Source organism: Thermostichus sp. OS-CIW-29 (assembly GCF_054058195.1).
On record NZ_JBSSAB010000017.1, the window covers coordinates 1 to 56,494 of the forward strand.

51 protein-coding genes, 1 tRNA gene, 2 pseudogenes and 1 riboswitch (1 of these 55 cut by a window edge) are annotated in these 56,494 nt (G+C 59.7%); of the genes and pseudogenes, 27 read left to right on the forward strand and 27 right to left on the reverse strand.

Annotated features, from left to right (window positions below; genetic code table 11):
* Positions 1-118: 118 nt before the first annotated feature.
* Positions 119-1,231: a threonine synthase gene (gene thrC, locus ACVWZJ_RS07575; RefSeq protein ID WP_457384265.1), complete on the reverse strand. Its 1,113-nt coding sequence runs from the start codon at positions 1,229-1,231 to the stop codon at positions 119-121.
* Positions 1,232-1,347: 116 nt separating this feature from the next.
* A complete protein-coding gene (locus ACVWZJ_RS07580; RefSeq protein WP_011433868.1) occupies positions 1,348-2,994 on the reverse strand; it encodes an isochorismate synthase in 1,647 nt (548 codons plus the stop codon).
* 271 nt (positions 2,995-3,265) lie between these two features.
* Between ACVWZJ_RS07580 and menA the strand changes: the two genes are divergently transcribed.
* The 4 genes from menA to ACVWZJ_RS07600 all read left to right on the forward strand — a co-directional run bounded on the left by menA (position 3,266) and on the right by ACVWZJ_RS07600 (position 10,854).
* A complete protein-coding gene (menA, locus tag ACVWZJ_RS07585) occupies positions 3,266-4,207 on the forward strand; it encodes a 2-carboxy-1,4-naphthoquinone phytyltransferase (protein ID WP_011433869.1) in 942 nt (313 codons plus the stop codon).
* Between the two features lie 154 nt (positions 4,208-4,361).
* On the forward strand, positions 4,362-6,155 hold the full coding sequence (locus ACVWZJ_RS07590; protein ID WP_457395608.1) for an LptA/OstA family protein: 1,794 nt from the start codon (positions 4,362-4,364) through the stop codon (positions 6,153-6,155).
* 77 nt (positions 6,156-6,232) lie between these two features.
* A complete protein-coding gene (locus ACVWZJ_RS07595) occupies positions 6,233-7,411 on the forward strand; it encodes an LptF/LptG family permease (RefSeq protein WP_457395611.1) in 1,179 nt (392 codons plus the stop codon).
* On the forward strand, positions 7,408-10,854 hold the full coding sequence (locus ACVWZJ_RS07600) for a hypothetical protein (RefSeq protein WP_457395614.1): 3,447 nt from the start codon (positions 7,408-7,410) through the stop codon (positions 10,852-10,854). The genes ACVWZJ_RS07595 and ACVWZJ_RS07600 overlap by 4 nt, the downstream gene beginning before the upstream one ends.
* Positions 10,855-10,898: 44 nt before the next feature.
* On the opposite strand, the gene ACVWZJ_RS07605 is transcribed toward ACVWZJ_RS07600, so the two are convergent.
* The 3 genes from ACVWZJ_RS07605 to ACVWZJ_RS07615 form a co-directional block, all read right to left on the reverse strand.
* Entirely contained in the window at positions 10,899-12,530 is a 1,632-nt protein-coding gene (locus tag ACVWZJ_RS07605) for an alpha-D-glucose phosphate-specific phosphoglucomutase (RefSeq protein WP_011433873.1), read from the reverse strand.
* Between the two features lie 139 nt (positions 12,531-12,669).
* Positions 12,670-13,956 carry an organoarsenical effux MFS transporter ArsJ gene (gene arsJ, locus ACVWZJ_RS07610; RefSeq protein ID WP_011433874.1) on the reverse strand — a complete coding sequence of 429 codons (1,287 nt, stop codon included), beginning with the start codon at positions 13,954-13,956 and terminating at the stop codon, positions 12,670-12,672.
* Between the two features lie 25 nt (positions 13,957-13,981).
* Complete coding sequence (locus ACVWZJ_RS07615; protein ID WP_011433875.1) at positions 13,982-14,992, reverse strand: ArsJ-associated glyceraldehyde-3-phosphate dehydrogenase; 1,011 nt, start codon at positions 14,990-14,992, stop codon at positions 13,982-13,984.
* 226 nt (positions 14,993-15,218) lie between these two features.
* Here ACVWZJ_RS07615 and ACVWZJ_RS07620 point away from each other — a divergent pair, with 226 nt between their 5' ends.
* Both ACVWZJ_RS07620 and ACVWZJ_RS07625 read left to right on the forward strand, forming a co-directional pair.
* On the forward strand, positions 15,219-15,902 hold the full coding sequence (locus ACVWZJ_RS07620; protein WP_011433876.1) for a DUF2232 domain-containing protein: 684 nt from the start codon (positions 15,219-15,221) through the stop codon (positions 15,900-15,902).
* 229 nt (positions 15,903-16,131) lie between these two features.
* Positions 16,132-16,371, forward strand: a complete 240-nt coding sequence (locus ACVWZJ_RS07625) for a DNA-directed RNA polymerase subunit omega (protein WP_011433877.1) — start codon at positions 16,132-16,134, stop codon at positions 16,369-16,371.
* Positions 16,372-16,467: 96 nt separating this feature from the next.
* On the opposite strand, the gene ACVWZJ_RS07630 is transcribed toward ACVWZJ_RS07625, so the two are convergent.
* The 4 genes and pseudogenes from ACVWZJ_RS07630 to ACVWZJ_RS07645 form a co-directional block, all read right to left on the reverse strand.
* The gene (locus ACVWZJ_RS07630) at positions 16,468-18,342 is read right to left on the reverse strand and encodes a mechanosensitive ion channel family protein (RefSeq protein ID WP_011433878.1); all 1,875 of its coding nucleotides are present in this window, start codon (positions 18,340-18,342) and stop codon (positions 16,468-16,470) included.
* A gap of 38 nt (positions 18,343-18,380) precedes the next feature.
* Positions 18,381-19,499 (reverse strand): calcium/proton exchanger, encoded by a 1,119-nt coding sequence (gene cax / locus ACVWZJ_RS07635; protein WP_011433879.1) that lies wholly within the window; start codon positions 19,497-19,499, stop codon positions 18,381-18,383.
* A gap of 215 nt (positions 19,500-19,714) precedes the next feature.
* Positions 19,715-20,485, reverse strand: a complete 771-nt coding sequence (locus ACVWZJ_RS07640) for a hypothetical protein (RefSeq protein ID WP_011433880.1) — start codon at positions 20,483-20,485, stop codon at positions 19,715-19,717.
* A 76-nt stretch (positions 20,486-20,561) separates the two neighbouring features.
* A pseudogene (locus ACVWZJ_RS07645) lies at positions 20,562-21,790 on the reverse strand (RNA-guided endonuclease InsQ/TnpB family protein).
* Positions 21,791-21,803: 13 nt separating this feature from the next.
* On the opposite strand from ACVWZJ_RS07645, the pseudogene ACVWZJ_RS07650 reads away from it, so the two are divergent.
* Positions 21,804-21,923 (forward strand): annotated as a pseudogene (locus ACVWZJ_RS07650) (IS200/IS605 family transposase); the annotation flags it as partial.
* A 1,031-nt stretch (positions 21,924-22,954) separates the two neighbouring features.
* Here the strand turns inward: ACVWZJ_RS07650 and ACVWZJ_RS07655 are convergent.
* Positions 22,955-23,857, reverse strand: coding sequence for a PLP-dependent cysteine synthase family protein (locus ACVWZJ_RS07655; protein ID WP_011433884.1), 903 nt, complete (start codon positions 23,855-23,857; stop codon positions 22,955-22,957).
* Positions 23,858-24,067: 210 nt separating this feature from the next.
* Between ACVWZJ_RS07655 and ACVWZJ_RS07660 the strand changes: the two genes are divergently transcribed.
* The 3 genes from ACVWZJ_RS07660 to ACVWZJ_RS07670 are packed head-to-tail and all read left to right on the forward strand — an operon-like array spanning position 24,068 to position 26,777.
* A complete protein-coding gene (locus ACVWZJ_RS07660) occupies positions 24,068-25,216 on the forward strand; it encodes a cob(I)yrinic acid a,c-diamide adenosyltransferase (protein ID WP_041436711.1) in 1,149 nt (382 codons plus the stop codon).
* On the forward strand, positions 25,216-25,965 hold the full coding sequence (locus ACVWZJ_RS07665; RefSeq protein ID WP_011433886.1) for a lysophospholipid acyltransferase family protein: 750 nt from the start codon (positions 25,216-25,218) through the stop codon (positions 25,963-25,965). Before ACVWZJ_RS07660 ends, ACVWZJ_RS07665 begins: the two co-directional genes overlap by 1 nt.
* Positions 25,962-26,777, forward strand: a complete 816-nt coding sequence (locus tag ACVWZJ_RS07670; protein WP_049749594.1) for an alpha/beta fold hydrolase — start codon at positions 25,962-25,964, stop codon at positions 26,775-26,777. Before ACVWZJ_RS07665 ends, ACVWZJ_RS07670 begins: the two co-directional genes overlap by 4 nt.
* Here ACVWZJ_RS07670 and ACVWZJ_RS07675 read toward each other — a convergent pair.
* Positions 26,755-27,480 carry an HAD-IA family hydrolase gene (locus tag ACVWZJ_RS07675; protein WP_011433888.1) on the reverse strand — a complete coding sequence of 242 codons (726 nt, stop codon included), beginning with the start codon at positions 27,478-27,480 and terminating at the stop codon, positions 26,755-26,757. The two genes, ACVWZJ_RS07670 and ACVWZJ_RS07675, sit on opposite strands and share 23 nt — an antisense overlap.
* Positions 27,477-28,460 carry a PhoH family protein gene (locus ACVWZJ_RS07680; RefSeq protein ID WP_414330856.1) on the reverse strand — a complete coding sequence of 328 codons (984 nt, stop codon included), beginning with the start codon at positions 28,458-28,460 and terminating at the stop codon, positions 27,477-27,479. The genes ACVWZJ_RS07675 and ACVWZJ_RS07680 overlap by 4 nt, the downstream gene beginning before the upstream one ends.
* 400 nt (positions 28,461-28,860) lie before the next feature.
* Between ACVWZJ_RS07680 and ACVWZJ_RS07685 the strand changes: the two genes are divergently transcribed.
* The gene (locus ACVWZJ_RS07685) at positions 28,861-29,409 is read left to right on the forward strand and encodes a hypothetical protein (RefSeq protein ID WP_011433891.1); all 549 of its coding nucleotides are present in this window, start codon (positions 28,861-28,863) and stop codon (positions 29,407-29,409) included.
* Between the two features lie 155 nt (positions 29,410-29,564).
* Positions 29,565-29,655: transfer RNA gene (locus ACVWZJ_RS07690), tRNA-Ser, on the forward strand.
* 223 nt (positions 29,656-29,878) lie between these two features.
* Here the strand turns inward: ACVWZJ_RS07690 and ACVWZJ_RS07695 are convergent.
* From ACVWZJ_RS07695 to ACVWZJ_RS07705, 3 genes are all read right to left on the reverse strand, one after another.
* A complete protein-coding gene (locus tag ACVWZJ_RS07695; RefSeq protein ID WP_011433892.1) occupies positions 29,879-30,190 on the reverse strand; it encodes a hypothetical protein in 312 nt (103 codons plus the stop codon).
* 182 nt (positions 30,191-30,372) lie between these two features.
* Complete coding sequence (locus ACVWZJ_RS07700; RefSeq protein WP_011433893.1) at positions 30,373-30,660, reverse strand: hypothetical protein; 288 nt, start codon at positions 30,658-30,660, stop codon at positions 30,373-30,375.
* Positions 30,661-30,790: 130 nt separating this feature from the next.
* Positions 30,791-30,946, reverse strand: coding sequence for a hypothetical protein (locus tag ACVWZJ_RS07705; RefSeq protein ID WP_414331197.1), 156 nt, complete (start codon positions 30,944-30,946; stop codon positions 30,791-30,793).
* A 275-nt stretch (positions 30,947-31,221) separates the two neighbouring features.
* Here ACVWZJ_RS07705 and ACVWZJ_RS07710 point away from each other — a divergent pair, with 275 nt between their 5' ends.
* Positions 31,222-32,352 carry a geranylgeranyl reductase family protein gene (locus tag ACVWZJ_RS07710; RefSeq protein WP_011433895.1) on the forward strand — a complete coding sequence of 377 codons (1,131 nt, stop codon included), beginning with the start codon at positions 31,222-31,224 and terminating at the stop codon, positions 32,350-32,352.
* On the opposite strand, the gene ACVWZJ_RS07715 is transcribed toward ACVWZJ_RS07710, so the two are convergent.
* The 3 genes from ACVWZJ_RS07715 to ACVWZJ_RS07725 form a co-directional block, all read right to left on the reverse strand.
* Complete coding sequence (locus ACVWZJ_RS07715; protein ID WP_011433896.1) at positions 32,329-32,841, reverse strand: ATP-binding protein; 513 nt, start codon at positions 32,839-32,841, stop codon at positions 32,329-32,331. The genes ACVWZJ_RS07710 and ACVWZJ_RS07715 overlap by 24 nt on opposite strands.
* 119 nt (positions 32,842-32,960) lie before the next feature.
* On the reverse strand, positions 32,961-33,776 hold the full coding sequence (locus ACVWZJ_RS07720) for an OmpA family protein (protein WP_083757656.1): 816 nt from the start codon (positions 33,774-33,776) through the stop codon (positions 32,961-32,963).
* A 151-nt stretch (positions 33,777-33,927) separates the two neighbouring features.
* Entirely contained in the window at positions 33,928-34,587 is a 660-nt protein-coding gene (locus tag ACVWZJ_RS07725) for an XRE family transcriptional regulator (RefSeq protein ID WP_011433898.1), read from the reverse strand.
* A 647-nt stretch (positions 34,588-35,234) separates the two neighbouring features.
* Here ACVWZJ_RS07725 and ACVWZJ_RS07730 point away from each other — a divergent pair.
* From ACVWZJ_RS07730 to ACVWZJ_RS07755, 6 genes are all read left to right on the forward strand, one after another.
* On the forward strand, positions 35,235-35,483 hold the full coding sequence (locus ACVWZJ_RS07730) for a hypothetical protein (protein ID WP_011433899.1): 249 nt from the start codon (positions 35,235-35,237) through the stop codon (positions 35,481-35,483).
* A 100-nt stretch (positions 35,484-35,583) separates the two neighbouring features.
* The gene (gene ndhC, locus ACVWZJ_RS07735; protein ID WP_457384246.1) at positions 35,584-35,946 is read left to right on the forward strand and encodes a photosynthetic/respiratory NAD(P)H-quinone oxidoreductase subunit C; all 363 of its coding nucleotides are present in this window, start codon (positions 35,584-35,586) and stop codon (positions 35,944-35,946) included.
* The gene (locus tag ACVWZJ_RS07740; protein WP_457395670.1) at positions 35,943-36,677 is read left to right on the forward strand and encodes an NADH dehydrogenase subunit K; all 735 of its coding nucleotides are present in this window, start codon (positions 35,943-35,945) and stop codon (positions 36,675-36,677) included. The genes ndhC and ACVWZJ_RS07740 overlap by 4 nt, the downstream gene beginning before the upstream one ends.
* 1 nt (position 36,678) lies before the next feature.
* Positions 36,679-37,230, forward strand: a complete 552-nt coding sequence (locus ACVWZJ_RS07745) for an NAD(P)H-quinone oxidoreductase subunit J (protein ID WP_414407512.1) — start codon at positions 36,679-36,681, stop codon at positions 37,228-37,230.
* A 47-nt stretch (positions 37,231-37,277) separates the two neighbouring features.
* The gene (locus ACVWZJ_RS07750) at positions 37,278-37,451 is read left to right on the forward strand and encodes a hypothetical protein (RefSeq protein WP_414344869.1); all 174 of its coding nucleotides are present in this window, start codon (positions 37,278-37,280) and stop codon (positions 37,449-37,451) included.
* Between the two features lie 7 nt (positions 37,452-37,458).
* The gene (locus tag ACVWZJ_RS07755; RefSeq protein ID WP_457395625.1) at positions 37,459-38,718 is read left to right on the forward strand and encodes a class I SAM-dependent methyltransferase; all 1,260 of its coding nucleotides are present in this window, start codon (positions 37,459-37,461) and stop codon (positions 38,716-38,718) included.
* A gap of 35 nt (positions 38,719-38,753) precedes the next feature.
* Here ACVWZJ_RS07755 and ACVWZJ_RS07760 read toward each other — a convergent pair whose 3' ends face one another.
* A complete protein-coding gene (locus ACVWZJ_RS07760) occupies positions 38,754-39,620 on the reverse strand; it encodes a hypothetical protein (RefSeq protein WP_011433905.1) in 867 nt (288 codons plus the stop codon).
* A gap of 632 nt (positions 39,621-40,252) precedes the next feature.
* On the opposite strand from ACVWZJ_RS07760, the gene ACVWZJ_RS07765 reads away from it, so the two are divergent.
* Positions 40,253-41,779 carry a glycoside hydrolase family 3 protein gene (locus tag ACVWZJ_RS07765; RefSeq protein WP_457395630.1) on the forward strand — a complete coding sequence of 509 codons (1,527 nt, stop codon included), beginning with the start codon at positions 40,253-40,255 and terminating at the stop codon, positions 41,777-41,779.
* A 35-nt stretch (positions 41,780-41,814) separates the two neighbouring features.
* Here ACVWZJ_RS07765 and fabD read toward each other — a convergent pair whose 3' ends face one another.
* The 4 genes from fabD to hmpF all read right to left on the reverse strand — a co-directional run bounded on the left by fabD (position 41,815) and on the right by hmpF (position 46,734).
* Complete coding sequence (gene fabD / locus ACVWZJ_RS07770) at positions 41,815-42,681, reverse strand: ACP S-malonyltransferase (RefSeq protein ID WP_457395633.1); 867 nt, start codon at positions 42,679-42,681, stop codon at positions 41,815-41,817.
* A 4-nt stretch (positions 42,682-42,685) separates the two neighbouring features.
* Positions 42,686-43,687, reverse strand: a complete 1,002-nt coding sequence (locus ACVWZJ_RS07775) for a beta-ketoacyl-ACP synthase III (protein WP_011433908.1) — start codon at positions 43,685-43,687, stop codon at positions 42,686-42,688.
* Positions 43,674-44,798, reverse strand: coding sequence for a phosphate acyltransferase PlsX (plsX, locus tag ACVWZJ_RS07780; protein ID WP_457395637.1), 1,125 nt, complete (start codon positions 44,796-44,798; stop codon positions 43,674-43,676). The genes ACVWZJ_RS07775 and plsX overlap by 14 nt, the downstream gene beginning before the upstream one ends.
* A 208-nt stretch (positions 44,799-45,006) precedes the next feature.
* Positions 45,007-46,734 (reverse strand): pilus motility taxis protein HmpF, encoded by a 1,728-nt coding sequence (gene hmpF, locus ACVWZJ_RS07785; RefSeq protein ID WP_457395640.1) that lies wholly within the window; start codon positions 46,732-46,734, stop codon positions 45,007-45,009.
* 263 nt (positions 46,735-46,997) lie between these two features.
* On the opposite strand from hmpF, the gene trpC reads away from it, so the two are divergent.
* From trpC to ACVWZJ_RS07815, 6 genes are all read left to right on the forward strand, one after another.
* Positions 46,998-47,918: an indole-3-glycerol phosphate synthase TrpC gene (gene trpC / locus ACVWZJ_RS07790; RefSeq protein WP_011433911.1), complete on the forward strand. Its 921-nt coding sequence runs from the start codon at positions 46,998-47,000 to the stop codon at positions 47,916-47,918.
* A gap of 63 nt (positions 47,919-47,981) precedes the next feature.
* Positions 47,982-48,221: a DUF5340 domain-containing protein gene (locus ACVWZJ_RS07795; protein WP_041436722.1), complete on the forward strand. Its 240-nt coding sequence runs from the start codon at positions 47,982-47,984 to the stop codon at positions 48,219-48,221.
* 59 nt (positions 48,222-48,280) lie between these two features.
* Positions 48,281-48,475, forward strand: coding sequence for a copper chaperone (locus ACVWZJ_RS07800; RefSeq protein ID WP_457395644.1), 195 nt, complete (start codon positions 48,281-48,283; stop codon positions 48,473-48,475).
* A 112-nt stretch (positions 48,476-48,587) separates the two neighbouring features.
* Positions 48,588-50,903: a heavy metal translocating P-type ATPase gene (locus ACVWZJ_RS07805; protein WP_457395647.1), complete on the forward strand. Its 2,316-nt coding sequence runs from the start codon at positions 48,588-48,590 to the stop codon at positions 50,901-50,903.
* 128 nt (positions 50,904-51,031) lie between these two features.
* Positions 51,032-51,167: riboswitch (cobalamin riboswitch) on the forward strand.
* Positions 51,168-51,197: 30 nt separating this feature from the next.
* Positions 51,198-52,241: a sirohydrochlorin chelatase gene (locus ACVWZJ_RS07810; protein ID WP_457395650.1), complete on the forward strand. Its 1,044-nt coding sequence runs from the start codon at positions 51,198-51,200 to the stop codon at positions 52,239-52,241.
* 97 nt (positions 52,242-52,338) lie between these two features.
* Positions 52,339-53,238: a hypothetical protein gene (locus ACVWZJ_RS07815; protein ID WP_457395653.1), complete on the forward strand. Its 900-nt coding sequence runs from the start codon at positions 52,339-52,341 to the stop codon at positions 53,236-53,238.
* Here ACVWZJ_RS07815 and ACVWZJ_RS07820 read toward each other — a convergent pair.
* The 4 genes from ACVWZJ_RS07820 to obgE are packed head-to-tail and all read right to left on the reverse strand — an operon-like array spanning position 53,235 to position 56,118.
* Positions 53,235-53,852: a PAP/fibrillin family protein gene (locus ACVWZJ_RS07820; RefSeq protein WP_457395656.1), complete on the reverse strand. Its 618-nt coding sequence runs from the start codon at positions 53,850-53,852 to the stop codon at positions 53,235-53,237. The two genes, ACVWZJ_RS07815 and ACVWZJ_RS07820, sit on opposite strands and share 4 nt — an antisense overlap.
* Before the next feature lie 55 nt (positions 53,853-53,907).
* A complete protein-coding gene (locus ACVWZJ_RS07825; protein ID WP_457395659.1) occupies positions 53,908-54,621 on the reverse strand; it encodes an L-threonylcarbamoyladenylate synthase in 714 nt (237 codons plus the stop codon).
* Positions 54,622-54,639: 18 nt separating this feature from the next.
* The gene (locus ACVWZJ_RS07830; protein WP_238376778.1) at positions 54,640-55,014 is read right to left on the reverse strand and encodes a hypothetical protein; all 375 of its coding nucleotides are present in this window, start codon (positions 55,012-55,014) and stop codon (positions 54,640-54,642) included.
* Between the two features lie 60 nt (positions 55,015-55,074).
* The gene (gene obgE / locus ACVWZJ_RS07835; protein ID WP_457395673.1) at positions 55,075-56,118 is read right to left on the reverse strand and encodes a GTPase ObgE; all 1,044 of its coding nucleotides are present in this window, start codon (positions 56,116-56,118) and stop codon (positions 55,075-55,077) included.
* 195 nt (positions 56,119-56,313) lie between these two features.
* On the opposite strand from obgE, the gene ACVWZJ_RS07840 reads away from it, so the two are divergent.
* Positions 56,314-56,494, forward strand: partial view of a 30S ribosomal protein S1 gene (locus ACVWZJ_RS07840; protein ID WP_011433921.1) — the 5' end (the start) only. 788 nt of this gene lie beyond the right edge of the window; 181 of the gene's 969 nt are visible here — the first part of the coding sequence; it begins with the start codon at positions 56,314-56,316; its stop codon lies off the right edge, out of view.

Consider the following 56,494-nt stretch of genomic DNA (forward strand, 5'->3'; position numbering starts at 1 on the left):
GTCAGGACTTGGGTCATGGTTCTATCGTAACTTCCGCATTCCTCCCGACACTGACCCTACGGGTACAGTGCGGGGCTCCTGCGATTTCTAGCTGACCCTAACCAGCGGGCGGTTTCTGCTAGAAACCCATCAGACGAGCAACAGCGGACAGCTCAGGGACAACGCCGGTGTGGATAGGAGCGGATCCCTGGTGGCTGGCCGTGTCCGGATCCTTAAGGCCATTGCCCGTCAGCACGCACACCACCTGTGCTCCAGCAGGCACCTGCTCTCGCCATTTCAGCAATCCTGCCACCGAGGCCGCGCTGGCCGGCTCGCAAAAGATCCCTTCTTCGGATGCCAGGAGACGATAGGCTGCCAGAATCTCCTCGTCGGTGACGCTATCCACCTGACCGCCGCTCACCTGCACTGCCGCCTTGGCCTTCACCCAACTGGCAGGATTGCCGATGCGAATGGCCGTGGCCACCGTCTCTGGGTGTTCCACCACCCGGTTCAACACCATGGGGGCAGCACCGGCAGCCTCGAAGCCGTAGAGACGAGGGCGACGGGTAGCCTTGCCCTGCTGGCGGTACTGGCAAAACCCCATCCAATAAGCCGTGATGTTGCCCGCGTTGCCCACCGGAATACAGAGCCAATCGGGGGCATCCCCCAAAGCATCCACCACCTCGAAGGCGGCGGTTTTCTGCCCTTCCAAGCGGAAGCGGTTGACCGAGTTCACCAGGGCCACCGGGTAGGTTTCCGCCAGCTGCCGCACCATAGCCAGCGCTTGGTCGAAGTTGCCTTGAACGGCGATGATCTCCGCCCCGTACATCAGGGTTTGGGCCAGTTTGCCTTTGGCCACGTAGCCATCGGGGATCAGCACATAGGCCCGCAGACCTCCTTTGGCCGCAAAGGCAGCAGCCGCCGCCGAGGTGTTGCCGGTGCTGGCGCAGATGATCGCCTCTGCCCCTGCCTCTTTGGCCTTGGACACGGCCATCGTCATACCCCGATCCTTGAAACTACCGGTGGGGTTGAGGCCCTCCAACTTCAGGTAAACTTGACAGTCTCGCCCCAGCCGTTGGCTCAAAGCCGGGGAAGGCACCAGAGGCGTGTTGCCCTCATGTAGCGTGACCACAGGTGTGCTGGCGCTGACGGGGAGCCATTCCCGATAGTGCTGGATCAGGCCGGGCCAAAGCCCCACTTGCGCGCGGGATCCGGCTATACGAGGGGGATGGGTGGGATTCAGGGTCGCCATGCCGCAGAGGACACCGAGGCTAATCAAAGACCAGCTTTCTCACTGTAGCTGTTCGTGGAGGGGTTCGTATCCACCTCCCGCAGCGGCGGCAGAAACATCTTCCTGATCCCCTCTCTTCAGAAGCTGGGGAGCAGAGGAGCTGCAGGTCGCAAGGCCAGAGCCTGCACCAGAGAGCGCAACTTCAGACGAATCTCGGCCAGCTCTTGCTCTGGGTTGGAGTCAGCCACAATCCCGGCACCGGCATACAAGCGGGCCCAATTCCCCCGAATTAGGGCGGAGCGGATCCCCACCACAAACTCGCCATTGCCCTGTAAGTCTACCCAGCCCAAGGGAGCGGCATAGCTGGAGCGATCAAAGGGTTCCAACCGCTCTAGCCACTGCAGCGCCGCCTGTTGGGGATACCCTCCCACCGCTGCCGTCGGGTGGAGCTGGGCCAGCAGATCGAACAGATGTACATCGGCGGGGAGCTCCGCCTCGATCAAGGTTTGCAGATGCTGGATGTTGGCTAGACGGAGCAGCCGCGGTTGCGGGGAAATGCAGGGATCCATCCCCAACCGACCCAGAGCCTCCTGGATCGAGCGCACCACCCACTGGTGTTCGCGGCGGTCTTTGGGGCTGCGGAGCAGCTCCTCGGCCAACTGGCGATCCTGGACAGGGGTGGCGCCGCGGGCGGCGGAGCCGGCTAAGGCATCGATCTGCACCCGGCCTTGCCACACGGAAAGCAAGCGCTCCGGGGTGGCCCCCAAGAAAACCTGGGGAAAGGCCCCCTCTTGGACCAGGGGGAGAGGCCTGGCCGGCAAATTCCCCCGAGCATCTGCCTCCAAGGACTTCGGCCCGCTGACGCCAGCGGCAAAGGCAAAGATGCTGCAATCGGGATGATCTTTTTCCAGGTAGGCCAGCAGGGACGGGATTGACGGCGGGACAGGCAAGTGCAGATCCACGGCTTCGGCCAGCACCACTTTCTCCAGGGATCCCGCCTGAATCACCTGCAGGGCTTTTTGGATGCGCGCCAAGAGGGGGGCTTCCTCCAAGTTCACTGGCACAGGAGCTTGCAATTCCCACGAGGGCAAGGGGGATCGAGAAAGGCGCTCCATTTGGGCAAAAAAGGCGGTGATCTGCCCGGCCAAAGCCGCTAGGTCGCTCTCGGGGTCGATTTCCAGATTGAGCCGCGCCACCGCCAGAGATCTCCAGGAGCCTGGTACCTGCAACAGTTGCCAGCGCGGCAGCACCAGCGCCGCCCCCCCATCACTCCTGGGGCTGAAACTGAGGCGACAGAAACACAGAGGGCGTTCCTGCCGGCTGTCTGGGAATCTTCCCACTTCCGAGGGCTCCGTTCTGCCAATGCAAGCGGCATGGACGTGGGGCTGCAGCTCTTCTACAAAGCTCCGTGCCGCCCGCAAGCCCCCTTCTCCCGCGAGATCAACCTGCCGCAGGGATCCCCATCCCAACACCCGCACCCTTTCCCCGTGGGCCTTGTGGGAGAAATAACAGTAGCTCGGGAATCGGTTCGTGGGGAGCGAACCCAGCCTCTGGGCCAGCACCGCCAGCGGATCCAGCTCTGGGATGGGCTGCGACAAGCTGAGGATTTGGGGCACGCCCCGCGCCCGCGCCATCTGTTGGCAGGCGGCTAGGAAGGGATCCCAGTGGCGCCGATCCCTCGCCTCGTCCGTCCAGGTAGAAGTGCGAGTCGGCGGCCATGCTCTCGGCCACTCCAGGCACTCAAGCGTACCGTGGGCATTCCAAGGGGAAAGAGAAGAGGTCATGCGCAAGAAAAAGAAGACGATCCCACCTTGGCCGAAAACAGGACACCCGTCGATGGAGACCGGCAGAAGATGACTTTAGGATAAGAGATTAGGAGAAGGGCCGGCAGCCTGAGCTTCTGGGGGCCAGATCTGAGGAGCTTCTTCACGGACTGCAAAGTTTCTTAGCATCCTGGGGGATGCTTTCTCAGGCGCTCTACCCTACAGAGCAGATGGTTGTAGACAGATCCAGAGACAGGCCCCAGAGCAGGCTTGCTCCCCAAGGAGAATTCGCATGCATCCAGATGTCAGCCAAGTGCAGCCAGCAGCAGAGGCCGCATGGAGCAACCGCTCTCGCCGGCAATTGTGGATGGCTGCCCTCAAGCCCCCCATGTACAGTGTGGCGATCATGCCCATCTGGGTGGGATCCGCCATTGCCTACGCCCAGTCAGGGGTGCTGGACTTGGGGGTTTTGGGGGTGTTTTGGGGAGCTGCCATCTGCATCTTGGCCTGGGTCAACCTCAGCAACGACGTGTTCGATGCCCAGACAGGGGTGGACAAAAACAAACTCCACTCGCTGGTCAACCTGACGGGCAAGCCGGGGCAGGTGTTTTGGGTGGGGAATGCCTTTTTGGCCCTGGGTCTGCTGGGGATCCTGTGGCTGAGCTGGCGGCAATGGGATCCGACGGTGCTGCTGTTGGTGCTGGTGGCCTGTGGGCTGGGCTATGCCTACCAAGGGCCGCCCCTGCGCCTGGGCTACCAGGGCCTGGGGGAGATCCTCTGCTTTTTCAGCTTTGGGCCGCTGGCGGTCTCGGCTGCCCACTACAGCCAAAGCCAGACTTGGTCGCTGCCGGGGTTAGCGGCCTCACTGGTGGTGGGAATGGCGACCAGCTTGATTTTGTTTTGTTCCCATTTCCATCAAGTGCAGGATGACTTAGCCTGTGGCAAGCGCTCGCCGGTGGCCCGCCTGGGAACCTTGCGCTCGGCCCGCCTCATCCCCTGGCTCTGCGGCAGCCTTTTTGGCCTGATGCTGCTGTTTGTGGGGCTGGGGATCTTTCCGGCTTGGACACTGCTGAGTTTGGCGGGGATCCCGTTTGCAGTGCGGCTTTCCCGCCTGCTGGGTACCTATCACGATCAGCCGCAGCGGATTAGCCACTCCAAGTTCATCGCCGTCAGTCTCCATTTTTGGCTGGGGCTGTTTCTGGGGCTAGGGTTCATCCTCAGCCGCTATGGCTGAAGGCTGAAAAGTCGGCTTAAGGCTAGGTGTGCGCGGGATCCCCCCGGTGCAGCCGGCAAAATGGGATAAGCTACAGCCTAGAGTGCTAGCTCAGAGCGTTGGCTCCAAGGGGAGTGGTCAGTTCGGGTCGAGGTGAGGCGGCAGCAAGAATAGGATGGGGCGATTCTTCAATTCCAACCTGGGAGTGGCGCTGTTGGGGAGCAGCATCTTGGCTGCTTTGGTGGGCTGGGCCTTGTCGATCGACATCGAGGAAGTGAAGGTGGAGTCTCCTTCCCCCGATCAGCCCCTCTCGGTCAGCCGCAGGGTAGACATCTTGGGTCGTCGGGGAGGCCATCAGCGTTGGCGGTTGATTGCCGAGCAGGTGGATCTGGCAGCTGGGCAACAGGTATTTGAACAGGGGGCACACGGCTACTTCTACGGAGAAGGTGCTGACCGGCAAAAAGGGGTGCCGGATCCCTTTTTTGATAGCAGCGAGCAGATGACTTGGCGGGCCAAGCGAGCCCGCTACAATGCCACCGCCGACGAGCTGTATTTGGATGGCGAGGTGGAGGTGAGGAGCGACGACGGCAGCCTGCTCTTGACCAGCGCCCTGAGAGTCACCCCCGAAGAACGCATCGAGGTGGCCGCGGAGTTCACCCTCAAAGGCCGGGAAATGGTGTTGCAGGGCCGCTCTGGCTCGTTTAACTTTCAATTTGCCCTTCTCAGGGCCGAGCAGGGCAAGCTGATAGTGTTGCCCCCAAACGGCTCGGCACCCACCTCCACCACCATCACCGCCGACCAGATCACCTACGACCGCACCAACCAGGTGGCCGAGGGGAAAGGGAACCTGCGCATTCGCGAACGCGGCATCGAGATTCGCGCTCCCCAAGGCACCTACCTGCGCCAGCAGGCCCAAAGCATTCTCTCCGGCGGTGTGGTGTTACAGGAGGTGGCCGGCGACAGCAGCCGGGATCCCTTGTTGGCGGATCTGCGCTTGGCCCAGGCCTCTCCCGGCCCGGAGGCGACCCCAGACCAACAGGATCAAGAAGTCACCATCATTGCCGACCGCCTCACGTACGACCGCAACACGCAAATTGCCCAAGGGGAAGGCAACCTGGAGATCCAGCAGGGGGAAACCATCATCCGGTCGGCCCAGGGCACCTACCGCCGCCGCGAATCCCAAAGTTTGTTGACCGGAGGGGTCACCCTGGAAGAGCCCGGACGGGTGCTCACCTCCGCCCGCCTGGAGGGCAACCACCGCGACAAGATCTTCCTCTTTGAAGACAACGTCCTCTACCGGCAGATGGCTACCTCCACTCCGGCGCCCAGCGAGGGATCCCTGACAGAGGAGCTGCGCCAAGCCGAAACCGAAGTGCGGGCTGCCCGCCTGGTTTACAACTCCCGCACCGGCACTTCCGAGTTTAGCGATGCCGTCGAGTTCATCCAGCGGGGGCGCAGGGCCAAGGCCAACCAGGCCACCATCACCCCTGAGAAAGTGGAGCTGCGGGGAGAGGTGGTGATCGAGCAGATCGAAGGGGACTGGCTGGCGCGGCGCTTGCAAAACTCAGAGACCCAGGCGGATGTGGATCAGCCGACGGTGATCTACGCCGACCGGGTGGAGATCGACCAAGCCAGCGGCGATGCCCGCTTCTTTGGCAATGTGGTTATTGTGCAGGCCAACCGCGCCATCGAAGGGGATCGCGCCGATTACTTTGACCGAGAACAAATTTTCAAAATCAGCGCCGAACAGGCTCCTGTGGTGCTCTGCGATCGGGGAGAGGTCGGCCGCCTTCCCGGGGAGAGCACCCAAGCTCTGCCGGGCCGCAACGCGCTGGATCAGATGTGCCGGGGCGCCAATCGCCTCAGTGGCAAGCTGGTTACCCTGAACATAAAACAAGATGAATACACCGTCGAAGGGGACGGGCAACAGCAGGGCATGTTTCAGTTTCGCATCACCGACGCCCTCTGATGGGATCCCCCCTCGGGGAGCCATCTGTGGTTTTTGATCGTCCAGGTTTGGCTGAGGTTGTGATCCGAGGTGATGTCATGACGGCTCCACTCGCCGAGGGTAAACTGCGCAGAACCCCTGCTCAAGCGGGCAGCTTTTGGGGATCCCTGAGATTGGGAGCTGCCTTTTTGGAGTTTTATCTCTTCAAAGAGATGATCCGCCCCTTCTTTCTGGGGGTGGCCGGGGGCACGGTGATGATGCTGGGCAACCAGCTGTTTATCTACACCGATCTGCTGGTGAAAAAGGGCGCCCCTCCCCTGACCATTTTGCATATTCTCATCCTCAATTTGCCTGCCATTTTGGTGGTCACCTTTCCCATTGCCGGCCTCTTTGCCACCTTGCTCACCCTAGGCAAAATGGGAGCCGACAGCGAGATTACCGCCCTGCGTGCTGCCGGGATCCCTTACCGCAAAGTGTTTATCCCCGTGCTCTGTATTGGCCTGCTGATCAGCGGCTTGGCGCTGTTGACCAATGAAGTGATTGTGCCGGAAACCAACCAAAAGGTGAAAATCCTGAACAAGAACCTCATCTTGGCTCAAGATGCTCTTTTGTTTAATCCAGAAGAGATCGTGCGGGTGGATGATGATCTCTGGTTTCATGTCGGATCGATTGACCCGAAGACCGGCTTGATGCAGGATTTGTTGATCCTGGATCGCAAAGCTGAGACCGGCCACCTGCGCTATCCGCAGGTGATCTCCGCTCAAACCGCGCAGCAGGTGGGCCAATCGTGGCAACTGCGAGATGTGGTGATCCGCCGTTATGACGAGCAGGGGCGCACCTACTATGAAGGCCAGGTGGAAGAAATGCAGCTCAACATCGTCAACAAACTGGTGGGCCTGGTGTACGCGGAAAAGGTGCCCCAAGAGCAACGGGCGGGCGAGCTGTGGGAGCAGTGCCAGCGATATCGAGCGGAGCAACGCCCTTCTGCCGATGTGGCTCGCTGCCTGACGGAATACCACCTCAAGTTCGCCATTCCTTTGGCCAGCTTTTTCGCCATCTTGGTGGCTGCCCCCTTGGGCCTGCAAACGGTGCGGCAAACGGGGCGCTACGGCGGCGTGGCGCTAGCGATTGTTCTGGTGTTTATTTACTATGTACTGATGAGCCTGGGACGAGCGATGGGTCGAGTGGAGCACATCGATCCCTGGCTGGCTGCCTGGTTGCCGAATATGATTTTCGGTGGGGTGGGCTTCTCTTTACTGTGGCGGTTTTTACGGTGAAATCCTGCAACTTCCCCCATGGCTTCAGCCCTTGGGCAAAGTGGTTGGCCCTTTGCTGGGGCGGCTCCCTGTGGTTGGGGACGGGGGAGGCCGTCTTCGCCCAGTTGGATCCCCCGCCCACCGCTGGCGTTGGCGGGACGGAGTTCTCTCTGGAGGGCTACCAGCGCTTTCGGTCAGCGCAAACACTTGCTCAGCGCCTGCAACTGGCCCGCCGGGCTTCCAGCCCAGAACCGATGGCTGCCGCCGATGAAGAGCCCATCACCTTGGCCGAGGCGCAATCTTCTCTGCCTGCTACAGCCTTGACTGCGGCAACCCCACCCCCTACGGCCCCGGTTTCAGACTTTGGATCCCCTCCCCTTGCCAACTCTCCTGAAAAGCCCCTCACGCCAGAAGAACTGAACCGACAGCGGCTACAACGGCTGTTGGCCGAAGGGGCAGCAGCCCATGCTCGGCGACAGGCGCAGCAGGCCCAGGCAACACCTTCTCCCCAACCCCCTTCACCGGCGACGCCCACCGCGGCAGTTCCCAGCCTGAACTCCCTTCGGCTTTCCCAGCCCATGACTTCTCAGGCTGAAGCCCTGCAGGTGGAAGAGCAACCCTGGCTGCGCCCCACCAAGGACTCCGTCCCGCTAACGCGATCGGAATCCAATGGCGAAAACCGGGCTACGGCCCAACTGCAAGGTGGAGCCGGTTCAGAGGCAAGGTTAAATCGGATCCCAGCTTCCCCCAAGACCATTCCTCCCCTGATCTCCCAAGCCGGTGGGAGCTTGGATTTGGGCGGTGTCCTGTTGGCAGAGGCCACCCCTGGGTCGGGGCTGACGGGATCCCCTCCAAGGGGAACGGAAGCCTTTATCCCCACCGCGGGCTCACCCCTGGCTCCTCAACTGCTGGAGCAGTTCCCCCTTTTGCGGGATCTGGGCACCGGGGCAGATGCCGTCTCGGCGACAGGGAACGTTAGCCAGGGATCCCAGATTCGCCAGCAACTCTCGGCCACCGCGCAGCGGCAAATTCCCCTTGACCCGGATCAAATCAACGTGAGTGGGGATGTGCTCAGCTACATCGCCGAACAAGACCTGGGCATTGCCGAGGGGAACGCCTTGATCCAACTGGCTGACGGCACCCGCATCACCGGCGACCGGCTGCTGTTTTATCGGCGGGAGCGACGCCTGCGCAGCGAGGGCCCTTTTCGCATGGAGCAGCCCCCTGGCCCCCAAGGGCGGGGGATCCGGCAAATCGAAGGGCGAAATTTGGATCTGGATATCCCCGGTCGCACCGCCCAATTTGAGAGCTCGCTGGTCATTCTGCCGGGGGAGGAGCCGGGCACCAAGGTTTTTGTGCGCAGCCAAGAGACCACCGCCATTTTGGGGGATCAGATCTTTTTCGAGAAAGCCACCGTCACCACCTCGCCAGAGCCACCCATCACCCACTACGTGCAAGGGGATCGGGTGGAGGTGTTTCCCGATGACCGGGTGATCGTCTACGACGCCCGCGTGTTTGCCGGCGGCGAGCTGACAGAAGCAGGGGATCTGCGGGCGGGCCTTCAGATCGCCTATTTCCCCCTGTTCATCTACAGCCTGCGGGATCACCAATGGGTGCTGCCGGGGCGCAGCGAGACAGAGGGGGTGTTTGTCAAATCCAGTTGGGCCTACCGCTTCGACGAATACAACTTCGGCGGCCTGCGGCTGGATGCCATCCAGAAAAAAGGGGTGGGCATTGGTTTCTTGCATGACTACATCCTGCCCATCCCGGACAGCGTCAACTACGGGCGAGCCCAGTTTTACTTGGTTACCGAAGCCGACCAACAGCGCTTCTCCAGCCGTTTCCGCATCGACCACAACTTCGACTTTTACGCTGCCAACCTCTTTGGGCAGGAAGGCCAACTGCGGGGGCAGCTCAACCTCAACCTGGACAACACCTACCGTCCTGCCGGCGGACGCAACGACAACGCCGATCTGCGCCTCAACGCCACCTTTCAGGGGGATCTCTCCACCACCACCCTCAACATCAGCCGCACCGGATCCCAGGAGCGGGGCATCTACAGCTTCCCCCTCACCCTCAGCCACACTCAGCGCTACGGGGGCGTGCATTGGCTGCAATCGGATCTGCGCTTGGACTACAACCAGCGGGTGAGCGTCAAAGATGGCCCCGACTTTGCCGATGCGCGGTTGACGCTGGGCACTCAACTGACCCCACCCGGTTGGGGAGGTACCTATCGCCTGGCCTACCGTGCCTACAGCAGTTCCAATGGCGACAACGAGCCGCGTCGCAACTTCGAGCTGGCCTTTAACCCCGACCTCATTCGCATCACGCCCGATATTGCCCTCAGCAGCGCCCTCACCCTGACTCAAGAGCAACAGCCGGATCAAGAGGTGGGGGCAGGTCTCCACTTTTTCAATCGCTACGAGCTGCGCTCCAGCCTCCAGTTCAACGATATTCAACCGGCTCCCTGGATCACCTTCATGCCGGGTTCTATCGATTACACCCAAGTCCTCTACTCCACTCCTGACCAGGAGTCTACCGTCAGCCTCAACCCTCGCCTCAGCCTCAGACCTGCCGACTGGAATACCATCGACCTGCGCTACAGCCGCACCTTCTACGGCAACAATTCTGTGCCCTTCCAAACCCTCTCCACCAGCCCTAAAGATGTGGATCGCATCAATGCCAACATCAGCTTCTTTACGCCCCGCGATCCCCTACCCGATGTGCCCCCAGGCTACATTGCCTTTGAAGATGACCTGCCCGGCGAGCTGCCGATAGCCCTGACCTTCCCCGACGATACCCCGGAGGATTTGGCAGCGATTGCCTCCCGCAACTTGCAGGAGCTGCAGGCAGAGGTGAAAAACCTGGTGCGCCTGGACACCAGCCTTGGCTACGACTTCATCACCCAGAAGTGGGATACCCTCAACGCCAACTTCACCTGGAGCACCGCCCCTGATCTGTTCAACATTCAGTTGCAGACGGCCTACGACCTGAACCAGGGACAGCTCCAACCCGTTCGTCTGGAGTATCGGGGGCGCAGCAGCACCACATTTAACCGGGATCAACGCTCCGGCCTGGATGTGTATGAGCCGGGGATCAGCTATGCGCTGCAGGCGGTTTACGATCCCCGGTTGGGCCAGATCTCTACCTATGGCCTGGAGCTGGATGCCACCCTCGGCACGCGATGGCAAAATCACTGGCGGCTGCGCTTGGGCCTGACGGAAGCAGGGATCCGCCGGGTGGAAGTTCGCCGCGACCTGCGGGATTTTGAGCTGCGCCTGGCCTACGATCCGGTAGCCGAGTCGCTGCGCCTGGAAGGGATCCTGGTGGCTTTCCCCAGTCGCCCGGTGGGCCTCACCCAAGAGCGGGGAGATTTTCAACTGACCTCTCCCATCACCTCCCCTATCGGCACCTTTCTGCTCCGCGACGCCGACGCGACCGGCTGGGATGGCCTCAGGCCCTGATCCCCGCTTCCCTGGGAAGGCTCCCTGTCCACTGTTGCGACGGGCTAGGTGATGACGTCTGGCTGCTGCCGACCGGTGCGGGCGCGAATCTGGGCAAGGTGATCGGCCAGTTGAATCTGTTCGGCCAAGGCCACTTGGGGATCCAGGCCATGCCGGGCGGGATCCAGCTCCAATCGCTCCAGGTACACCCGCAGGGTGGCTCCGTGGGTGCCGGTTCCCGAAAGCCGGTAGATGATGCGGGATCCATCCTCAAAGCCGATGCGGATCCCTTGGTGGCTGGTGGTGCTGCCGTCCACGGGATCGGTGTAGCTGAAGTCATCGGCATAAGCCACTGTGTGGGATCCCAAGCGCTGGCCCACCCACCCAGGCAGGGAGCGTCGCAAGTCTTCCATCAGCGCCTCGGCCACCTCCACCGGCAGTCCCTCGTAGTCGTGACGGGAGTAGACGTTGCGCCCATAGGTGCGCCAGTGCTCTTCCACGATCTGCCGCACCGGCTGCCGTCGAACGGCCAAAATGTTCAGCCAAAACAGGACGGCCCAGAGCCCGTCTTTTTCCCGGATGTGGTGAGATCCGGTGCCGAAGCTCTCTTCCCCGCAGAGGGTAACTTTGCCCGCATCCAGCAGGTTGCCGAAGAATTTCCAGCCGGTGGGGGTCTCATAGCAAGGGATCCCCAGCTTGGCCGCCACCCGATCTGCTGCCTGGCTGGTGGGCATGGAGCGGGCAATTCCCGCCAGCCCTTCTCGGTAGCCGGGTACCCGGTGGGCATTGGCTGCCAGCACTGCCAAGCTGTCGCTGGGGGTCACGTAAAATTGGCGGCCCAGGATCAGGTTGCGATCCCCATCCCCATCGGAAGCGGCCCCAAAGTCCGGCCCATCTTCCCGAAACAACAGTTCCACCAACGAGCGGGCATGCACCAGGTTGGGATCCGGGTGTCCGCCGCCAAAATCCGGCAGGGGCTGCCCGTTGAGCACACTGCCCTCTGGTGCTCCCAGGGATCCCTGCAAAATGGCGTGGGCATAGGGGCCGGTGACGGCGTGCATGGCGTCGAAGGCAATGCGGATCCCGGAAGCCAGGTAGTCGCGGATGGCCTCGAAATCGAACAGACGCTGCATCAGGCCCAAGTAATCGGCCACCGGGTCGATGACGGACACCGTCAGGGATTCCAGCCGTTGCTCGCCCAAGCGATCCAGATCGACATCGGGAGCTTCCAGGATGCGGTACTCCCGGATCTGCTGGGTGCGGGCGTAAATGGCCTCGGTCACCTTCTCCGGGGCAGGGCCACCGTTGCCGATGTTGTACTTGATGCCGAAATCCCCCTGGGGGCCGCCGGGGTTGTGGCTGGCAGAGAAGATGATCCCCCCGTAGGCGCCGTACTTGCGGATGAGACAGGAAACCGCCGGCGTGGAGAGGATCCCTCCTTGGCCCACCAGGACTCGCCCGATGCCGTTGGCCGCCGCCATCTTGAGCAGGATCTGAATGGCCTCGCGGTTGTAGTAGCGGCCATCCCCCCCCACCACCAGGGTTTGGCCGGCGGATCCCTCTAGGACATCAAAAATGGATTGGACGAAGTTTTCCAGGTAGTGGGGCTGCTGAAACACCGATACCGGCTTGCGCAGGCCAGAGGTGCCGGGTCTCTGGCCAGGGAAGGGCGTCGTGGGAACAATGCGCAGGCTCATAGGCTGCCGGAAAAGCTGCTTGCTCCTCTACTATCTCATCGTTGGGCCTCTCGTTTGTGCTGAGCAGAGTTCTTTCCCCTCCACCCATTTGTGGATGGGTTGAATGGATGCATCGATCTCCGCTGGTAGCCCTCCATCTTCAATCCCCTGGCTTAACCACCCACTCCACCGGGGTTTTGCTGGGATCCGGCAATTTCAACGAGAACAGCCCCGCCGCCAAGATCAAGAGGGTGGAAAACCAAAGACAGCCCTCCAATCCGTAGAACTGGAAGAGGATCCCAGAAGTTACCGTCCCCAACAGCCGCCCGCCGGAATTAGCCATGTAATAAAAGCCCACATTGAGGGCTACGTCGTCGTCTTCCGTGTAGGCCAGCACCAGGTAGGAATGCACTGCCGAATTGAAGGCAAAGACGATCCCGAACAGGATCAAGCCGCCGGTGATCACCAGCTCCGGTGCCAGCCCGGCCATGAAGGCTGTGGCAATGATCGCCGGCACCGCCGTCAGCACGAAGGTCCAAATCTGGATGGTGCGGGCCTTGGGAGCACGGCCAGGGCGACCCCCACCCAGCAGTTGCGGCGCTACAAACTGAATGAACCCATAGCCAATCACCCAGATGGCCATGTAACTGCCCACCTGCATAAAAGTCCAGCCCAGCTCGTCGTAGAGAAACACCGGCAGGGCCACCACAAACCACACATCCCGCGACCCAAACAGGAAAAAGCGAGCTGCCGAGAGGATGTTGATCTCTCTGCTCTTGGAAAACAGCCGCTTGAAGGGGATCTTGGCCTTGATTTTGCCCATGTCTGCCGGCAGCAGCGCCCCCGAACAGAAGATCAAAGCCAACGCCCCCGCCTGGACAAAGTTGGCCATGCGGAAGCCCATGGGATCCCCGTAGATTTCGGTGAAGATCTGCAGCAGGGCCGCTCCCACAAAGAACCCCACCCCCTTGAGGGCGTTTTTGGATCCGGTGAGCATAGCCACCCAACGAAACAGGCGGGATTCCGCTTCTTTGGGCACCACCAGGCGGATGGCGCTTTTGGAGCTCATCTTGGTGAGATCTTTGGCGATCCCGGCCAGAGCTTGGGCGGTCATCACGTAGGCCACCTGACTCCAGACCGGCCACTGCAGGTTGATCACCCCCAGCATCACCAAACCGAAGATCTGGATGGCAATGCCCCCATACAGGGTCAGCCGCAGGCCAAACAGGGATCCAATCCAGCCGCCCAGGAAGTTGGTGATCACCCCGAAGATCTCGTAGAAGAGAAACAGCATGGCAATTTGGATCGGGGTAAAGCCCAACTTGTGGAAGTGCAGCAGCACCAACATGCGGATGGCGCCATCGGTGATGGTGAACCCCCAATAGGCCGCTGTAACCAGGGCGTAGTTGCGAACCGCAGAGGCTTGAGCTGTCGAAACAGAAGTCATGGGCAGGTCTCCAAGGGAGATGTTTCTATAGACTGCGGGCCACTTTGCGGGCCAGTTCCGCCATGCGGTTGGCATAGCCCCATTCGTTGTCGTACCAGGCCAGGATCTTCACCTGGGCGCCATCCACCACCATCGTCGAGGGCGCATCCACAATGCTGGAACGGGGATCCCCTTTGAAATCCACCGAGACCAGGGGCAGCTCCTCGTAGCCGAGGATCCCCTTGAGTTCGCCCTCGGCTGCCGTTTTTAAGAGGTGATTGACTTCTTCCACGGTGGTGGGCCGCCTGACTTCGAACACCGCATCGGTCAGGGAAGCGTTCAAGAGAGGAACACGCACCGCAATGCCGTTTAATTTGCCGTTGAGTTCGGGGTAAATCAGACCAATGGCCGTAGCCGAGCCGGTGGTGGTGGGCACCAGAGACAGCAGAGCGGAGCGGGCCCGCCGCAGGTCTTTGTGGGGGGCATCCACCATGGTTTGGGTATTGGTAACGTCATGGATGGTGGTGATCACCCCGTGAACAATGCCGATCCCCTCGTGGATGACCTTCACCAAAGGAGCCAGGCAGTTGGTGGTGCAGGAAGCCGCCGTCAGCAAATGGTGCCGGGCCGGGTCGTACAGGTGATCGTTGACGCCCATAACAATGTTGAGGGCCTCTTCGTCCTTGACAGGGGCAGCCACAATCACCTTGCGCACCCCCGCTTTGAAGTAGGCATCCAGCTCCGCTGCCTTGACAAATTTGCCCGAGCATTCCAGCACTAGCTCGATCCCCAACTCTGCCCAGGGCACTTCACCAGGAGACTTGTGTTCGCTAAAGGTGAGGGTTTTGTCCTGAATGCGCAGCCGGTTATCGGATCCCTCAATGTCGATAGCCCAGCGGCCCTGCACCGAGTCAAACTTCAACAGGTGGGCCGCCGTCGCAGCTCCCCCTTTGATCTCGTTGATGTGGGCGAATTCCAGCTCTTCCCAGCCCCAAGCAGCCCGCAACACCAGCCGTCCGATGCGGCCAAAACCGTTGATGCCCACCCGCACTGCCATAGCATTGACCCTAGACTTGTCCAGAAGGGATCCCGCTCTCTCAGGGCAAATCCCGCCTCAACTTTATCAGGACGCCCTAGTCGTTTCAAGACAAGTTGATGGGTAGGGTCAGGAGAGACTGGCCGATGGGGGTCGGTTTGCAGTCCAAATCCACACCTCCAAGCAACAATTGCGCCCAGCCCGGCAACCGGTGGCCTAAGCTGGGAAAAGTTGTGCTTTTCTGGATGTGCCCCCGCCGCCTCAGCCTTCTGTGCAGGATGACTTTCCTCCCTTACCCCCCCCACCTCCCCGTTCTCCGGCTTTGAGGGTGGTGGAAACGGCTTTTTTGGCCAGTACCGCGGCCTTGATCTGGATCCTGAGCTACACGCCGCTGGCCCCCTTTATACGTCTGTTTTTCCCCATTCCGGTGGCGCTGGCGGTGATGCGCTGGGATCCCCGCACAGGGGCAATGGCCCTGGTGGTCTCCGGCCTGTTGCTGACGGTGCTGATAGGGCCCACGCGCAGCATTCTCTATGTCATTCCCTATGGTCTGCTGGGCTATTGGTGTGCCCGCCTGTGGCAGCAGCGTCTTTCCTGGTACGTCTCGGTGGTGAGCGGGGCTGTGCTCAGCGCCCTGGGCTTGATCTTTCAGTTGGTGCTTTCCTCCCTACTGGTGGGGGAAAACCTCTGGATCTACGTAACCATTCAACTTACCGGCCTAACCAACTGGCTCCTGGATGTGTCCCTCAGCCGATGGGGCGTCTACTGGGTGGCAGAACCCTGGATGGTTCAGGTGGTGGTGGTGGGATTTATTGCCTTCAATTCCCTCATCTACGTATTCACGGTGCATTTGGTGGCCGCCCTGGTGATGGAGCACTTTCGTTGCCCGCTGCCACCCCCGCCGAAGTGGGTACAGTTTTTGCTGGATTAGCAGCCCCTGTGAGTTGTACAAGAGCAGAGCAAGCTGCTCTACAAATGAGTTCTTGACAAATCTTGACAAATGAGTTCTTGGCAAAAGTCCCACCCTATTGCCATGCAACGCTACAGGAATGCAAGAACTGGAAGGTTCTCTGCTAGGATCGCGGTAGCGGGACGGAGTCCTTTCGCGTTAGCGGGACGGAGTCTCGTTGGGATCCTGGTGGCGATTTAAGACTGCGATTATGGCTTCCCGCAAGAATCAACTGGCTATTGACAATGACGAGCTGATGCGTCGGGTAGAGGCTCTGATCAACGCTTCCAAAAATCGCTATCGCATCACGGTACAGGTGGCCAACCGCGCCAAGCGCCGCCGCTACGAGGATCCGGATGATATAGAAGATGGCTGGATGAAGCCGATCCGCCGCGCCGTCATCGAAATGTCGGATGAACTGACTGAGCCGGAAATCATCGGCGATGAGTAGTCACTAGACTTGCGGCCTGCTGGCGCGACCGCCCTGTTGAAACTGCTAGCCGGCTGAGCGGCTAAGGGTAGAAGCTTTCGGCAGCCGCCTATTTTGTCAATTTGTCAAGTCGTTTGCAACGGGATCCCTTTCCCGCAGGCGAGCCTCGAGCCGCGATTCCATCAGGTGCAGCAGGCGGTGGGTCTCCTCTGGGCTGAGACCCTGGATGCGCATCTCCAAGGGGCTGTGGAACCAGAGGGTCTGCTGTGGGAAAGGAATCTGGATCCCTGCTTGATCGAAGGCGTGCTTGAGGCGACGGCGGTATTCCCGCGCCACCCTCCACTGCTGCAGGGGCTGCACCTTGATCCAAATGCGCAACGTGATCCCCCGCTCCCCCAGATCATCGACACCGTGCATTTCGGGGGGCTCGAGGATTTTTTCCCGCCAAGCTGGCTCCCGGTACATCTGCAGAGCCACCTGCTCGGTGATGCGTATTGCCTGTTCCAGATCGTTTTCATAGGCGATCACAATCCCCAGATCCACCCGTGACCAGCCGTTGGAGAGGTTCTCCACCACCCGGATGGCACTGTTGGGAATGGAGATCAAGCTGCCTTCGGTGTTGCGCAACTGGGTTAGCCGCAGATCCATGTGTTCCACGAGGCCGCCCCGCCCGTCCACCACGATCACATCCCCTTCGGCAAATTGATCTTCGATCAAAATCAACAGCCCATTGATCACGTCCTTAATCAGATCCTGAGCAGCCAGGGAAATCCCCAGCCCAATAAAGCCTAGGCTGGCCACTAAGGGGCCAATATTGACCCCCACCGAGGCCAGGCCAGCCAGGGATCCGAGCAAGACCAAGGTAGTGGCTGCAACTCCTTTAGAGACGCTGGCAAAGGTGCTGAGACGTTTGCTGAGGCGATAGGTGGGGGCATTTTGCTCTTGGCGCAGGGCAGCAAAGAGGTTATCCAGCACCAGTCCACTCAGCCAGACACTGCCATAGGTGGCCAGACCCACCCCTACCAACCGCAACAGAGGGCCGCGCAGGGAAACCAGGAAAAACCTTTGCAGGGGTCGCGTTTGCGGGAAAAGGCCCAAGCTCACCCCGACTCCGCCCACCCACAGGCTAATTTGCACCAGGCGTAGCAGGCGAATTTGCAGCTCCAAGTAGGATTCCTGCCGTTTGCGTCCGGCCTGTTGTTCGACCAAGACGGGATCCACACCCGACTGCTCTTCCCCCGCTAGGTGCTCCTGTACCTCTGCTTGGATGGCCTGGTATTCCGTCTGCAGGGCATCGCGTTTTTGCTGCAGCCGTCGCCGTTTTCGCTGGCAGAGCTGGCTCAGGCTCCCTACCACAGCCAGGATGCCGAGGGCAATCACCGCTTGGCGGCGCAAAAATTGAGGCTGCCGCTCCCGTTGCGAAGTGCGCAGCGCTTCCTCAACAATGCCGGCTACCTGCTCAGCCCAGTCCATGGGTTGGGCGCCCTGGAATTGAGCATCGAGGGAGGTGATGGTCAGCAAATGTCGCCCATTCACCCGGATAACAGGCTGGTTGGTCTGGCCGTCCAGGGTGACTTCAACCTGCAGCGCCTCTGGATCGAATCCGGCGCTGGCCAACTGGTGCAGGGTTTGTTCAATGGAGCGCACCCGCTGCAACACCGGAGGCAGGCTGCCGGGATCCCCCTGCGGTGCGGTAACCACGAACAAACGCCGCCCATCCAGCGTCACGGCCTCCGCCTGGACAGAGGAGGTGGGGAGGCTAAGCGCTTGCCGCAGCTCTTCTAGGGCATCCAAACGGTTGAGCAAAGGCAGGTTGGGGGCGGTGCCGTTGTTTTCAGCAGTTTCCTGCCCCCATGCGGGCCCGCCTATGGGGGATAGGGCAAAAGATGCACCGAAAAGGAGAGGCCACAACAGGGATCCCGTTTTCCTCGGCTTCGGCCTGCCTACCGTTCCCGTCAGCGGTGCGGGGCACCATTCGCAGCTTCGCAGCATGAGCCGTTTGCGTCAGCGGTGCAGAACACTTTAACGCCTCACTCCAGAAAGAAGAAAGCAATCCCGAGGATGGCATAGGTGGCCAAGAGCAGTAGCCCTTCCAGCCAGTTGGAGCGCCCATCGCTGCTAACGGAATTGATCAGCAGCACCGAGACGGCAATGGCCACCAACTCCACCATGCCGAAGTTGAAGTTCATGGGCTGATGCAGCACATCCCCGGCCAGCACCAGCAGAGGTGCCACAAACAGGGCAATCTGCATCGTCGAGCCCAGCGCCACCGAGAAGGAGAGATCCATCTTGTCTTTCATGGCCACCGTGATCGCCGTCGCATGCTCTGCCGCGTTGCCGATGATCGGCAACAAAACCACCCCCATAAACAGCGGCGTCATGTGAAAGTGTTCCAGCGTGTCCTCTAGAGTGCTCACCAACAGTTCCGACTCCAGCGCCACCAACACCGTCAACCCCAAGAGGGCCAGCACCCAAAACCCCAAACCGGCTCCCTCGGGCGGAGCCGTCAGCACTTGGGGAATGGATCCTTCCGCCTGCAAAACCGGATTGGGGGCCAGGCGATTGGCCGCCTCATCTTCTGCGGCTTCTGCTTCGTGAAGGGCGTAGAGGTAACTGTGGGTTTTGAGGGAAAACAGCAAAGTGAGACCGTAAACCCCAATCAGCACCAGGGCTACTGCCGTGGATAGCTCTTGGATGGAGATCTCCCCCAAGTTGGCATCGGCATAGGTGACCACGCTGGGCAAGATCAAGGCCACCACCGCCAGGTTCATCACCGAGGCATTCATGCGGGCCACCTCGGGTCGAAAGCTCTGCTCTCGAAACTTGATCCCGCCCAAAAACATGGCCAAGCCGGCCACCAGGAGCAGGTTACTGATGATCGCGCCGGTGACGGAGGCTTTTACCACATCCACCAGCCCCGCCCGCAGTGCCACCAAGCCGATGATTAACTCCGCCGCATTGCCAAAGGTGGCGTTGATCAGCCCCCCGACTGTCGGCCCTGTCAAGGCTGCAATCTCTTCCGTGGCCTGACCCATAAACTTTGCCAAGGCCACCACCGCCAAAGCCGCACAGAGGAAGACCAGGTTGGGATCCCAGCCCCGGAAGTGCCCCACCCAAGATAGGGGAACCCCCAACAGCAGCAGGAACATTATGCTGTTCAGACCTCTCTGCCAACCTGATGCAGAGCGATCCGGCGAAACCAAAGGATTTGCGTTAGCCAGGGTCATGGTTCACAAGGGGAAAATAAGGTAGCGAGGCTGTTTGGGTTTCGGGGATCCGCGCCCCCTATGGCCAGAGGCGGCCACCATGAGGCCATCTCCAAGAGTCTAGCGGCTGCGAGGGGAGGTTGGATAGGTGCTGCTGGCTAGAGGGAGATAACCCGGTTGCGCTGCAACTGCCGGGCGATCTCGGCTCCCAATTGATCGGACAGATGCTGGGGATCGGCGATTTTCAAAAAACTGCTGCCCTCTACCTCAAAGGGAAAGGATCCCTCGATGCCGTCGCGGGGGAGTTGTACCAGCAGCAATTGTTCGGGGCGCTTCGATTGCAGGGCATAGCCCAACTCCAGACAGACCTGAGGGCTGGGTAGGGGACGCCCCCGGCCATTCACCTGCACAGGGGTTACATCGGCCACCACCAGCAGCGCGTGCTTGAGCTTGCGAATCAAGGCCGCATCGATGAGCGGGGTCTCAGCCTCAGCGGGAAGGGATCCCTGAAGCTGTAGGGGCACAACCGGCCCGTGGTTGCGATTGAGGGTCTCTACCACGGCTTGCAATGCCCGGTGCAGAGTGGCGCTGGAGTCGGGGTAATCCGATTGGCCGCAGAAGTAGATGACCGGCTCGGTCATGTTCAGAGTGGCCCGCTTATTAAAGTAGATCTCGCGGCTAATTAAATCGAGGTTGGAGATGCTGTAGGCACCGCTGCCCTCGATGTAAAACTCCACCAGCTCTCCTTCCAGGTAGCGCTGCCACCACAGGGAAGCCTTCACCTGCTCCACATCGTCGAGAAAGTCGGCCCGCATCGCCGTTTTCAAGAGGCCGGTACGGCTCAGGCGCAGGTCGGGGGCCCTCTGTTGGACTTGGGAAGCAGACAACACCGAATCCAAATACCAGGCTTTCAGGACGATGATCGCCATGGGATCCCTCTGCGCTCAGCCTTAAAGGTACGTGACATACTCCCACACTCATGCTGACGCAAAGCGCTCCGCGCCGCTAGCGCGAAAAGGACGTTTCCTGCGCTTGAGGACTACGTCCCGCTGACGCGAAAAGAACGGGATGCCCCACCGCCCTGTGCTTGATGTTGATGGCCGCATGGTGGTCGCGTCCTAGTTCTAGCCCACAATGGGAACAAGAATGCCATCTGTCTTGAATCGCTTTCGGTACTCTTTGACCGCACCGAGAGCAGTTTTGACTGCTGCCGTTGGGATTCACTGCAATCGCCCTCAGCCCAGCTCTTTCAGCCTTGACTGCCAGCATTTGCAGAAATTGTCCCCACCCAGCATCATAGGTAGATTTTGCTAGTCGGGTTCTAGCAACACCTTTGATATTCAGGGCTTCGTACCCAATATGTTTGCCCTTGCTTACCAGCCAGTTCGCTGTTTTGTCATGAAAATCTTTGCGCTGAGATAGTGGTTAGTGGATAGTCACTATTCACTATCCACTGGTCACTATCCACTAGTCACTAGCCATAGGCGGTTTGACCCTTTCTTCTTGCGAGACACTGCCCGCTGCAGTCTCTTTAACCGCTTTTGGGCTCTGCGGTAATACTGGGGAACTGGAACAGACTCCCCCGCGTCGGTCACCAAAAAGGAGTCCAGTCCCACGTCGATCCCCATCGTGTTCTCCAGTGTTGGCGGGTCAGGGGTAAATACGGGGACAGATGAATCTTGCAGGCTCAAGGTCACATACCACCCGTCTGCCTTGCGGGTGATGGTAGCAGTCTTGATGACAAAACCGTCAGGCAAAGGACGGTGCTGAATTATCCGAACAGCACCGATTTTGGGCAGATGGATAAACTGCCCGCAAATGCAGTCTTGTTTCATCTGGGGGAAACTGAAGGAGCGATACCGCCCAGCTCCCTTAAATCTGGGTTTCCCTGCCCTCTTGCCGTTACAGTCCCCCTTCAGCCAGCGGTCGAATGCTTTGTGCACTCGCTCTATGCAGTTTTGCAGGACTTGCGAATGGACTGCTCTGTACTCCGGAAACAGGGCTTTCGTGCTCACCAAGTCCCGTTTCTGGGAGTAGAAATCGGGCTTGTCTTTCAGCTGGGGCAAATGACAGACTAGGGGACAAGCATTGATGTCACAGCGATTGTGTTCCCACCACGCAAAGCGCTCTGCCAAGCGGTAGTTGTACTGCTTCCGTAACAAGTCTAGCCACTCGCTCATCAAAGCAATCTGGCTGGGCGTAGGTCGCAAACGGTACTGGTAAGCAGTTCTCATTGAGGCAAGGGTAATCTACTGGAATGAATCCTACCTTATTGCTTCATGCGGTGGGGTTACCGTCTCGGTTTTAGGCCAGTCCATTGAAAACCAAAGTGTCCCCGCCTTTCATCCCGACCCTCACCCTGGATAGTGGTGAGTGGATAGTGACTAGCCACTATATAGAGGGCGGGGCTTCCCAGCGGTGTAGCTAACGGGGTGCAGGGGCAATCAGTCCCGCGCCCTGCCCGCAGGGTGAGCACCGGGATACATGGATCCCCGCCATACCCCTGAGCAAAATCTGTAGTAAAACGTACCTGTGCTGGCGTACCCTACAAGCACCGGATTGATCCAGATGCCTCCCAGCAAGCCGCTCGCGTTAGCGGGACAGAGTCCTCGCTGTTGACGTGGCTGGAGATTGGCCGGCGCGTATACAACTACGCTTTGCCAGAAATCTAAGGAGTGGGTAGAATCTTGCTCTTGGCCACTGGACAGGGGTTCCTTGCTGCAGGAGTCCATCCTGCCTGCCGATGCACCCTTCCCTTCTGATTACCGTCAGCAGAACCCCTTGCCAGACAGCGTCTGCCGGGAACGGCCCAAGGGTTTCAAAGCCCTGCAAGGCCAGCTGAGAAGGCTGCAACCCAGGGGGGCGAGAAAACAGCAGGGGTCTTGCCACTGGAAGAGAGCACCACTGCAGGTTGCCAGGATGCAGCAGGGCATTGCCAATGGTTGCCAAAAGTTCCATTTCCAGAGGGCCCATTGGCGTTAGGACCGAGGGCAGACCCTCTTTATCTTTATCTTTATCTTTTCTTTGTGGAAGACCTCAAGGCCAAGGGCTGGGCAAGGGGGATGTTGCCCAAGGAGTGCGTCGAGTCGGTTGCAAGTGCTGAGGGACGGTTAGCAACAGCTGGGCTGTCGGGGGGCCTCAGTGCCCTGAATGCCGGTACCGGGTGCATCGGGACTCAGCCTTGGGAACTGTGCTGGGTGGATTAGAGGTTGTTTTGCGAGCTGGCAGTAGCCAGGGAGGCTGGGGAAGGAGAACCGCCTGTCCAGTTGTTTTGTCGGGGGTTGTAGACCCAGGCAAGTGGCGTGGGGCAGGAATGCCCAACTGCGAGGTAAGGACTCCGTCCCGCTGACAGGAAGAGTAGCCCGCGCTCTGTCCACAGGACGAGCGCCGGGAGGATGTCACTCCTCTGTCCAGAAACGCTCGGAAAGATATTTGTCAGCCCCGTCGCAAAAGATGGTCACCACCACTCCAGAGGAGAGCTGACGGGCCACCTCTAGGGCTGCCACCACATTGGCGCCGGCAGAGATGCCCACCAGCAGGCCTTCTTCCAACGCCAAGCGCTTGACCATTTTCTGGGCTGCTTCTGTGGAGATCTCAATGTGCTGGTCAGGCAGGGTGGGATCGTAAATCTCGGGTTTTAGAGCTGTGGCCATGTGCTTGAGCCCTTCCAGGCCATGGAAGGGAGAGTCGGGCTGCATGGCAATGATTTGGATATCCGGGCGATACTCTCGCAGGCGCCGCCCCACCCCCATACAGGTGCCGCTGGTGCCTAGCCCGGTAACAAAATGGGTGACCTGCCCCTGGGTTTGCTCCCAAATCTCCACCCCAGTGGTTTCGTAGTGGGCTTGCCAGTTGGCGGGGTTGCTGTACTGGTCAGGGTAGAAATAAAGCTCGGGGTTTTCCGCATAGAGGGCGCGGGCTTTCTCGATGGCCCCATCGGATCCCAGAGCGGGATCCGTCAGAACCAAGTCCACGCCATAGGCAGCCAGGATCTTCTTGCGCTCCGGGCTGGCGTTGGCGGGAAGAGCCAGCTTGACCTTGTAGCCCAAGGCGGCCCCGATCCAGGCATAGGCGATGCCGGTGTTACCGCTGGTGGCATCGAGGATGATCTTGCCGGGGGTAAGCTTGCCCTGGCGTTCGCCAGCGCGAATCATGTTGAGGGCCGGGCGATCCTTGACTGAACCCCCAGGGTTGTACCACTCTGCCTTGCCATATACCCGTACCGATTCCGGCAAATCGGCAGCAACCCGCCGCAGACGGATCAGCGGCGTCCCCCCCACCAGCTCAATAGGGCTATCCACAGCAGGGAGTAACGGGCGAGAAGAAAATGCAGTCGGATACAAGGGGGATCCCTCGCTAGACAGGCATCGGCTGGACAACCATTGCTCATCTTACCCCGGTCTTTCCGGCCTCTTGGGAGCTTTTTAGTTTCCCCCTCCTGCCCAAGTTCTGGCTAGGCTCCAAGTAGGCTCTAAGATGGGGGTAGAAAAGCGGGATTTTCCCACAGCAGGATGACGCGGAGGGGCATGGCAGAAATTGGGATTGTGACTGCCCAGCAGTTTGATCGGCGACGGGGCCAGATCCATGTCTACGACGGCGAGGGCAAAGGCAAGTCCCAGGCGGCCCTAGGGGTTGTGCTGCGTTCCATTGGCTTGGGGATCGAAAAGGCGGCCCCCAGCCGGGTGTTGCTGGTGCGGTTTCTCAAGGGGCCAGGCCGAACCTATGCTGAGGATGCGGCCATTGCGGCTCTGCAGCGAGGCTTCCCCCATCTCATCGATCAATTGCGCACCGGGCGGGGAGAGTTTTTCGGCCCAGATGAGATCACCAAGTTTGACCGTCAGGAGGCCCGCCGCGGTTGGGATGTGGCCAAAGGGGCTTTGGCGTCGGGGTTTTACTCGGTGGTGGTGCTGGATGAGCTCAACCCGGTGCTGGATCTGGGCCTGTTGCCTGTGGAGGAGGTGGTCAGTACCCTCAAGCAAAAGCCGGAGGCCATGGAGGTGATCATCACCGGGCGCGGCGCTCCCAAGGAAATTATCGACCTGGCGGATTTGCACTCGGAAATGCGCAGTGTCCGGCGGGCGACGGATCCCCAAAACGGCCAACCCCCTTGCAGCGGCATCGAGATCTACACCGGCAACGGCAAGGGAAAATCCACCAGCGCTCTGGGGCGGGCTCTGCAGGCGATTGGACGCGGCATCAGTAAGGATCTCTCCCATCGTGTACTGATCATGCAATGGCTGAAGGGGGGAACGGGCTACACCGAGGATGCAGCCATTCGGGCCCTGCGGGAAAGCTACCCCGATTTGGTGGATCACCAGCGTTGCGGTCGGGACGCCATTGTCTGGCGGGGCAAACAACAGGAAATCGACTATGTAGAAGCGGAGCGGGGCTGGGAGTTGGCACGGGCGGCCATCGCTTCTGGCCTGTACAAAACCATCATCTTGGATGAGTTGAACCCGACGGTGGATCTGGAGCTGCTGGACGTGGAGCCGATTGTCCAGGCTTTGCTGCGCAAGCCGCGGGACACGGAGATCATCATCACGGGGCGGTGCCATGCCCCCTTACCTTACTTTGAGCTGGCCTCTGTCCACTCGGAAATGGTGAGCCACAAGCACTATGCCGAGCAGGGGGCCGATCTGCGGCGCGGGGTGGACTATTGATGGGATCCTTCGCAGCGTTCTCAGCCAATTCTGCTCTCTCTTGGCCTCCAGACCCCAGGACTCTGGCCCAGTTGTTGCTCACCCTTTTCCAGACGGAAGTGTGGGTGGAGGGCAAGGAGCACGTTCCCGCCGGCCCGCTGGTGGTGGTGAGCAATCACCGCAGTTTTCTGGATGCGCCGGTGCTGATCGCGGGGTTGGACCGACCGATTCGCTTTGCCTGCCATTACTACCTGGCTCAGGTGCCGCTGCTGCGGGAAATCGCCCTGGCTTTGGACTGCATTCCCCTCAAGCAGGGATCCCGGCAGCAAATCCATTTTTTTCGCCAGGCGCAGGCCAGTTTGGCAGCGGGGGTGGGTGTGGGGATCTTCCCAGAAGGGGCGGAGCAGATCACCCGTGAGACCTCGCCTGGGGAGGTGGGGCGGTTTCAGCCGGGTTTTGCCCACCTGGCGCTGGCGGCAGCGGTGGATCCCTTGCCGATTCTGCCGGTGGCGGTGTGGGCGCAGGAAGAATGGCGGGGGATGGATATTCCCATGGCTTTTTTCCGCTGGTTTGACCCCACTGAACCCCGATTTCAACAGGAAGGGGGACATCCGGTGGTGTTGTATCGGCGGGTGGTGCTCAGGGTGGGATCCCCCCTTTGGGTGGGCAGGAAGCAGCGCCAGGGATCCCGACGCGAGCGAATGCAGGTCATTCAAGAGCTAACTGCAGCGGCCCGAGAACAGGTGCGATTGGGATTGGCAGAGAGATGAGAAAGTTGAGTGGCGAGCCGGTAGCATCTGCCTCTAGCTTGGTCAGCCCGGCAACGGGAGCGGTCGGTCAGGAGCGGCCCCTGCTGCTGTATTTGCCCGGTATGGATGGCACAGGTACGTTGTTTTACCGGCAGGCGCAGGCTCTGCAGCGGGAGTTTCGCATTCGCCCCCTGAGTTTGAACCACCCGGAAGCGGGGGATAGCTGGGAAACCCTGGCCGATTGGGTGGGATCCCAGCTAGAAGCGGGGGCGTATTTGTGTGGGGAATCTTTCGGGGCCTGCCTGGCCTTGTTGGTGGCTGCCCAATGGCCGGAACGGTGCCGTGGCCTCATTTTGGTCAATCCGGCCTCGTCGCTGCGACGCAGGCCCTGGTGGTGGGCAGGGCATGTTCTCCTGCCTTTTTTGCCGCCGGGGCTCTATCAGCAGTTGTCGGAGCGAGGGTTGGGGGCTTTGGCGGAGCTCAGCCAAATGGAGCCGCCGGATCGGGAGCGGCTGCGCCAGGCAGTTCACAGTGTTGAACCCACAGTGGCTGCCCAGCGCTTGGCTTTGCTGGGATCCTTTGTTGTGGAGAAGCTGCCTCTGGAGTTGATGACCCTGCCGACTTTGCTGGTGGCAGGGGGCCGGGATCGCCTGTTGCCCTCGGTGCAGGAGGTGGGCTGGCTGGCGGAACGGCTGCCCCAGGCGCAGGTAGAAATCTCGCCCCAGAGCGGCCACGCTTGCCTGCTGGAGCGGCGGATGAACCTGCGGCGTTACCTGCTCAAGCCGGATGGCCTTTTTGCCCCTCTGCTGCTCAATTCTGCTTCGGCCCATTGAGCATGGACAGGGATCCCCACAGATCTTCTATCCGCTCTGGGCAGGAGCTATCCTTCCCCTCTCGATCCAGCCAAAGGGCTCGCAAGCCTGCTGCTTTTGCCCCCTGATAATCGTCGCGGCGGCTGTCGCCAATGTGGCCGGCGGCTGCGGGGGGGATCCCGTGGGCTGCCAGGGCAGCTTGGAAGATGCGGGGATCGGGCTTGGCATAGCCCACTTGGGTGGAGAGGGTGAGGGTGGAAAAGTAGGGATCCAACTGCAACTGCTGCAGCACCCTGGGCAAGCGGCTGTCGAAGTTGGAGATCACCCCCAACCGGATCCCTTCCTGCTGCAGGGCCCGCAAAGCCGGCAGCGTCTCGGGATACAGCTCCCAGGGATCCGCCCCGGCAAAGTGCTCAAACAATTGGGCGAAAAAGTCTTCAAACCGGTGCTCTCCGAAGGCAGCCAGGGATCCCACCCGGGCAAAAGTCTCCCGCACCACCTGGCGCCACCAGGTCCGCTCCCACTCCCGCAAAGGGGATCCCGTCAATCCTGGGCAGGCCGGGGCTGGAGCCTGGGCAAAAACTTGGCCAAAAGCGCGATCCAAGGCCTGGGGATCCACCCTTACCCCATACTCCGCTGCCACCTGGCTGTAAACCTGGCCCACGCTGCCCCGCACCCGAAACAAAGTGCCCACAGCGTCGAAAAAGAGCACCCTCAGCTTCACGACTGCCCCTCGTAGCGGGCGTAGGCATCGACAATCCGCTGCACCAGAGGGTGGCGCACCACATCCCGCTGGTCGAAGTAGCAAAAGGCAACCCCCTCTACCCCTGTCAGAATACGCTCTGCCGCTGCCAGGCCGGACATGCGATGTTTGCCCAGATCCGTTTGGGTGAGATCCCCGGTAACCACCATACGCGACCGGAATCCCAGCCGCGTGAGGGCCATCTTCATCTGCTCGGGGGTGGTGTTCTGGGCTTCGTCCAAAATGATGAAGGCATTGCTCAAAGTACGGCCTCGCATATAGGCCAGCGGCGCCACCTCGATCACCCCCTGCTCCATCAACTGCGGCAGCTTGGCCGGGTCGATAAACTCGAACAGGGCATCGTAAAGGGGCCGCAGATAGGGATCCACCTTTTCCACCAGATCCCCCGGCAAAAACCCCAGTTTTTCTCCCGCCTCCACAGCCGGGCGAGTCAAGATCAAACGCTCGTACTCCCGGTTTTGTAGGGCAGCAATGGCCACAACGGCAGCCAGATAGGTTTTTCCTGTGCCCGCCGGTCCAATGCCAAAGCAGAGGTCGTGGGTGCGAATGGCTCGCACGTACTCCTGTTGGCGGGGCGTTTTCGGTCGGATAAGCTCCCCTTTGCGGGTGCGGGCCAAAATCCCTGCTTGTGCTTGCTGGTAGGCGGCAGCCTCTTGTCCGGAGAGGGCGCGAAAAGCTTGCTCTGCATCGATCACAGTGACGGGGTGCCCAGTTTGCCAAAGCGGCCTCAGCAATTCTAGCCATTGCCGCACCTGCTGCCGCTGTTGAGGAGTGCCTTTCAGGTACAGGTCTTGTCCGCGCAGCGTTACAGAAGCACCGCTGGAGCGACTGATCCACCTCAGGTTGGCCTCCTGAGTGCCCGCCAAAGACATGGCCTGTTGAGGATTGGACAGAGAGATGACTTCGAAATCAGAAGAGAGGGAAGTAGGGTTGTCGTGCATGCCGTGGGCGCCGGGCACCCTGGGAGACCTGTAGGGGTGATCTTACCAAAAACGCTTGTCAGGGCGCTCTGGGCTGTGGAAAGCCGCTGCAGAGCCCAGGGGTCAAGCGCAAGAGCATGACTCTAGTCAATAATAAGCTCAACTATACTGAAAATAATGTGTAATATGTTCAGTACGGATTACTACCAGTTGATCTTTCTGTTTACTTTCGAGTCTGCCAACATGGTAGCCAAAGCAAAGCAGAAAATTGGTAGTAAGACGACACGGAAACTGCGCTTTGGGTATTCTACTCAAAGCTTTGCGGGATACCGCCATTCTGTTTGGAAACAAACAGAATGCTATCGCTGCATAGTTGAACAGTGATGTTCAGCAGTGTTCAGCGTAAATGTATCAGAGATAGATGTTTACCCAATCTGCGTCTGATACTCTGGGGTTGGCACAACTGGATTTGGCGCAAATTCCGCGGCAGATCACCTGCGATGGCAGTGACTTGGATTGGAGCCAGGCCCTGGCCATCGAAGGGATCCAACCTGAAGAAGAAGCTTTACAGGCTTGGATGGCTTTCCGTGACCTGCGGGTGAACCAAGAGGCGGGCAACATTTTACGCTGGCAAGGGCGTCCGTTGCGGGCCAGCCGTATCCGCTTTTTCCCCAGGAATGTGGCTTGGCGCTATGGCTTCTCATTTTCCACCAGCATTCGCTCGCCCCTTGGCAAAGGGATCCCGACCCCTGAGGAGTGGCGCTACCCGGGCCTCTGCCGCTACGGGATTGTGCTGTTTCAACCCAACGCCCAACTGGTGGCCCATCAGGTTTTCGAGTCCTCGCCAGAGCAGCCCCAAGAGGTGGATCTGGATCCCAACCTGGATATTGCCTTCAACATCAATGACGCCAAGGGCAGCTACGGCGACAATAGCGGCAGCTTCGATATTTACCTGCAGGTGGTGAGCTAGACTCACCCAACCCCAGGAGGGATCCCGGCTGATCGCGATAGCGGGACGGAGTCTTTGCAGGGCGGGTCAGGGGGCAGTTGCCGGGTGGGATCCCATCCCCTACAATGAGTGAACTGGTGGCTGGATCCCAGCTTGCCATTGCCCTTCCTGGCCCTGGAGAGGTGGCTGAGTGGTCGAAAGCGGCTTCCTGCTAAGAAGTTACGGGGCCCAAAAGCTCCGTCGAGGGTTCGAATCCCTCCCTCTCCGTCCATATTTGCTGACCAAGGTTGTTGACGTCCTCTGCGCGCCGTTAGCTTACTTCCCCATAGCGGTAGGGCGGGGCTTTTCTCAGTAGCTCGGGCGTCTCAGACTAACCTGAAACGACCATAGAGGCCAACTCCGCTACCAGTCATGGGTCGTGGAAGCAGGAAGAAATCAGAGACGTCACCTCCTATTGGGGTTTCGTAAGTTTTTCAGAGGGGTGTAGTCCTCAATCCAAATAGGCGCTCAACTCCTGCTCCAATGTAGGCAGTTGCACCTCTCCCTGCTCCAGCTCTTCCAAATCTTCCAGTTGCTTGCGCAAACGGGCGATCCGCTCTTGCAGGCACTCTTTGATGCCTTTGGCCCCCAAACCGAGGCAGCTGCGGCAGACTTCCCCGTAGATTTGCCCGCGGTCGTTATAGACCACCGCCAGCAACACTTGGTGCCCTTTTTTCTGGATGGGGTTGGCCCATCCCCCACAGATAATGCAGGGCACTCGGCCATTGCCCCCGTAAATGCTGCGTTCCCAGACGATTCTCACGCTCAGCCTCAATGCAACTTGTTGCCCACCAGCATAAAAACCCAGGGGGATCCCTTGCCACCCCAAGATGCCGCGTTCCTTCCCTTCCCATTGCGGTGAAACGGTTTGCTGGTTAAATGCCTGCCCCCCTCTCCCCCTGGGAGAGGGGCTTGGGGGTGGAGGCCAAAAAGGGATCCCGGCGGCTAGGTGCTGGGCCGGGCAGATTGAGAGCGGTCGATGGTGCGATAGGTGAGGCTGGCAGCCACCTCTAGAGCTTTGGCGGCGTCGCGGAAATAAAACCCCAACTCCTCATCCTTCTCCGTGCGGTTGGGCTTATTGAACTTGGCCTTGAACTGCACGTTGCAATACATGGCCAACCCCACCAGAACCTCTGACAGTCCGTGCTGGTTGATCAGCCGCTCCACGTCCGTAAGCAGGCTTTTGATCAAGGCATCGGCTACTGGTTCTGGCAAACTGTCCAGGTCGTGCATGGGGGCTCCTCAACCAACGAGAGCAAACAAGCCAACGGGTCTGGAAAATCGAGATGGATCTGGGATCCCGAAGGCAACCTCTCCTGATTTTCCTGCATCTTTTCCAGAATGCCCAATCCCCTTGCCAACGCTACCACCACTGCCGCAGCCAGCCCCACAGGCCCGGATAACGAATGGAGCGCTCCCGGGCCGCTTGCTCCAGATGATGGGCGTGGTCTTGGCTGCCGGGATCCCGCAGACGATTCAGGCGCATCAAATAGGCATAGCGGTGGATCTGTTCTCGCAACTGAACTGGGGGAAGGGCAAAGCACTCTGGGCAAATAGGGCCGAGATTCAGACCCCTATCGTTGAAAAGGCAACGAACTCGCTTCCCGCCCGCAAAACGCTTTCCGCAGGCGGCACAGTAGCAAGCTGAGGGCTGGTTGGCAAGGCGCTGCCAGCGAATTCGCATGGTCTTCCCGACAAAAAGGCAAGCAACGTGCAGGCAATTCGCTGCAGCCATAATAGGCTAGAAGCTGGTGAGCAGAACCCAGGATGGGGGGGCCTGGAGTATCGAAAACCATGCCGCAACTCTACGACTGTGTCATCGTCGGCGCCGGCCCTGCTGGAGGATCTGCCGCCTACCATCTGGCCAAGCGGGGACGCTCGGTGCTGGTTCTGGAAAAGGATCCCTTGCCCCGCTACAAACCCTGTGGGGGCGGCGTTTCTCCTATGGTGGCGGCTTGGTTTGACTTCGACTTTGGCCCCGCCATTTCCCTCAAGATCCGGCAAATCCGCTACACCTGGCGCGGCGGCGATCCGGTGGTGGTCGATTTGGATTTGAAAGAGCCCGTTTGGATGGTGCGGCGGGATGTTTTCGACCACTACCTGATTCAGCAAGCGCAAAAGCAAGGGGCAGCGCTCCAGGCAGAATGCCCTGTCTCCGGCCTTGAGTGGCAAAGCGACCGCTGGCAAGTGATGACAACCGCCGGCCCGGTCTGGGGTCGGTACGTGATCGGGGCCGATGGGGCAAAAGGCTCAATGGCCAAGTGGCTGGGCTTTCAGGAACGCCGCCGTCGCTTGGCTGCCGCCTTGGAAGCAGAAGTGCCTCTCCTGCAGCCGCAAACTGCAGCCGCCCATTTTGACTTCGGCGCCGTCAGCAATGGCTACATTTGGAACTTCCCCAAGGCTGATGGCTACTCGATTGGAGCCGGCACCTTTCGGGGTGGAGAAAAACAAAACCTGCGGGAAATTGCCGCCCAATATGCCCAAAGCTTTGGCGTAGACTTGAAGTCGGTCAAGCCGTTTGGCCATCCCATCTGCCTCTGGGACGAAGATCAACCGCTTCACACCCAAAATGCCCTCTTGGTGGGAGATGCCGCCTGCGTTATCGATCCGTTTACCGCTGAAGGGATCCGCCCTTCCCTTCTCACCGGCATGTTGGCGGCCCAGGCCATCGATCAAGCTCTAGGCGGGGATACAGAAGCTCTGGCGAACTACTCTGCCCGCGTGCAGCAGGAATGGGGCTCAGAAATGCGCTGGGCTAAGCGGATTGCGGCGTTGTTCTATCGCTTTCCGGGCGTGGGCTACAGGGTGGGCGTCAAACGACCGGGAGCCACTCGGCGCATGGGCCAGATCTTGGCCGGTGAACTGCGCTACAGCGATGTGGCCAGCTCGGCCATTCGCAAGTTAAGCGGTGGTCTGCTCGCCTAAGCCCGGCACCGACAGACGCGGGCGAGATCCAGGATCGTCGAAGCGCTTGCCGATCACCAGGCAGTTGCGACCATCCGCTTGGCGGCTGTAGCTGAGGTGAGTAGAGAGAGCTTTCATCAGCAAAATACCCCGTCCCCCCTCGGACTCAAGATTGGCGTTGGGCGATGTGGGATCCGACAAGTTCCGAGCAAATTCCTCCAGATCAAACTCCTGCCCCTGATCCCAGATGCGCAACTCCAGCCCTTGCGGCATCAGCAGCAGCTCAATGTCGATGGGCGTACTTTCCGGCAGAGCGCGGTGGGCGTGGCGAACGGCGTTGGTAAACCCCTCTACCAAAGCCAACTGACATTCCGCCCAAATGGGATCCGGGATGCCCGCATTTCGGAAAGACTCAAACCAGGTCAAAACCTGGTCAAGCGCGTCCAGGGTTGTGTCAACCCTCAGCGCAAACGTTTGCCTCTTGTCCAGAGGGATCCCTGCCGCGTTCAAAACCGAACCCCAACGATGAGGATTGAACTCAAGCCCATCAATCCTGGCCGGATTGACCCTACCAGATTCTAGACCAGAGCCCTGCTAGAACGTGTCATCCCCCACTTTGGGGGGTGCAGCTAGGGAGCGATGACCAAATCCACACGGCGGTTCCGCTGCCGTCCGGCTTCTGTGTCGTTATCGGCAACGGGCAAGGTGGGACCAAAGCCAGAGGTTGTCCAACTGATGGGATGGCCTTCCGGCAGCAGCTTCGTCAAATAGTCCTTAACCGCATTGGCGCGGCGCAGAGAAAGGGCCAAGTTGTAGTTTAAGGGCCCGATGTTATCGGTGTGGCCATTCACTTGAACGCGGGCGCCGGGCATAGCTTCCAAGGACTTGGCCACCTGGGCCAACAGCGAGGCTGCTTCAGGTCGAATCTCGGCTTTGTCAAAATCGAACAGCAAATCGCCCGGCAGGCTGATGGTTTGGGTTCCCACCTGAAAAGAGGTCAGCGTTTTGGTCGGGGCTGGGGTGCTTTCTTCTCCTGGGACGATCTCGGCAGCAGTGGAAGATTCCCTGACAGGCTCAGGGGCTGTTTGAGAACGCAGCCGTTGCAGCCGCGACTCCAATTCCTCAATTCTGATCAAGAGCTGGATCACCTGCTGGCGGATCTCCCGAATCTCTGCCTCCAGATCCGTGGGGCTCTCATGATTTTCCTCTGGATCTGCATCTGCTGTTGGGCTGGCCACCGGAGGATTGGCCTGGGGCGGAGCCAAGGTGGGCAGGATCGGTGGTGTGGGAGAAGCGGGTTGAGTGGGAGAGATGTTGGTCTCCGGCTGGGGCTGAGGTTGGGCCTGCTGGGGAAGCACCATCCCGACCCAGATTCCGCTGCTGACCAAGAGGATCCCGCTTAGGGAATGGAGAGCGACTGTTAGGAGCTGGGACGAACGAGCCATTGCAGGCAAACCTCCGGCTGGATGGGCGCAGGCAAGGAGCAGGAACTCCTCTCAACTCAACCCTCAAGACCCATCCTAACCGGCGACCCGATCTCGCCAAGGGGATTCTCGGTCGGTCCAACTGCCACTTCCCGCCATCTGCTGTGGGAGGCTAATCAAAACTGATGCGACCTCGATAACGCCCTATGAGGGTTAGGCCGTTGATGGGATCCGCCAAATCCGCCACAAAAGGGGGAAAGCGGGGATTGTCGCTGATCACCTTCACCTGGGACCCAGGCAGGCGCTGCAGCCGTTTGACCAACAGATCCCCATCCATCTGAAAGACGTAAATGCCTTCACAGCCCAGGTCTCCACCCTCTTGCCGCTCCACAAAGATCCAGTCGCCATCCTCCAACGTGGGAGACATGCTATCCCCCTGCACCCGAATCAGGCTCAGCTCGGCAGGATTTCCCTTCAAGTGCGTCCGCAGCCAGTTTCGCTCAAAAGCAATCACCGATTCGATCGATTCTTCGCGCACCAACGCCCCCGCTCCGGCAGAGGCGGCCACATCGACAAAAGGCACATACACATACTCTGCTTTCGCGTCGGGATGCAACTGCGGGGATCCCTCCCCTGTAATCAGCCAATTGAGGTTGACCTGGCCCACTTGGGCAATTTTCACGGCCTTGTCAATGCTGGGCACGGATCCCTTCAGGTAGCTGCGCAAGGCCGTATCGCTAATTCCGGCCCGTCGCCCAAACGCATAGACGGCTTCATCGCCAATCACCCATCGCAAGCGGTCTGCAAAAGAAGAGCCAGAGGAGATGGACATCGGCTTAACGCTACATATTGTGTATAAGTAGATTTTTGCCACTATATCTTGACAAGTCAACAACCGGTGCAGCCATTTGGGGACAATCTTCAACCTGAGCTGACCAAGCGGCAGAAGGGAAATCTCACTTATTGTTAGCAGGCTGGCTGGGGAATCCTACTGGCGCTACCGTGGTTTTGGGTTGTGTTCACAGCGGGTCAGCAGCGGGCCGGCACAGCTTACTCTACCCAAAAAGGTGCACGTGGGATCTTCACCAAGTGCTGGGGTAAGCTACCCTGTCTGTTGAACTTATTCTGGCAGTCTGTCTGGGTGAAAGATGGTAAACTACCCGACTCAGACCGCTAAAGCGATACGGAGCGGGCTTTTAGTAGCCCTGCAGTTAGTAAACTAACCACGGACCTCTGGGCTGGTTTACGACAACCCCAATCGACCGTTACCAGTGCCCTAAAAAGCCGTTTCTGGTGTCCGCATTATTATTATAACATAACATAAAACAAATAAAGTCACGCATTCCTCCCAACACTGACTTTATGAGTACAGTGCGGGGCTCCTGCGATTTCTAGCTGAGATATCGGCATTAGCGGCCCAAAAGGTTCGGTTCCCAGATTGCCTCTGGGTCTACTTCAAGCTGTTCTGCCTCAATCCCTATGGTTTCCTCTGACCTCAAGCGCTGGCTGGATAACTTCCTGATTGCCGTTGTCTTTCTGGTGTTCGCCGGGTTTGTCTGGTTTGTCTTTTCCGTAACCGGGGCTTTTCTTGGGATCCCACTGGGCTACAAACTTTGGATGCGGCTCTGGCTGCCTTTGTTTCAGCCGGCTTTGGGGATCCTGATGGCCGGGGCGGTGGTGAGCGGAGTGTGGGGCTGGCTGGAAAAACGCCGCTCCCAACAATCATGATCATCAATAGAACTGAAGATCCCGTGGCGCAGGGGAGCCCCAGACTGGCTCTATACTGGAAACGTATCTAAATGTTGAGCACCTGAGGCAGTCTGGCGTCGTGTTTGTTCTGTCCGGCTACGAGTATTTGCTGGTTTTCCTGATCCTCTGCTCTCTGCTGCCGATTTTGGCTCTGGGGGCTTCCGCACTCTTAGCGCCAAAGCGGCGGGGATCCCTGCGGCGCAGCACTTACGAGTCGGGCATGGAGCCGTTTGGGCAAGCCTGGATCCAGTTCAACATTCGCTACTACATGTTCGCACTGGTCTTCGTCATTTTCGATGTAGAGACGGTGTTCCTCTATCCCTGGGCAGTGGCGTTTCACCGCTTGGGGCTGTTGGCCTTTGTGGAGGCCCTGATTTTCATCGCCATCCTTGTGGTGGGTCTTGTGTACGCCTGGAGAAAAGGAGCATTGGAATGGTCATGACATCTGAGAAATCGCAAGTCTTGTTTCCGGGGGCTGCCCCCCAGGTGACTACCGACCTCTCCAACAACGTCGTTCTGACGACGGTGAACGACCTGTACAACTGGGCTAAGATGTCCAGCCTCTGGCCGCTGCTCTACGGCACCGCCTGCTGCTTCATCGAGTTTGCCGCCATGCTGGGATCCCGCTTCGACTTCGACCGCTTTGGCCTGCTGCCTCGTTGTTCGCCGCGCACGGCTGATTTGATCATCACGGCAGGTACGGTCACCATGAAAATGGCGCCGGCGTTGGTCAAGCTCTACCAGCAAATGGCTGAGCCGAAGTACGTGATCGCCATGGGGGCCTGCACCATCAGCGGTGGCATGTTCAGCTCCGATTCCTACACGGCAGTGCGGGGGGTGGACAAGCTGATCCCGGTGGATGTGTACATTCCCGGCTGCCCTCCTCGTCCAGAAGCGATCATGGATGCCATTGTCAAGCTGCGCAAGAAGATCGCCGCCGAGGACATGCGGGAACGAGGCCGTCTGCAGCAAACCCACCGCTACTACACGGTTAAGCACAACCTCAAGCCTGTGCCGGAGATCATCACCGGCAAGTATCTGGAGAGCGAGACCCGCCAAGCTCCCCCGCCAGAGCTGGCTGCGGCCATTGGCTTGCCAGTGCCCCCGGCCTTGCAAACCGCCGACTTTAAGCGGGCGGAACAGCAGCTCAAAGCCTTGCAGGGAGGAGTGTGAGATGGCAGAGGAGAATGCCCAGGAAAAACAAGCGCCGCCATCCGCAGGCGAGCAGTCGGAACCCTTGGTGACGTTGGAGCGGGGCCCGGTTTCCCAGTTTCTGGCCGACAACGGCTTCGAGCACCAGTATTTGGGGAGAGACGCAGCGGGGGTAGAGCTGTTGGAGGTGGAGCGGGACTTTCTCCTACCCCTGTGTACCGCCCTCTATGCCTACGGCTTTAACTACCTGGAGTGTCAGTGCGGGTATGACCTGGGGGCAGGGCAGCCACTGGTCAGCCTTTACCACCTGATCAAGCTGTCAGACGGGGCGGATCGCCCTCAGGAGGTGCGGCTCCAGGTAAAGTTGCCTCGCCACGATCCACGGCTGCCTTCCGTATACTGGATTTGGAAGTCGGCGGATTGGCAGGAACGGGAAACCTACGACATGTACGGCATTGTTTTCGAGGGACACCCGAACCTGAAGCGGATTTTAATGCCGGAAGACTGGATAGGGTGGCCCCTGCGCAAGGACTACATCACGCCTGATTTTTATGAGCTGCAGGATGCCTACTGATTGGGGATCCCTGACCTGGTGAGCAGCGTTGAATAGGATGGGTTGAGATGTGGCCTTTTTTGCTCTTGGCAATCTACGCAGGAGGAGTTTGGTACTCGGCCCGCAAGGCGGATCGCATCTATTCGGGCTCCGGGAAGTGGGTGGTATCGGCCCTCTGGCCTGTGTTGTTGGTCTCGAACCGTCAGTTTCGCCAAAATTGGCGTCGTCCCCTGAACAAGTAAGTTTGAGTTGAGTAAGTCTGGATCCCTGGAATCCTCACCTGTGATCGCTCCTGAGCAACACCTACGCGACCCGAGTCTTTCTCTATCGACACCTCAGGCCACGCAGAAGTTGCGGGAGTTGATTGTCAGCCGCATTCGCGCTCAGGGACCGGTGACCTTTGCCCAGTTTATGGAGTGGGCTCTCTACGAGCCAGGGTTGGGCTATTACGAGCAGGGATCCCCGATTAGCCCCGACTACCTCACCTCTCCCCACCTGGCGGCGGACTTTGCCCAACTGTTGGCAGAGCAGATCCTTCAGTTCTGGCACATTTTGGGATCCCCCTCTGCCTTCACGGTCATCGAGATGGGGGCAGGCAGCGGTCGCTTGGCCCAGGATTGGCTGACCTACGTGCGCTCTGCTAACCCCCCTTTTTGGCAGGCACTGGAATATGGGATCCTGGAGCGTTCTGCCCACCTGCGGCGGCTCCAACAGGAGCGGTTGGCCCCTTTTGGGGAGAAGGTGCGCTGGTTGGATTGGGACGGGATCCCGGATGAGTCGGTCACAGGCTGTTTCTTCTCCAATGAGCTGGTGGATGCTTTTCCGGTGCATCGGGTGCAGGTACAGGATGGGGCTTTGCGGGAAATCTATGTCGATTGCAGCGAGGCTGCAGAAGCCGACTTCCGGGAAGTGCTGGGGGATCTGTCCACTCCTGAGCTGAGGGAGTATTTTGCCCGCTTGGGGATCCCTGTAGAAACTTATCCGTCCGGTTACCAAACCGAGGTGAACCTAAAAGCCTTGGAGTGGCTGCAGCTCCTGGCCCGCAAGCTCCGGCGAGGCTACGTGCTCACCATCGATTATGGCCACACCGCCCAGCGCTACTACAGCCCCCACCGCGCCCAAGGTACGCTCTTGGCCTACCGACAGCACGGCAGCTATACGGACCCCTATGTTCGGGTGGGATCCCAGGATCTCACCGCTCATGTGGACTTTACGACCCTAGAGCAAGTGGGAGAATCTCTGGGGCTAAGATGTCTGGGGTTCACCCGGCAAAGCAGCTTTTTGGTGAACCTGGGATTGACCGAGCGGCTGGCCGCCCTTAGCCAAATGGGGAACCCGGTTGATGGCGAAGCTGTGGATGTGGGCCAAGTTTTGCGGCGGCGATCCGCTCTTCATGCGCTGCTGGATCCCATGGGGTTGGGGGGCTTTGGAGTATTGGTGCAGGCTAAGGGCCTGACCCCCTCAGAATATGCTCATCCTCTGCGGGGCTTTGGCGAGCCAGAGCTGTGAACCGTTTCGGTGCTATTGGGATGGGATGTCTGCCCCTACCGGCTACCGTTGCCTTCCATCGATGCCAGTTCTGCCATTGCTCTGGCGCTATCTTCCAGGTTGTCGATTCGCTCCTCGAGGGTTGCAAAGACTTCGTCATATTTGTCGGCCCATGCGACGCCGGCGGCAGTTTTGGTCATGCGGACCGAGCCAAGAGATACGTCTGAAGATCCTTTCGCGGGCATAGGTGACCGTTTAATGGAGTTACTAGAGCCTGTTGACCGACAAGCCTGGGTTAAGCGGGCAATATCCTGCTTCAGGAGATTCTGTTTTGATTGGAGTTGTTCTACCTTGGCTATGCCCTCCTTAAGGGACTGAATGAGTTTCTGTTTCTTGGCTTGTAAATCTCCAATCGAGGCTTTCAGACTTTGCTCTTCTGCGCGTAACTGAGGAAGTCGTTCTTCTTGAGATTGGATCTGGATCTCTGTTTCAAAATGAAGCTGAGGAGTTTGAGCTTGCGAACGAGCCTCATCATAAGGTTGGGCAGCAGCCACCCCCTTCTGCTGGACTTTTGCCCAATCTTCAAGGGCAGCACGCAGGTTGGCCAGTTCGCTTTGCAGTTGCTGTAGGTCTGAAGGAGTGATTTCGTTTTGCTTCTGTCGATTTTCGAGGTGCTGCAGAAGCTGGATTTTGGCTTTGGCCTCGCTCCCAGATAGAGCAGAAGCCACATAGCCCGTCATCCCCGTAGCCAAACCTGCTGCTCCTGCCTGCCACAGGGATCCTCCCGCCCCAAGGCCACCAATAGCCACCGTAACTCCGGCCAACGCGGGAAAGGCAGTTATCCAAAGCTGGCGGCAGGAGAAAGGCAACATCATCGACCCCAGGGTGGAAGAGGAGATTGTCTTGAAGATTGTTTTGACCATAGGTAATGTTTGGGTAGGTTTTCTCTCACTCACAACTCCTCTTTTTTTAAGGAGAAAGGGGAGCTAGAACCAACACAAAGAACAAAGAACGCCTTAGAGACAATTTTACTGCACTATTTCACTGCACTTCATCACTGCACTTCAAGATGACTCTGGTGTACTGCTGAGGTTACAGTTCTTTACGCCATCCCTCCAGTATGGCCACAACTACAAGTCAATCGCCACTCTAAACCTGCAAGAGCCACTTCAGCTAGAAATTGCAGGAGCCCCGCACTGTACCCGTAGGGTCGGTGTCGGGAGGAATGCTATAATAATACTGCGGACACCAGAAACGGTTGTTTAAGGCACTGGTAACGGTCGATTGGGGGTGCTGTAAACCACCCCAGAGGCTCGTGGTTGGCTTGCTAACTGCAGGGCTACTAAAAGCCCGCTCCGTACCGCCTAGCGGTTGATGTCGGGTAGTTTACGCTCATCCTGACCGGTTTTCTTGGCAGCGACGCCCAAGGACATCTGCTTTGACATGCTCGATAGGACTCCGTCCCGCTGACGCGAAAGGACCCCGTCCCGCTGACGCGAAAGGACCCCGTCCCGCTGCCGCAGTGGATCCCAGGGCTTGGAGCCTTGAGGAGAAAGTGGGGCAACTGTTTCTGGTTTATTTTGAGGGAGCTGAGTTTTCCTCCGCTCTCGAGGAGATGATCCGGGACTACCACGTGGGCGGGCTGATCTTCTATTCGATTGCCGGCAACATTCAAACGTTGCCTCAGGTGGCCCAGCTCATTGCCGCGGCTCAGGCACAAGCCCTTGTCCCCCTGTGGATAGCCATTGATCAAGAGGGGGGGCCGGTGGTGCGCCTTACCGAGGGGGTGACGGTGTTCCCCAGCGCCATGGCAGTGGCAGCAGCGGGATCCCTGGCAAAGGCGGAAGCTATGGCCCGTGCGGTGGGAACGGAGCTGAAAAGTTTGGGGTTTAACCTCAACTTCGCCCCTGTTGTGGACGTGAACAGCAACCCCCACAACCCCATCATCGGCATCCGAGCCTTTGGGTCAGACCCGAAACAGGTGACAGATTACGGCCTCGCCCTGTGGCACGGCTATCGGCAAGCCGGGATCCTCTGTACGCCCAAACATTTTCCCGGCCATGGGGACACCGATATGGATTCCCACCTGGGGTTGCCGCGGGTGGATCGCCCTCTGGAGGCGCTACAGACCACGGAATTGCGCCCGTTTCAGGCTTTGATCCGGGCAGGGGCAGAGGCGATGATGACGGCGCATGTGGTGATGCCGGCTCTGGGATCCGTCGGCGACAGCGGGACGAAGTCCTTGCAACCGGCAACGCTGGCCCCTGAGGTGGTGTCCGGCTGGCTGCGGCAGAAGCTGGGTTTCCAGGGTCTTGTCCTGACGGATTCCCTGACCATGGGGGCCATTGCCCGCACCTACGGCATTCCCGAAGCGGCAGAACTGGCCTTTAGGGCAGGAGCCGATGTGCTGGTGTTTGGGGCAGATCCCGGCTTTAGCCCGGCCATCCAAAAAGAAGCCTATGCCCATCTGCTGCGGGAGTTTCGCGCCGGGCGCTTGTCGGTTGAACAGTTGGATCAGTCGGTGGAGCGAATTTTGACCTTGAAGCGGCGCTACGGATTGGGATCCCCCTGCCCCCCTTTCCCCCCTGCCGGCTTGGAAAACCACCGGGCACTGGCCCGCCAAATCGCCCAAGACAGCATCACCCTAGTACGGGGATCCCTGCCTCCCTTGGCCCCTGACCCGCTGCTTATCACCCCTGTACCTTTGTTGGGGGAGCTGCTGCAAAAAGCCTGTCCCGCTGCCCAAGTGTTCTCCATCCCTCTGGATCCCACCCCCGAACAGCAGCGGATTGCCCAAGAAGGGGCTCAAAGGGCTGCGCAGGTGCTGGTGGGATCCCTGGAGACGTGGCGGCATCCGGCGCAGAGGTTGCTGCTGGGATCCCTTCCGCCGGAAAAGGTGATTGGGTTGGCCTTGGGATCCCCCTACGACGCCTTTGCCCTGCCCCAGATCCCGGTCTATTTGGCCTGCTACGGCACTACCCCCGTCTCTCTACAGGCGTTGCTGCAGGTGTTGTTGGGACAAATCCCGGCCCAGGGTCGCTTGCCGGTTGGATCCCACCCGGAGGGATCCTGGTCGCGTTAGCGGGACAGAGCTCTTTCCCGTTAAAAACAGATCCACTAACTGCTGAGGTTGCTGAAATTGGACCGCGTCAGGGTCGGCACTGTTCGCCTCACCAAGCCCGTCAGCACGTTGCCGGGGCCGATTTCCCACACCTCTTGGATGCCGTCGGCGGCCATCTGCAACACGGTTTCTCGCCAGCGGACAGGGGCAGTCATCTGGGCCAGCAGCGCCTGCTTAAGGGCTTGCGGATCCCGGCTGGCGGTGGCAGTGCAGTTGCTGTAGACGGGCACTCGCGGCGGCTGAAAGTCAACAGCGCGCAAGGTGTGGGCAAACTCCTCGGCAGCAGCCTGCATAAAGGGCGAGTGAAAGGCGCCACTTACCTTGAGGGGAACGGTGCGCTTGGCCTGCAACTGCTCACAGACGGCTTGCACCCCCTCCACTGAGCCGCTGATCACCACCTGATCCGGGCTGTTGTCGTTGGCAAGAGTGACGTCGGGGATCATCTGGCACAGGTGCTCCAGCTTGTCGCGGTCAAACCCCATCACTGCCGCCATGCTGCCCGGGGGATCCCCTGCGGCTTCCATCAGTTGGCCCCGCAGCGCCACCAGCCGTAGGCCGGTTTCGAAATCAAACACGCCGGCAGCGTAGAGGGCGCTGTATTCGCCCAGACTGTGGCCGGCAGTGCAGGCAGGAGCCTGTCCCTGGGCGTAGAGATAGTCCGTCAACAGGGCCGATACGGTGAACAAAGCCGGTTGTGTGTAGCCGGTCTGGTGGATCTGGTCTTCCGACAGAGCTAAGGGATCCCATCCCAACATCTCACGGGCCAAAGCCAACTTCTGGCCTGCTCCCTGCCAGTTCCGCAAGTCCCTTCCCATGCCCACCGCTTGGGATCCCTGGCCGGGATAGATCCAGGCAACGGTCATCAATTCATTTCCCCCAACGAAACACAATCGCCCCCCAGGTAAGGCCGGCGCCAAAGCCCGCCATCACCCCCAGATCGCCGGCGCCAAAGCGTCCCTGCTCGATCCAAGTGGCCAAGGCAATCGGCACCGAAGCGCCCGAGGTGTTGCCGTAATGCTCTAAGACGCTGGCCACCCGCTGCGGATCCAGCTGCAGGCGCTTGGCTACCGCATCGAGAATGCGCTGGTTGGCCTGATGAATAAAATATCCCTGCACCGCCTCCGCCGGGATCCCGGCCCGAAAGAGAGCCTTCTCGATGATCTCCGGCACCGCCTGGACGGCAAACTTGTACACCTCGCGGCCATTCATGGTGATGGGGCAGCAGCGATACTGCCCCACCTGCAGGGATCCCACCAGGGGCTTGGCCTCTGTAGCCATGGACAAGCTGAGTAGCTCGCTGCCACTGCCATCGCTGCGCAGCTCAATGCTGAGGATCCCGCCGGTTTCCCCCGCCTCTAGAACCACCGCCCCGGCCCCATCTCCAAACAAGACACAGGTGGTGCGATCTGCCCAGTCCACCGTACGGGAGAGCACATCCGCCGCCACCACCAAGGCCCGCCGATACAGCCCGGTTTGCAAAAACTGCGCTGCCGTGGCCACTGCAAAGACAAAGCCCGTGCAGGCTGCCGTCAGATCAAAAGCCACCGCCCGCGTTGCTCCCAGAGCTGCCTGCACCTGAGGGGCCGAGCCAAACCGATCGACACCGGTGGAAGTGGCCAGCAGGATCAAATCCAGGTCTTGAGGCAAGATCCCGGCCTGAGCCAAAGCGGCCTTGGCTGCCTGGACCGCCAAATCCACCAAGCTCAGCTCAGGGGGCAGAATGCGCCGCTGACGAATGCCGGTGCGGGGCCAGATCCATTCGTCGGAAGTTTCGACGATCTGGCCGAGATCGTCGTTGCTCAGGCAGGGATCCGGCAGGGCAGCCCCTGCCCCCACCAGCCGCACGGTCGGGAGGCTATGGCTGGGCATCTTCCACGGGTTCGGGACAGCGGGAGGAAGTCCTTTCCAGGGATCCCAACGGCAACACTTCCGGGCCAGAGCCAGAGTAGACCTGAAGGGGCCGGGTGCGCCGCCTGGGGTTGGATTCAGGTTCGCGAGGGTCAACCATTTCCGCCTGCAGCCGCTGTAGGATTTTCTGTTCTGCCGCCTCTTTGGCCAGGCGAATGGCGTGGTAGACCATCGGCGCCTTGGAGCTGCCGTGGGTAATCACGCAGATGCCGTTGACGCCGAGCAGCAAAGCACCGCCATACTCCACGTAGTCCATGCGCCGCTTTACCTGCTTGAGGTTGGGCCGGAGCAGCCAGCAGCCCAACTTGCCGCGCCAGCCGCGGGGCAGCTCCTCCCGCAGCACCTGGGTGATCACCTGGCCAACACTTTCGGCAAACTTGAGGAGGGCATTGCCCACAAAGCCGTCACACACCACCACATCAAACTCCCCGGTCAGCACATCCCGCCCCTCGGCATTGCCGGCGAAATGGATCCCTGGCAACTGGGCCAGACGCTGGTGGGTGGCCAGAGCCAAATCGTTTCCCTTGTTGGGCTCCTCGCCGATGTTGAGCAGGCCCACCCGCGGACGCTCGACCCCCAGTACACACTGGCAGTAGAGGGATCCCATACGGGCAAACTGCTCCAAAAAGCGGGGCCGGCAATCCACATTGGCCCCCACATCCAGCAGCAGCACCGGCTTGCCTTTCAAAGTGGGCAAAAGAGCGCCAATGGCCGGGCGATCGATCCCTGCCAGCCGGCCCAAATTCAGGTAGGCCGCAGCCATCGCTGCTCCGGTATTCCCGGCGGCCACCACGGCATCCGCTTGGTTGGAGCGCACCTGTTGCATCGAGATGTTGATGGAGGCTTTGGGCTTTTTGCGCACCATCAGCGGCTCTTCCGCCATGCCCACATCGTCCTCGGCAGGCACGATGGTGATCCCAGCAGGCAAGGGCTGAGGCAAAAAGGGCTTGAGGGAATCTGGACGACCGACTAGTGCAATCCCGACCCGGAGCTGCCGATGGGCCAGCAGGGCGCCCTTGATGATCTCTTCGGGAGCGTAGTCACCCCCCATCGCATCGACCGCAATTCGCACAAGCTGACCTCACACTGGAATATCCTTGGCAACTGCAAGCAAGAAGCGGGGCAAAACGCACTAACCTCTGCAGTCCCCTCGCCCGAGAATTGGGAGCCCCAGTGGCTGCAGGGTGCTAGCGAATTTTACCAGATTTGTTTTCCTCAATTAAGGCCGCAGTTCCGCTTGCGCCGGTTCTCCCCACCCCCCACAGGAAACGTGAACTCCCTCACGCCTGCGCGAGGGTAGCCAAGAGAGAGTGTACCTGTTGGACGTGGTCGCGTGCGGTGGAGTTTCTGGCTTGGTGTTGGCTCAGCTCCGTCTCCAACTGCGCCAATTCTCCCGCCAACGCTGCCCACCGATCCCGCTCTGGATAGAGGGTGGCCTGCAGGTGATTGAGGCGACCCCAGGTTTCTGCCATGGCCTGGGCGCGCGCCCGCAGGGATCCCTCCTCTTGCTCCAGGTGTTGCCACTGCTGATCCAATTCCTGCCGTTGGCGGGCGAGCTGCTCCTGCTGAGAAGGCAAGGACGATTCCAGTTGTTGAATGAGGGTTTGCAGACGACCTTTTTCTTGGAGAAGATCCTGCTTCTGGCTGCCGATCTGTTCCAGGAGCGGCCCAATATCGACCTGAACCGGGGCAGCAGCTTGATTTTGCAGCTGTCTAAGGCGGGCTTCCTGGCGGGTCAACTCTTCATACTCTCGCTGCAGGTTTTTTTCCTGAGGCAGCAGGGCTTCTTCCAAAGCACTGCAGGCAGACTGGGCATAGTCGATATCCATCTCGATGTCAAACCGCTCCTCTGGAGAGGCGCTGGCCAGCCGCTCTTGCAGCTCCCGCAGGGTTTGCCGGTTTTGCTCCAGTTCGGCCCGCTGCTGGCTGACCTGGGCCGCCCGCTGCTCGTAATCTCGGCGCAGTTGGCTGACCAAAGCCGCCAGCTCCTCGACCGAGATCGCCGGCTCCCCAGCCCTGCCGTTGCTGCTGCCATCGACGATAAAGTCGTACTCCTGCACCAGACGAGAGGCTTTCTGGTATAGGCTCTCTTGAGATTGCAGCTGCTGGAGAATCCTCTGCAGGTGCTCTTGATGGGCTCGCAGGGATCCCTGCCGAGTTTGCCATTCTGCTTGGCTTTGCTCCAGGGATTGTCGGGATCCCCACCAAGCGGTGTGGCGTTCTTGCCAAGCGCGGTAGTCTCGATCCAGCTCGTCTTGCCGGGCCTGGGCCTGCTGACGTTCTGCTTCCAGTTGGGCAATCTGTTGATTCAAGTGCTCCTGCTGCTGCTGAATGTGGCTTTTCAAGCTTTGCAGAAGCGCCAAGGGATCTCCAGCCGGATGCAGACTCTCCTGGAGCTGTTGCATCAAAGCCTGTAGCTGCGCTGCTTCTGCCTCCCCCAAGCGGCTGGAGCGAGCTTCTTGCAACTGGGCTTCCAACTCTTGCCGCTGCCGATTCAGAGCTTCCCGCTGCTCTCCGATCAGGCGCTGTTGTTCAGCCAAGTAAGCTTGCTGGGCTGCCAGTTCCTCTTTGAGGCTGTCCAGAAGTTTGCGATCTTCCTCTACACTCTTGTATTGCTCATACAGCCGCTGCACCTCTTCTTCCTGGGCTGCTAGCTCCATCTCGCGGCGGGTAAGCTCATGCGCCTGAAAGGTGAGGGACTGTTTCCAAACCTCGATCTCCTCCTCCTGGCTGCGGGCTCTGAGCTGAAGTTGGCTGAAGTTTTGCAGATAGGTCACCAGTTGGCGAGCGGCTTCGCTGATGCGGGCGACCTGACGGCCGCCGGAGATTTCCGCCAGCACCAATGACCCATCCTTGAAGCGCCCAGCCTCCTGGGCAATGCGGCCTTCCAAAGTAATGGATTCTTCGTTCACGGCCACCCAGGTATTGTCCTGCTGCTGCTTGGCCAGCAATTGCAGAGACGACTTAGCAAATCCAATCGGCTTGGATAGCTCTGCTAGGTACAGCACGCCTGAACTCCTCTAAAACAGCATGGACAGCACCAGCCTTGACCCCACCGAGCCACTGCCCCTGGCCGGGGAAAAATGGACGGCCGCCAGAACATGGCTCGCCGAGGCGCATAAAGACTACACCACCTTTCTAGACTCAACCATAGGGTAAAAAAAACGCCTTCGCCAGATGAGTTTTGGGGATGTCCGGGGTAGCTATTCAAACCGGTGGCGGAGCACTAAGGTAGTCTAGGGTGTGGTGTAGGGTTCTGCTCAGGGTTTGTATGGAGCTGCAAGGTGAGCCGCTTTCTATTCGTCGGCGTTCTCCTGCCCCGCCGGTGGTCGTAGCCTCTCAGGTGTACCAGACAACAGCGCCGGAAGCCAAACCGCGCCACATTTTGGAAGCGATCGTCTGGCATAAAGAGCAGGAGGTGGAGCGGCAACGGGAGCAGCTTCCCCTCAAGGAATTGCAACGGCAACTGGATCAAGCCCCGCCGGTGCGGGATTTTGTGGCGGCCCTCACCCAGTCGCCTCACCCTATCTCTGTGATTGCCGAGGTCAAAAAAGCCTCTCCCAGCCGCGGCGTTCTCCGGGATCCCTTTGACCCGGTGGCCATTGCCCAGAGCTATGAGGCCGGTGGGGCCAGTTGCCTCTCGGTGCTCACAGATGAGCGGTTCTTTCAGGGCAGCGGCGAGTATCTGCGCCGGATCCGTCAGGCAGTAGGGATCCCCATCCTCTGCAAGGAGTTCATCCTCTACCCCTACCAAATCCTCTGGGCCCGCAGCCTGGGGGCAGATGCGGTGCTCTTGATTGCCGCCATTCTCTCCGATGCGGATTTGGGCTACTTTCTCAAGCTGATTCGGCAATTGGGCATGGCGGCTCTGCTGGAGGTGCACACCTCCCAAGAGTTGCAGCGGGTGTTGCGTTTGCCCCAACTGCAAGACTCCAGGGGGCAGGTGCTCATTGGCATCAACAATCGCGATCTGAGAACCTTTGCGGTGGACTTAAACACAACGCGCAACCTGTTGGCCGCCCACTCGGAGCTCCTTGGCGATCTGCCTGTGGTCAGCGAGTCCGGCATCCATACCCCCGCCGATCTGCAGCAGTTGCGGGCCTGGGGGGTGCGCTCTGTGCTGGTGGGGGAAGCGCTGGTGACCCAGCCGGATCCCGGCCAAGCTGTGCGCCACCTGTTGTCATCTCAGTGAATGAAAACCATTTATCAATGGATCTCTGCGAGAACAATTGATCTCTAAGGATTGCTTGGATCGATGAAACGTATTCCTGTGCCGGCTCATATCCACTACGAATTTCTGCTGCGGGTGTTGGAGCGGCAAACCTTTCCGGCAGTAGAGGAACAGGATTTTGGCAACCGAGGCCGCACGCAAGAGCTGATCAACTCCCTGCGCAAAGCCCTCACCCAACAGGTGCAACTGGAGGAAGAGTGGCGACAGCGGGGCTATCAGGTGGACTACCGCTGGAATATGGACGAGCCTCAGCCTCCCTCTTGACCTTCCAGCCCACTGTAAGGTTTAGCATCCTTTCAGTGGCATTGGGGGGGTTTTCCAAGATGCAGGTTGTTTTGACGGTGCCCAAGCTGGCCTGTGGGGCCTGTATAGACACCATTGCGCAAGCGGTGCGGCAACTGGATCCCCAGGCGCAGGTGGAAGGGGATCCCAAAACCAAACAGGTGCGGATTACTTCTGGGCGGTCTGTGGGCGATTTGCGGCAGGCCCTCACCCAGGTGGGATATCCCCCGGCCTAGTCAAGGCTGGGTCGAGAACGGTCGGGCGTCTGTTTTGAATTCCTGTACAGATGGCTGCCTTCGCCCTGCCCAGGGTGGAGAGTAGCTGTCGTTTCATCAACAAGGTGTTGCCATGTCTGCCCATAAAGGGTCATCGGCTGCACTATCGGCCTCTGCGCCTTCTCCTGAGGGCACTTGGCAGTTGGCCCTGCAAGGGATGAGCTGTGCCTCCTGCGCCCGCAGCATCGAACAGGCCCTCACTCAGGTGCAGGGAGTATCCTCCGGATCCGTGAATTTTGCCAGTGAGCAGGCCACCGTCAAAGGGGATCCCCGGCTGGTGGATCCGCAGGCGTTGATTCGGGCGGTGGAGCGGGTGGGGTATCGGGCGCGCCTCATCCAAGAGGATTGGCAACTGGACGATCCGACAGACCCAGAGCGGATCGCCCAACGGGCCGCAGAACGGGAATTGAAGCTGAAGGTGGCGATGGGGGTGGGCATCAGCACGGTGCTGGTGATCGGATCCCTGCCGATGATGCTGGGAATGGAAATCCCGGGCTTTCCCATGTGGCTGCACAATCCTGGGTTGCAGTTGCTGCTGACGGCTCCGGTGCAGTTTTGGGTGGGCAGGCATTTTTACCGGGGAGCCTGGGCTGCTTGGCAACGGCGTTCAGCGGATATGAACACGCTGGTGGCCTTGGGGACGAGCGCGGCTTTTTTCTATTCTGTTTTCCCAACGGTTTTCCCCGACTATTTTCACCGGCAAGGACTGCACCCGGATGTCTATTATGAGGTGTCGGCGGTGGTCACCACCCTGATTCTGGTGGGCAAGTGGATGGAGCAACGGGCTAAGGGGCAAACCTCCGAAGCCATTCGCAAGCTGATCGGGCTGCAACCGAAAACGGCAAGGGTAATTCGCCATGGGGTGGAGCAGGATATTCCGATTCGGGAAGTGCAGGTGGGGGATCGGATCCGAGTGCGCCCCGGAGAGAAGGTGCCGGTGGATGGGGTCATTCTAGAGGGATCCTCCAGCCTCGACGAGTCCATGGTGACCGGCGAGAGCCTGCCTGTACTCAAGTCGGCGGGGGATGAGGTGATTGGGGCAACGCTGAATCGGACGGGCAGCTTTGTGATGGAAGCGCGGCGGGTGGGCAAAGACACAGTTCTGGCCCAGATCGTGCGCCTGGTGCAGGAAGCCCAGGGATCCAAAGCTCCGATTCAACAGTTGGCGGATCGGGTCACCTCCTGGTTTGTGCCGGCGGTGATTGGGGTGGCAGTTCTAACTTTTGTGCTCTGGTGGGTGCTGGCCGATAACCCGACACTGGCCTTGGTGAACACGATTGGGGTGCTGATCATCGCCTGCCCTTGTGCGCTGGGGTTGGCAACCCCCACTTCGATCCTGGTGGCCACGGGACGAGGGGCAGAATTGGGGATCCTGGTGAAAAGTGCCGACAGCCTGGAATTGGCCCACCACTTGCGCACGGTGGTCTTGGACAAAACTGGCACCCTGACTGAAGGTCGTCCCACTGTCACCGATATTTGGGCCCACGGCTCCTCTCCCCTGACGGTGTTGCGCCTGGCAGCGGCAGTGGAGCGGCACTCGGAACACCCTTTGGCCCAGGCGGTGGTGCAGAAAGCCGAAGCCGAAAAAATTGTGATCCCTCCTGCCTGGCACTTTCAGGCAAGGGTAGGCAGTGGGGCAGAAGCTTGGGTGGAAGATCAGTGGATTCGCATCGGTCGGCTGAGCTGGCTACAGGAGATGGGGATCCCCTGGGATCCCTCTTGGTCAGAGCGGGTTCAGAATTGGGAAAGCCAGGGCAAAACGGTGATCGGCGTAGCCCAATCCCAGAGCCTGGTGGGGCTGTTGGCCATTGCCGATCCGCTCAAACCCACCTCTCCTGAGGCAGTGCAACAGCTGCAACAGATGGGTCTAGAGGTGATCCTGCTAACCGGGGATAACCCCACCACGGCCCAAGCGGTTGCTCGGCAAGCAGGCATTCAGCGGGTAATTGCCCAAGTCCGTCCGGATCAGAAGGCAGCTTACATACGCAGCCTAAGACAACCGCGACGGCGGGTGGCGATGGTGGGAGATGGCATTAACGATGCTCCGGCTCTGGCAGAAGCCGATGTGGGGATCGCCATTGGTACAGGTACGGATGTGGCGATGGCCGCCAGCGATATTACCCTCATGTCGGGGGATCTGCGGGGAGTCGCCACAGCCATTCAACTCAGCCGGGCCACCCTCAACAACATCCGCCAGAACCTCTTCTTCGCCTTTATCTACAATACGCTGGGGATCCCGATTGCCGCTGGGGCGCTCTATCCCTTTACAGGCTGGTTGCTCAACCCTATGCTGGCGGGGGCAGCCATGGCCCTGAGTTCCGTTTCGGTGGTCGCCAATGCCCTGCGCCTGCGACACTTTCAGCCCCCCAGACCAGCGGGCCGGCGTTAGGCCCTCTCCCAGGGGCAAGGGGGATTAGCGCGGCAACAGTTTTGCTGCCCTTTGAGCATGAGTCTGCCGTACCGCTCATGCCTCAGGGCTATCTTCTGGCAGACAAGGACATCCCCCCCAGGGGGCTTGGTGAACGACAAGCGGCAAGCTAACCTAAAAGGCTCAGGCAGACTGGGGAAAGCGCGGTGCAAGTCCGCCACTGTGACGCAACTGTGATGGGATCCCTCCCTCAGCCAGAACACCCACCTGCCGTTGTCCTGTACCCCTTGCGATTCACAAGGAACGGAGTTTTTTGTGTTGAATACCCTCAGTGTTTCCCCTCCGCTTGCGGTTGGGCAGTCTCCTGTTGTCCCCCTGCCCCTGTTGCTCATCGGCCACGGATCCCGCGACCCTGAAGGGCGGCAAGCCTTTCTGGAGTTGGCCCAAGTCTACCAATCCCTCACTCCCCATCGACCGGTGATCCCTTGTTTTCTGGAGCTGACGGAGCCGAGTATCGCCCAAGGGATCCAGCAGTGTATTGCCCAAGGGTGGCAAGAGATTGTGGTCCTGCCGCTGCTGTTGTTTGGGGCCCGCCACAACAAGTTCGATGTGACGATGGAATTGGATCGCCTGCAGGCCCTCTATCCCCAGTTGCGCATTCATTACGGTGGGCCGCTGGGGATCCGCATCGAGATCCTGCAACTGCTGCGAGACCGATTGGCTGCTCTGATAGCTGCCCAACCGCGGCGGATCCCAGAGGCAGAAACCGTGCTCCTATTTGTGGGTCGCGGCTCCAGCGATCCTGAGGCCAATGCCGAAGCCTGTAAACTGGCTCGGCTGCTTTGGGAAGGATCCGGGTTTGCCGCTGTGGAGACCTGCTTTATCGGCATTACCCATCCCCGCCTGCCTGTGGGGTTGGAGCGGGCCTCGTCCTGGCAGCCGCGTCGGGTGATCGTGCTGCCCTACTTTCTGTTTACGGGGGTGTTGGTGAAAAAAATCGAGGCGGCAGTGGAGAAACAGCGACAACGACAGCCGGAAATCGACTGGCTGATGCTGCCGGAATTGGGCCTTGTGGATACGGTGCTGCACAGCCTGCAGCAACTGGAGCAGGAAGCCCTGCAGGGCCAAACCCCGATGAACTGCCACCTGTGCAAGTTTCGCCTGGCCGTGAGCGCAGAGGTTGGAGCTGGATCCAGCCATCACCACCCTCACGAGCATCATCACCACCATCACGGGCACGGATCCCATCACCACCCTCATTCTCACCATCACCCTCAGCACGGCCACACCCACGCAGCGGCTGGGGATCCCTGGGCCCAATTAGAGGGCTACCACCAACGGGCATGGCAGGTGCCCTAAGAGGGAAACAGAGGCTGCTGGCGGGATAAACTGAGTGCAGACAGGCCATTTTTGAACCTGGTTTTCCCGCTCTAGCGGTTGTGATGACGAAAAAACGATGATGCTCTCCCGCTCCTCTTGGGTTTCAGGTGCCGCTGCCGCGGGGAGCGGGATCTTTGTTTTCGCCCTGGTGGTGGGGCTGCTGGATCAGATCCTGCCCACCCTGCCCAAGGTTTCCCTCTCCCTGGCCGGGATCCCTGGGATCCTGGCTGCCGCTGGGGCCTCCTATGGGGCCTGGCGGGTGGTTCAGATGGGTCTGCAATCGGCTTCCTGGAGCGACTTTCGAGAATCGCTGGTGGCGACCCTATCTCCCTTTGATCCTGCCGACCACGGCGGCGAGCCACGACAACCTAAGGGGGATCCTCGCCCTTGGCAGGTGGCTCAGGAGATCCGGCAAACCCAGCTCCGCCATCAAAAGATCCTTGACCGCATCAAGCAGCGGGTGAAAGCCGAAATCCAGACCTGTGAACGCGCCCAAGCCCAACTGCGCAGCGAGCAGCAACGGTCTCGAGTCCTGCAGGCCCAAGCCCAACAGTTACAACAGCATCTGCAAAACCTACAAACATCTTCCCCTTCTCCAAGCTCCGAGTCGACCAAACCCACGCCAGAGCAAGCGCTGCGCCAAAAGCTCCGCCAACTTCAATCCCAGGTCACCACCCTGAAAATAGAATTGGAACGCCAAAGGACCCAACTGCAACACGCAGAAGCAGAGCGGGCTCAACTCCAGCAGCAGCAGCAAAAACTCAAGCGCATCCTGCAGCGCAAAAAATTGGAAAATCGAGAGTTGCGCTCCCAACAGGCAGAATGGGCCCGGCAACTGGAGCAAACTCAACAGGAGCTGCAAACTTTGCGAGAGTCCTACCGCGCCTTGCAAGTTCTCCAGGAAATAGGCTTCACCCTAACCCAAAACCCATCTCACGAAAGGGCGGAAACGGAGTCCTCTGGATCCTCCGACTAGCCGACCCGCTTTAGAACAAATACACTCCCCTCGCTGCCCCGACCCAGCCGCAAGTCTTCATCCAAATAGGTGATATCCAGCCAACCCGTTGGCTCGCGGCGGCGAATATCGATTTGAATAGCCGGGATCCGCTCCGGAGCCCGCTCGAGCAAATAGAGAAAACTCTCGATCTCGTAGCTCATCAAAGCTTGGGATCCGAACACCAATCGCTCGAAAATCACCCTCACCCGGCGCTCAGATTCGGGGTAAAAGCGTGCCGATACCGCCAAGATTCCCCGTGGCATCCAAGCCTCCAGCCAGCCGGATCCCTGGATCTCCGCCACGTTGAAGACCCGTCCAGCCTTGGCCCGAATACACTGGTAGATCTCGCCGGTGGTCAAAAAAGGCAACTGTGCCAGCCGCAGCAGAGCTGTGCTGGTGGTAAAGAGGGTGAGCCAGTTCCCCTCCAACCCTTCAGCAGCAGATGTTGGTTTGGGGGTGGGGTTGAGCGCTTCTAGGACGGCAATTTGAGACAAAATCTGGGCTTTTTGGTCAGGGGAAACTTTCCGGCCCCGGTCGGTCGCCTCCAGTAGGTGCAGCAGAGCCGATTTTTGCTGAGCCAGGGCCTCAGACATGGGCACACTCCGAAGGCACTGACCCTATTTTAGAGAACGCGGGATCCCTCTGCCCTTAACCGTCTTCTCCCACCAGTTTCAGGTTCAGATCTGCCACCTGCTCATACCCCAGCCCGGCCCGCACCACCAGCGGCTCGGATCCGGTCAAATCGATTACCGTAGAGACCTTGGCCCGACGGGGGGCATCGTCATCCAGCACCAGATCCACCTGTTTTTCCAACTGCCGCATCTCTTCAGCCGCAAAGATCCCACCCTCATCCCAGGGGTCGCTCTCCCACTCCCAGGCTTGCCCAGAACTTAAGTCCAGGGATCCGACGAGATCCCCCCCCAGCTTGGCAGAGGTGGAGACAATTGGATTGCCCAACTCTTCCAGCAAAGCCTGACAAATGGCCGAGTCGGGCACGCGGATGCCGGTGGTTTTCCGTTTGGGCTCCATCACCAACTTGGGCACCAGCTTGGTGGCCGGCAACAGAAACGTAAACGGGCCCGGGATCAGCCGCCGCATCAGCCGATAGGCCGAATCGGTTACCTGGGCATAGTGGGCAATGCGTGAGAGAGAAGGGCACAAAAAGGTAAGAGGCTTGTCGTTGGAGAGCTGCTTGATACGGCGTACCCGCTCCACTGCTTGTTTGTGGGTCGCGTCGCAGCCAATGGCGTAAACCGTATCGGTGGGGTAAAGCATCACCGCCCCCTCCCGCAAAGCCGCCGCAATCCGCCGGATGGAACGGGCCTGGGGCTGTTGCGGATGCAGCTTAAAGTACTCGGCCATCGGGCAGATGGGAAGAGGTCAAGACTGGGAGCAGCTACCCCCCAGGGGGTTTTCCACAAGAGGGCGGGGGGTCGGTGGCACCGACGCGGGCGGGGATCCCTGAGATTCGGGCCAGTCCTTCAGTTGTTGCATCAGGGCTTGGATGTGCAGACGGGGCAGATAGGGCCAGTCGCCGGCTTCTTCCAAATCTTGAAGCACCCGATACAGAGCTTGACGGGTGTTGGGCAAAGACTCCCGAAAGGCACCTTCCAGGATCGCGCGGTGCAACTCCTCCAGCAGCCGCAGGAGCATCAGCAGCTCCACACACGCTCCCGCCCTCGCCTGAGCCGCCTGTTCAACGGCCAACATGATCTGACGCAAATCCGGTGGCAGATCCTCCGCCGAGATATACATAGCCACTCGTCTCTGGGTTCTGGGAAGGCAGGGGCTTTCCTATTCTAAGATTCTTCTGCCCTAGGACTGGATGGATTTTGCCCCCACAAGATCCAACCGCGCAGGCTGTTGGGATCCCCGACCCAGGCACTGCCACACCCGCTGCAAGAGGGCATCCAGCCCCTGCTTGGCAATCGCAGAAATGGTCACCACCGAAGTGCCGGCAGCAGCAGACAGCCTCTGGGCGCGCTCGGCAACCTGCTGGGGATCCAGAACATCGATCTTGTTCAAAACCAGGATTTGTGGCTTATCGATTAACCCGTGGCCGTAGGCGCGCAGCTCCTGCTGAATGATCTGGTAATCCTTGACGGGATCCGCCGCCGTGCCATCCACCAAATGAATCAGTACCCTGGTGCGCTCCACATGGCGCAAAAACTCGTGGCCCAGCCCCACCCCCAAGTGCGCCCCCTCGATCAGCCCCGGGATATCGGCAAACACCACCCCATCTCCCGATGGATGGGGCACCACTCCCAAATTGGGCTGCAGCGTGGTGAAGGGGTAGTCGGCAATCTTGGGCCGGGCAGAGGAGACCACCGAAATCAGAGTGGACTTGCCCGCATTGGGCAGGCCGACAATGCCCACCTCGGCAATCAACTTCAGCTCCAGGCGCAGGCGCACCCGTTCTCCCGCTTCGCCCTTGGTGAATTGGCGGGGGGCGCGATTGTGGTTGCTCAAAAAATGGGCATTGCCCAAGCCGCCTTTGCCCCCACGGGCTACCAGCAATTGATCCCCTTTGCCCACCAGATCGCCCAACAATTCCCCCGTCTCCGCATTGAACACCACAGTACCGCAGGGCACCCGCACCAGCCGATCCGCACCACTGGCCCCGCTGCGATGGTTGGGCCCCCCTTTGGCCCCGTGTTCCGCCTTGATCACCGGTTGAAAGCGAAAATCCAACAGAGTTTGCAGGCCGGGATCGGCCACCAAGATCACTGAGCCGCCCCGCCCGCCATTGCCGCCGGATGGCCCCCCAGCCGGCACATACTTCTCACGGCGGAAGGCAACGATGCCATCCCCGCCATTTCCCCCTTGCACTTCAATTTCGGCTTGGTCGATAAAGTGCAATCGTTCTTCTCCCAAATCTTCTATCTTCCAGCTTGGCAAGATGCCGGGAAACTTGCCACAAAAGACGCTCCTCTAAGCTACGATGGTATTTCCCAGCCACATCCTCCCCAGGTGGGAAAGTGGAAGTGGGATCCTGCCAAACTCGATTGGCCTTCTACCCTTTATCCCGCGCAACTGATCTGTTACTGCACCCCTATGAGTCGATTCACTGCTGCCGATGTAGGTTTTACCACTGAAGACTTTGCCGCCCTTCTGGATAAGTACGACTATCACTTCAGCCCTGGCGAAATTGTGGCGGGTACAGTATTCTCGGTGGAGCCACGCGGTGCTTTGATCGATATTGGGGCCAAAACGGCTGCCTTTCTGCCGCTCCAGG

Bases quoted from the DNA above. Each gene is read 5' to 3' on its own strand.
- thrC (WP_457384265.1), bottom strand. From the start codon at position 1,231: ATGGCGACCCTGAATCCCACCCATCCCCCTCGTATAGCCGGATCCCGC.
- ACVWZJ_RS07580 (WP_011433868.1), bottom strand. From the start codon at position 2,994: ATGACCTCTTCTCTTTCCCCTTGGAATGCCCACGGTACGCTTGAGTGC.
- menA (WP_011433869.1), top strand. From the start codon at position 3,266: ATGCATCCAGATGTCAGCCAAGTGCAGCCAGCAGCAGAGGCCGCATGG.
- ACVWZJ_RS07590 (WP_457395608.1), top strand. From the start codon at position 4,362: ATGGGGCGATTCTTCAATTCCAACCTGGGAGTGGCGCTGTTGGGGAGC.
- ACVWZJ_RS07595 (WP_457395611.1), top strand. From the start codon at position 6,233: ATGACGGCTCCACTCGCCGAGGGTAAACTGCGCAGAACCCCTGCTCAA.
- ACVWZJ_RS07605 (WP_011433873.1), bottom strand. From the start codon at position 12,530: ATGAGCCTGCGCATTGTTCCCACGACGCCCTTCCCTGGCCAGAGACCC.
- arsJ (WP_011433874.1), bottom strand. From the start codon at position 13,956: ATGACTTCTGTTTCGACAGCTCAAGCCTCTGCGGTTCGCAACTACGCC.
- ACVWZJ_RS07615 (WP_011433875.1), bottom strand. From the start codon at position 14,992: ATGGCAGTGCGGGTGGGCATCAACGGTTTTGGCCGCATCGGACGGCTG.
- ACVWZJ_RS07625 (WP_011433877.1), top strand. From the start codon at position 16,132: ATGGCTTCCCGCAAGAATCAACTGGCTATTGACAATGACGAGCTGATG.
- ACVWZJ_RS07630 (WP_011433878.1), bottom strand. From the start codon at position 18,342: ATGCTGCGAAGCTGCGAATGGTGCCCCGCACCGCTGACGGGAACGGTA.
- cax (WP_011433879.1), bottom strand. From the start codon at position 19,499: ATGTTCCTGCTGCTGTTGGGGGTTCCCCTATCTTGGGTGGGGCACTTC.
- ACVWZJ_RS07640 (WP_011433880.1), bottom strand. From the start codon at position 20,485: ATGGCGATCATCGTCCTGAAAGCCTGGTATTTGGATTCGGTGTTGTCT.
- ACVWZJ_RS07660 (WP_041436711.1), top strand. From the start codon at position 24,068: ATGACGCGGAGGGGCATGGCAGAAATTGGGATTGTGACTGCCCAGCAG.
- ACVWZJ_RS07665 (WP_011433886.1), top strand. From the start codon at position 25,216: ATGGGATCCTTCGCAGCGTTCTCAGCCAATTCTGCTCTCTCTTGGCCT.
- ACVWZJ_RS07670 (WP_049749594.1), top strand. From the start codon at position 25,962: ATGAGAAAGTTGAGTGGCGAGCCGGTAGCATCTGCCTCTAGCTTGGTC.
- ACVWZJ_RS07680 (WP_414330856.1), bottom strand. From the start codon at position 28,460: ATGCACGACAACCCTACTTCCCTCTCTTCTGATTTCGAAGTCATCTCT.
- ACVWZJ_RS07685 (WP_011433891.1), top strand. From the start codon at position 28,861: ATGTTTACCCAATCTGCGTCTGATACTCTGGGGTTGGCACAACTGGAT.
- ACVWZJ_RS07700 (WP_011433893.1), bottom strand. From the start codon at position 30,660: ATGCACGACCTGGACAGTTTGCCAGAACCAGTAGCCGATGCCTTGATC.
- ACVWZJ_RS07710 (WP_011433895.1), top strand. From the start codon at position 31,222: ATGCCGCAACTCTACGACTGTGTCATCGTCGGCGCCGGCCCTGCTGGA.
- ACVWZJ_RS07720 (WP_083757656.1), bottom strand. From the start codon at position 33,776: ATGGCTCGTTCGTCCCAGCTCCTAACAGTCGCTCTCCATTCCCTAAGC.
- ACVWZJ_RS07725 (WP_011433898.1), bottom strand. From the start codon at position 34,587: ATGTCCATCTCCTCTGGCTCTTCTTTTGCAGACCGCTTGCGATGGGTG.
- ACVWZJ_RS07730 (WP_011433899.1), top strand. From the start codon at position 35,235: ATGGTTTCCTCTGACCTCAAGCGCTGGCTGGATAACTTCCTGATTGCC.
- ACVWZJ_RS07740 (WP_457395670.1), top strand. From the start codon at position 35,943: ATGACATCTGAGAAATCGCAAGTCTTGTTTCCGGGGGCTGCCCCCCAG.
- ACVWZJ_RS07745 (WP_414407512.1), top strand. From the start codon at position 36,679: ATGGCAGAGGAGAATGCCCAGGAAAAACAAGCGCCGCCATCCGCAGGC.
- ACVWZJ_RS07750 (WP_414344869.1), top strand. From the start codon at position 37,278: ATGTGGCCTTTTTTGCTCTTGGCAATCTACGCAGGAGGAGTTTGGTAC.
- ACVWZJ_RS07760 (WP_011433905.1), bottom strand. From the start codon at position 39,620: ATGGTCAAAACAATCTTCAAGACAATCTCCTCTTCCACCCTGGGGTCG.
- fabD (WP_457395633.1), bottom strand. From the start codon at position 42,681: ATGACCGTTGCCTGGATCTATCCCGGCCAGGGATCCCAAGCGGTGGGC.
- ACVWZJ_RS07775 (WP_011433908.1), bottom strand. From the start codon at position 43,687: ATGCCCAGCCATAGCCTCCCGACCGTGCGGCTGGTGGGGGCAGGGGCT.
- trpC (WP_011433911.1), top strand. From the start codon at position 46,998: ATGGAGCTGCAAGGTGAGCCGCTTTCTATTCGTCGGCGTTCTCCTGCC.
- ACVWZJ_RS07795 (WP_041436722.1), top strand. From the start codon at position 47,982: ATGAAACGTATTCCTGTGCCGGCTCATATCCACTACGAATTTCTGCTG.
- ACVWZJ_RS07800 (WP_457395644.1), top strand. From the start codon at position 48,281: ATGCAGGTTGTTTTGACGGTGCCCAAGCTGGCCTGTGGGGCCTGTATA.
- ACVWZJ_RS07805 (WP_457395647.1), top strand. From the start codon at position 48,588: ATGTCTGCCCATAAAGGGTCATCGGCTGCACTATCGGCCTCTGCGCCT.
- ACVWZJ_RS07815 (WP_457395653.1), top strand. From the start codon at position 52,339: ATGATGCTCTCCCGCTCCTCTTGGGTTTCAGGTGCCGCTGCCGCGGGG.
- ACVWZJ_RS07820 (WP_457395656.1), bottom strand. From the start codon at position 53,852: ATGTCTGAGGCCCTGGCTCAGCAAAAATCGGCTCTGCTGCACCTACTG.
- ACVWZJ_RS07825 (WP_457395659.1), bottom strand. From the start codon at position 54,621: ATGGCCGAGTACTTTAAGCTGCATCCGCAACAGCCCCAGGCCCGTTCC.
- ACVWZJ_RS07830 (WP_238376778.1), bottom strand. From the start codon at position 55,014: ATGTATATCTCGGCGGAGGATCTGCCACCGGATTTGCGTCAGATCATG.